Origin of the sequence: Peptoclostridium litorale DSM 5388, from assembly GCF_900141635.1 — a bacterium.
Taxonomy (GTDB): Bacteria; Bacillota; Clostridia; order Peptostreptococcales; family Peptostreptococcaceae; genus Peptoclostridium; species Peptoclostridium litorale.
The window spans coordinates 115343-173013 of record NZ_FSRH01000004.1; the positions used below are offsets into that span (position 1 = coordinate 115343).

The following is a 57671-nucleotide window of genomic DNA, read 5'->3' on the forward strand; positions in this document are numbered from 1 at the left end:
AAGACGTAAACGAACTGGAAAAGTCTATAATGGACTATCTCGTGAAGCTTTCGAACAAGGAACTTGGCGAAGGCAACAGGGAAATAGTGGACGGGCTTTTCAGTACAATAAATGACATAGAGAGAGTCGGTGACCATGCGGACAACCTCGCGGAACTTGCCCTTGATGTTCTTGACAAAAACCTTGTCTTTTCAAATGAAGCCATAAATGACATCAGAGTAATGTACAAGAAGACCATGGAGGCTTACGAGGGAGCACTTGAAGCCATGAAAACAGGTGACAAGGATGTGGCTCTGAACGTAATAAGGATAGAAGAGCAGGTAGATGTAATGGAAAGATCGTACAGGATGAACCACATATACAGGCTTAACAAGGGTCTTTGCAATACTGAGGCGGGCATAATATTCCTAGACATGATAAGTAATTTTGAGAGGATTGCGGACCATGCTTCGAACATTGCCAGGGCGGTAATTGACTCATTGACTGTAAAGTCAGCATAAAATGGATATAAAAGCATATTGATGGTAAAATAAAAGGTAAATCCTTCAAATTGAAGGATTTACCTTTTATTGATTTATAAGGCTATTTATGTCCTTGCAGATTGAATGGCTGTGGCATATAATTTCATCAGATTTTATATAGCAAAATGGTATCGGCATGATTCATTGTAAATATAATGAAAAGGTGGAATGAAGCATGGGAGGTAGGCTGGAAAGGGATTTTTACATGAAGGATCCTGTTGAAGTTGCAAAAAAACTTTTAGGGAAAATAATAGTTAGAAAGCATGGGGGAACAACTTTGTCTGCCATGATAGTAGAATGTGAGGCGTACAGGGGGTCAGGGGACAAGGCCGCACATTTTAACGGAAACAAGATTACCGATCGTACAAAAGTGGTATATGAAAAAGGCGGGCTTGCATATATATACCTTATATACGGAATGTACAGCTGCTTTAATATTGTAACCGGAGGGGAGGGGGAAGCGGGAGCCGTTCTTATAAGGGCTGCCGAGCCGATTGAGGGGATCGAGCAAATGTGTATTAACAGGTTCGGGAATTATGAAAACCGACACGGGAACATAAAAAATATTACAAATGGACCCGGAAAGCTGTGCATGGCAATGGGCATAGACCGAAGCCTGTACGGAGAAGATCTTTGCACAAGTAGAAAGCTCTATATAGTTCAGGGAAAAGATATCGAAAATGATGATATGGTGTCTTCCAAAAGGGTAAATATAGATTATGCCCAGGAGGCGAAGGATTTTCACTTTAGGTTTTACATAAAAGGGAATAGCTTCATATCAAAAAAATAGAAAGAGTTTGAAAGGGGATACAGATTATGGGGAGCATTAAATTAGACTGCTTGGGAGTGGATAATTTCATAGGGGGACATGAACTGGGCTTGATGCAGCCTGTTGTAGACGCTGTTCATGAAATCATACATAAAAAAACCGGTCCGGGATCAGACTTTTTGGGATGGCTGGATATTCCAAACGGATACAATGCGGATGAAATTGAAAGGATACGAAAAGTAGCTTCGAATATAAGGAAAAACAGCGAAATATTCGTGGTAGTGGGCATAGGGGGGTCGTATCTTGGGGCAAAGGCGGCAATAGATATGATGAGCCATTCTTTTGCCAGTGTATTAGACCGGGAAAGAAGAGGCAGGCCACTAGTGCTTTTTGCAGGTCAAAACATAAGCACTTCATATATGAACGATCTTGTAGAGGTTCTTGAAGGCAGGGACTTTTCAGTCAATGTAATATCGAAATCGGGAACTACCACAGAACCGGCAATAGCATTCAGGATACTAAAGGGAATGCTTGAAAAAAAATATGGAATGGAAGGTGCCAGGAAGAGGATAGTTGTTACTACTGACGAGAAAAAAGGCGCTCTGCGAAAACTTTCAAATGAAAATGGCTACGAGACATTTACAATACCGGATGACGTTGGCGGAAGGTATTCGGTACTCACGCCCGTGGGTCTTCTGCCGATGAGCGTAGCCGGCATAGACATAGAAAAGGTGCTCCAAGGAGCATGCGACGCTCTGGAAGACTTGAAAGAAAAAGACGTAATGAAAAACGATGCATACAAATATGCGGCTCTTAGGAATATACTATACAAAAAGGGCATGTCAATAGAAATGCTTGTAAGCTATGAGCCTGCGCTTCACTATTTCGCGGAATGGTGGAAACAGCTTTTTGGCGAAAGCGAAGGAAAGGATTCTAAAGGGCTTTATCCCGCATCAGCAGAATTTTCAACGGATTTGCATTCGCTGGGACAGTATATACAAGACGGCAGGAGAATACTTTTTGAAACTGTCATAAGGGTGGAAAAGCCAAAATGCAAAATGGAAATACCTGCTTCAAGCGACGATACAGACGGACTCGGATACATAGAAGGCAAGGATATGGATTTTGTGAACCAAAAGGCACTAGAGGGTACAATGCTTGCCCATATCGAAGGGGGAGTGCCTAACATACAAATTAAAATACCTTCAGTTGACGAGAATACACTTGGATACATGGTCTATTTTTTTGAAAAGGCATGTGCTGCAAGCGCATACATGCTGGGAGTGAATCCATTTGACCAGCCAGGGGTTGAATCATACAAAAAAAGCATGTTCAAGCTTCTTGGAAAGCCGGGATATTAAGTTCGGCTTGCAAGTTATTTAAAATGCTTAAAACTGTAATATCTGTTACAAATGAAACGTATCTGGGTATTTATTAAATGGATATGACATTATTATTTATGGATATAAATATATATGCAAAATACAGGGGGGATACTCTATGCAAGTGAAAAAAATACTAGTCCCGGTAGACGGATCAGAAGCGAACAAGAAGGCAATAGAGATGGCAGGACAAATAGCAAGGAGCCAAAATTCAGGCATACTGCTTCTACATATAATAGAGCTCAACATGCCAAGTGCGCTCCAAGTCGAGTACTCATATGTTCAGTATTCATACACTGACGACGAACTAAAGAGCCTCAAGGACATATCCCAGAAGATACTTGAAAATGCAAAGAACATGCTGCCGGGAATTGAAGTTTCCACGATGAGTGTTGTGGGTTATCCGGTGGATGAAATACTAAGGGTTTCAGAAGAAGAGGATATAGACATGATAGTCATGGCTACAAGGGGGATGACGGGAATAAAAAAATACCTCATGGGCTCCGTAACAAACAATGTTGTTCATCATTCGAAAAAGCCTGTGCTTGTAATTCCATAGCGTGGCATATTGATATAAGGAAGGCGGCTGAAAGCCGCCTTTTGCGTGCAAAAAACAAGTAACCATATTGGAATACTGGCTACTTGTGAATTGACAAAAAAACATATATAAAATATCATCAGAGTATAGAATGAATTTAGGAGTTGGAAAATTGAAAAAAGTCGATTTTATAGTAGCATTTGTAGTTATGATTATAGCTTTTGCCGGAATGGGGGCAATGCGAACGGGCGGCGAAAGCAGCAGTCAAAAGCATGCAGAGATATGGACAGAAGGTCAGCTGTACAGGAGGGTTGATATAAAGGAAGGGTATAGTGAAAAAATAAAAATCGAAAATGAACATGGTTACAATGTGGTTTATGTGCATGACAGAGGCGTAGAGGTTACAGAGGCCGACTGTAAAGACGGCATATGTGTTGACATGGGGTTTATAGAAAATGACGGACAGATAATAGCATGCCTTCCTCACAAGTTGTATGTGAAAATAGTAAGCGATATAGAAAATAATGAAGTAGATGCCATTTCGCAGTAGGAGATGATATTATGAAAAAATCAATGGATGTGAGAAAGCTTGTATTTTTAGCCCTCATGGTGGCACAATCCCTCGTGCTCTATGTTATTGAAAGCCTTATGCCGCTTCCTTTTGTTGCACCAGGGGCGAAGCTTGGACTTTCAAACATAGTAAGCCTCACAGCTCTTTTGACATTTGGACTCAGGGATGCATTTGTAATAATGTTTCTAAGAGTCATGATCTCTTCGCTTTTTTGGGGAGGCATGTCTATATTTTTATACAGCATTGCAGGGGGGGTGCTGAGCATAATTGCAATGTGGATTGTAATTAAAATATTTGGTAATAAAATAGGCACTACGGGTATAAGTATAACGGGAGCTGTGGCGCATAATATAGGCCAGCTTTCTATAGCGGCAATGGTTATTGAAAACATAAAGATATTTTATTATCTGCCAGTACTTATGGGAATAGCTGTTCCCACTGGGATTTTTGTAGGAGTGTGTACAGGCTTTATGAAAAAGTATGTTAAAAAATTAATATGACATTTAAAATGTTATATATTGACAATAATGCAGATGGTTTGATATCATAGTATGTGAATGATGTATGTATATGTAGTTTTAATTCTTGTGAAATGGTGATGGATATGGAAAATGAAGATTTAAGAGAAGTAAAAGAAGAGATAGAACAGCTTAGGGAAGATATAAACAGGTACATACAATATCCTGATATTTTTAAGGATGAGATACAAAAGGCGAGTAAAAAAATCGACAGCCTTATAAATGACTATATAAGGTTTAGTAGCGCTCCAAAATAATAATGTGAATATAGAGGTGCCGCAAAAATAAACTCTGTTTAATTTTGCGGTATTTTTGTTTTAAAATGCAAAAAAAGTCGAAATAAACCGGTTAATTAAAATAATATATGAATATTTAAGCAATTCATTTGATTCAACTTAAAAATAGTATATAATTATATAAATCAAATGAAGACAGGAGGAAATGACATTGAAATTATTTTCAGGAGTGAAGGCTAAAATTTCCGTGATAATGATTGCAGCTATCATAATACCGGTTATTGCACTTGGATTTTTATCTTATGGCAAAGCGAGCAGCATAATAGAGAAAAAGCTGGAGTACAGCTCAAATGCTGTATTGAACCATATAAACAGTTCAATACAGGGCTTTTTAAATGGATTTGAAAACAGCATTGAAGCGGTTTCACAGGACAGGTCGATTAAAGAGCTTGCCAGCAATAAGCAGCTTGAAGACCTTGCTGTACAGGAGTATGCAAGCGACATTTTGTTGAATATAGCGCAGGTGGATGAGAGCATACTGTCATCTTATCTGGGGACTGCGGACAAGAGGATGTACATATATCCTGAAAGTAATCTGCCGGAAGGATATGACCCTACGTCAAGACCTTGGTACAGCCTTGCGCTTGAAAACAGCGGAAAGGCTGTATTGACGAATCCTTACGAGGATGCAAATGCGGGAGGTATGGTTATTACGGTATGCAAGGCTGTCGAAGACGGGGGCGTACTCGGCGTTGTTGCGTATGACATAAGCCTTGTAGATTTTTCAAAGACTTTCAAGGACATAAAGGTTGGGAACACCGGTTATATGTTTATAACTGACGAAAACGGAATAATAGTATCACATCCGGACGAAAGCTTGGTAGGCAAGAATATTTCGGAATCAGAAAAATCGCTTTGGGATGCTGTAAAAGAAGGAGAAAGCGGTTTTAGCGAATATAAAAGCGGTTCAGAAAACAACGCTGTTGCATATCTTACAAACAAATCCTCTCGATTCAAGATTGGCATAGTGTTTTCAGAAGATGAAATAGCAGTCGACGTGAATCCAATAAGGACATTCACGCTTATGCTCGTGGCCATAGCTGTAGTGCTTGCAATAATAATATCGATTATGATATCGGGGTGGATAACCAGGAATCTCAAGAAGCTGGACGACGCCTTTGAAAAGGCTTCACAGGGAGACCTGGCTGCAAATGTTGACATAAGGACTAATGATGAATTTGGAAAGATAGGTTCGAATTTCAACAAAATGATTCAAAATCTCGTATATCTCATAAAAAACATAAAGGACTCTTCAGAGACGGTTACGGTGACATCGCAGTCGCTAAGCAACATGGCATTTCAGACTAACAAGACTACAGAAGAAGTCGCAAAGGCGATAGCTGAAATCGCCGAAGTTACAAATGAACAGGCTAGGGAGACTGAAGTGGGTGTCAGCAGGGCAGACGACATGGGAAGAAGCGTCCAGTCTGTTTCATCGTCAATAGAAGACATGGTTGAAATGTTTAAAAAGTCTAACGAACTCAATGAAAAAGGAATAGGCACAGTGAAAAAGCTTGCACAGGCAACTCAGGAAACCATAAATGCGGAGACAAGTGTCAACTCCATAATAAACGAGGTGGAAAAAAGCTCCCAGGAGATAGGAATAATAATACAGACAATAAACCAGATTGCAGAACAGACAAACCTGCTTGCCCTGAATGCGTCAATAGAGGCTGCGAGGGCGGGAGAGGCAGGAAGAGGATTTTCGGTAGTTGCGGACGAGATAAGAAAGCTTGCTGAAGAGACTGCCCAGTCCACAGGGCAGATAAAGAGCATAGTTGACGATATACAGGGAAAATCAAAGGATGCAGTCGATGGGATGAAGGAGGCTACGCAGAAAGTCCAGCAGCAGGTGGCATCTGTGGAAGAGACGGAAGATATATTCAATGAGATATCAACTACAATCCACGGGCTGCTGTCAAACGTCGAACAGATAGAAAATCTCAACTCGGACATGGTTGTTAGAAAAAATGAAATTATAGACGCCATGCAAAACATATCTGCCACTGCTGAAGAAAACTCGGCAGGTACGGAAGAGGTTTCTGCGTCCACAGAGCAAATACTCGCGACAATGGAGGAGTTCAGCAGTCTTTCTGGAAACCTAAAGGCGCTGGCGCATAGCCTCCAGGGGGAAGTTGACAAGTTTAAATATTAAATGGCAAAGCGGTTTTGAGGATAATATCTTTAAAACCGCTTTTTTGCGGTATAATATTGACAGCTACACTCTAAACTTCGAATAAAAAACAAGAGTCGGATTTGCAAACACACCTTAGGCGCCAAATGATTAATTCAGACAATAAACTGAAAGGGGAATAGACTTATGGAAAGAGAAAAGATAGAGCAAATATACAAATGGGACATTGAAAGCTTTTACAGCAGTGAAGAAAAATTCGAAGCAGAATTTAAAGGCCTTGACGAAATGATAAAAAAAGTAGAAGGTTTCAAGGGGTGTCTTTCAAATGGGGCAGACGAGCTTTTTGAGTGCCTGTCCACATATGAGCAGATAATGAGGATTTCCGAAAACCTCTATGTATATGCGCACATGAAAAAAGATGAAGACAACAGAAACAGCAAATACCAGGCTCTTTCGGGAAAGGCAGAAATGCTTTCCACAAGGATTTCAACTGCCACGTCTTTTGTGATTCCAGAGATAATTTCAATGAATGAAAAGCTTCTTTCGGGATTCATGGAAGACGAAAGGCTTACATACTACAAAAGGTATATTGATGAAATAATAAGGAAGAAGCCTTATGTGCTTTCTCAAAACGAAGAGAGGATACTTGCGCTTTCGGGCGACATGTCTTCAGCTGCTGAAAATGCATTTGAGATGCTCTCTTTCGCGGATATGAAATTCCCGCATATAAAAGAAGAAGGCAAGGAGATAAGAATCACTCATGCAAATTTCATGACATTCATGAAAAGCAGTAGCAGGGAGACGAGAAAAGATGCGTTTGAAAAGCTCTACTCTACATACGAAGGATATAAAAATACAATAGGAGCCACTCTTGCGGGAGCTGTAAAAAGGGAGATATTCTATTCAAGGGCGAGAGGCCATGAGTCGGCAATAAAGGGGTCGCTGTTTGAGGACAACATAAGCATAGATGTGTATGAAAACCTTATAGAGGCTGTCTCCGAAAAGCTCCAGCCGATGTACAAATATGTGCAGCTCAAAAAGGATTTTTTGGGAGTTGAAAAGCTCCACATGTATGACATATATGCACCCCTTGTAGACGACGTGGACATGAAAATTCCATATGAAAAGGCTAAAGAGATAATACTCGAGGCCCTAAAGCCGCTTGGAGAGGAATACACAGGCATAATAAAAAAGGCATTTGACGAAAGATGGATAGACGTTTATGAAAACGACGGTAAAAAAGGCGGGGCGTACTCATGGGGCAGCTATGACTCAAAGCCATATATACTTATGAATTACAAGGAAGACCTGAATTCCATGTTCACGCTTGTGCATGAGCTGGGACACTCTGTACACAGCTATTATTCAAGAAGCTCGCAGCCCTATATAGATGCTCATTACAAAATATTTGTGGCTGAAGTTGCATCCACGCTAAATGAGCTGTTGCTTATGGAGTACATGCTAAAAAATGCAAAGGGCAAAAAGGAAAAGCTCTATATACTGAACTACCATCTGGAGCAGTTCAGAACTACAGTATACAGACAGACAATGTTTGCCGAATTTGAAAAGACAATACATGAAAAGTCAGAAGCAGGACAGGCTCTTACAGGGGAAGATTTTTCCAAGATATATTATGATCTGAACAAGAAATACTACGGGGAGGACATTGAGATAGACAGCCAGATAGCCATAGAATGGGCGAGGGTTCCCCATTTTTACTCCAATTTCTACGTATACAAATACGCCACTGGATTTTCAGCGGCTGCGGCTTTAAGCTTTTTGATAATGAATGACGGAGAAAGCGCACAGAGAAGGTATATAGAATTTTTAAAGAGCGGCGGGTCGAAATACCCTCTTGACCAGCTGAGAGATGCGGGAGTTGACATGGAAGACAAATATTCGGTTCTCAAAGCGCTCGAGCTGTTTGAAAAGGCTGTTGAGAAACTCTCGCTGGAAGATGATTTTACAAAAAGATAACCTGCATTTAACATTTTCATAACAAAGCCTTACTCCTAAAATGGTATCTTTTAATTGCAGGTCATAAGAAGCATAGGGCCGCAGAGTCATCATAAAAGTAAAGCAGGGAGGACAATGGATGCCTACAAAAATAGAGGTTAAAAATCTGGATTTTTTCTACGGAGATTTCAAGGCGTTGAAAGACATAAATATAAAGGTGCAGGAAAACAAGGTCACGTCGCTTATAGGGCCTTCAGGCTGTGGGAAGTCTACATTTCTAAGGACTCTCAACAGGATGAATGACCTTATAGAGGGAACGAAGGTTACAGGAGAAATACTCCTTGACGGAGAAAATATATATTCAAAAGACATGCTTGTGGAGGAACTTAGGAAAAATGTCGGAATGGTTTTTCAAAAGCCAAACCCGTTTCCAAAGACAATATATGAAAATATAGTTTTCGGGCCTAAAAGACATGGAATAAAGGATAAAAACAGGCTTGACGAAATAGTTGAAAAGAGCTTAAAGGGTGCGGCCCTTTGGAATGAGGTAAGGGACAAACTGAACAAGTCGGCATGGGAACTCTCAGGAGGACAGCAGCAGAGGCTTTGCATAGCAAGGGCAATAGCAATGGAGCCCCAGGTAATACTCATGGACGAGCCGACATCGGCACTTGACCCGATAGCTACATCAAGGGTAGAAGAGCTTATAGAGGGCCTTAAAAAGGACTATACAATAGTCATAGTTACGCACTCGATGCAGCAGGCGGCAAGAATATCTGACAATACGGCATACTTCCTAATGGGGGAGCTCATCGAATTTGGAAACACAAATGAGATATTCACAAATCCAATAGACAAGAGAACTGAAGACTATATAACTGGAAGATTTGGATAAACGGGAGGCACTGAAAATGCTTAGAGCAGGCTTTGAAAAAGAACTTAATAATTTGAAAACAGATGCACTTGATATGTTCGAAAGAGTCGAGGAAGCAGTTAAAACTGCCGTGCAGGCGCTTGGAGAAATGGATGCAGCTCTTGCGAGAAAGGTAATAAAGCAGGATGACATAATAGACCTTAAAATGTATGAGATAGAGGAAAAGGCAATAGAGCTTATTGCGCTTCAGCAGCCGATGGCAAAGGATCTCCGTATGATATTTTCGATAACAAAGATAATATCAAACCTTGAAAGAATTGGAGACTTTGCCGTAAACATAGCAAAAGAAGTCATAAAGATGGGCGGCGACGAGTGCATAAGCAAGTGGTCAGGAATATTCAAGATGACTGACATATTCCTGGGAATGATGGACAAGACAAAGTCGAGTTTGCTGCTTGAGGATCCGACGCTTGCACTTGAGGTCGGAAGAGAAGACGAGTTTGTCGACAATCTGTACAGGGAAATATACAGCGACATGCTGATAACGATACACAAAAACAGCGACTATATAAATCAGGGCACGAAGATTCTATTTGTGGGAAGGTATGTCGAGAGAATGGCTGACCACCTTACAAACATATGCGAGATGATAATATATATCGCAAAGGGCGAGAGAATAGAAATAGACTAAAGGCATATGAGGTATAAAATGTCCGGACGTCTTGCGCTTTGCAAAGCTCCAGAAAGCCGGCCGATTTATGCCTCATATGCCTTTCGCCAAAGTTAAGGCCATATAAAATTGAAAAGAATATATAAAACCGGCAGGCCATGATATGCTCTGCCGGTTTCAATTTGTGCAATTCATGCACAGGTGTTGACAAATGCCCAGAATATTATATAATAAACTAAAAATCATATTGACTGCGATGATGAAGAGGAGTATATCATTTTCTTTTTTTAGAGAGGGAGATTCAAGGGCTGAAAGGTCTCCTACTTAGAAGTGGTGGAAGGTAGCTTTGGAGCTTTTGGCCTGAAAGTGGAGTAGGGTCAAACGGTTGTGCCGTTATAACATTTGAGAGCCGTGGGCAAGTATGTTTTGCCTGTGGAATTAAGGTGGTATCGCGAATTTGTGACCCTCGTCCTTATTTTTTGGACGGGGGTTTTTTGGTGCAATAATAACAATGTGAATAACATACACAGGAGGAGATAGGATGAGCATAGAAAATCTGCCTAAGACATATGATCCGAAGGATTTTGAAGAAAGACTATACAAGAAATGGGAAGGCGAAGGCTACTTCAAGGGAGTCGTAGACCACGACAAGGACCCTTACAGCATAATGCTTCCACCGCCAAACATAACAGGACAGCTTCACATGGGCCATGCGCTTGACCATACGCTTCAGGACATACTTATAAGATGGAGAAGAATGCAGGGCAAGGCTACGCTTTGGCAACCGGGAACAGACCATGCCAGCATAGCTACAGAGGTAAAGGTTGTAGAGAGAATACTTAAAGACGAAGGAAAGACAAAATACGACCTTGGAAGAGATGAGTTCCTAAAGAGAGCATGGGACTGGAGAGACGAGTTCGGAAGAAGAATAGTAAACCAGATGAAAAAACTTGGAGACTCATGCGACTGGGAAAAAGAAAGATTCACAATGGACGAGGGCTGCAACAAGGCTGTAACAGAATTTTTCGTAAAGCTTTATGAAGACGGCCACATATACAGAGGAAACAGAATAATAAACTGGTGTCCAGACTGTAAGACTTCTCTTTCGGATGCGGAGGTTGAGCACGAAGAGTCTGACGGATTCTTCTGGCATTTCAAATACCCTGTAAAGGACAGCGAAGAGTATATAGTAATAGCTACTACAAGACCTGAGACGATACTTGGAGATACAGCCGTAGCTGTAAACCCTGAAGATGAAAGATATGCTCATCTTGTAGGAAAGACTCTTGTGCTTCCAGGCGTGGGAAGGGAAATACCTATAATAGCAGACAGCTATGTTGAAATGGATTTTGGAACAGGTGCTGTTAAAATAACTCCTGCGCACGACCCTAACGACTTCGAGGTTGGAGCGAGACACGACCTTGAAAAGATAGTAGTAATGAACGAAGACGGCACAATGAACAAGAATGCTGGAAAATACGATGGAATGGACAGATACGAGTGCAGAAAGGCAATAGTAAAGGACCTTGAAGATGCTGGATTCCTTGTGAAGACAGAGCCTCACGGCCACAACGTTGGACACTGCTACAGATGTAACACCGTAGTTGAGCCTATGGTATCGGACCAGTGGTTTGTAAAGATGGAAGGCCTTGCAAAGCCTGCCATAGATGCGGTTAAAGACAAGAAGATAAAGCTTGTTCCTGAAAGATTCGACAAGACTTATTTCCACTGGCTTGAAAACATAAGAGACTGGTGCATATCTAGACAGCTTTGGTGGGGTCACAGAATACCTGCATATTACTGCGACGAATGTGGTGAGATAATGGTTTCAAGGACTAAACCTGAGTGTTGCAGCAAGTGTAGCTGCAAGAATTTAAGACAGGACGAGGACGTTCTTGACACATGGTTCAGTTCGGCGCTTTGGCCGTTTTCAACTCTTGGATGGCCTGAGCAGACAGAAGAACTTAAATTCTTCTATCCTACAAGTGTACTTGTTACAGGCTACGACATAATATTCTTCTGGGTTATAAGAATGGCGTTTGCAGCGCTTTACTGTACGGGAGAGGTTCCGTTTGAATACGTGCTTATACACGGTCTTGTAAGGGACTCTCAGGGAAGAAAAATGAGTAAGTCGCTTGGAAATGGAATAGACCCTCTTGAGATAATAGAGCAGTACGGAGCGGACGCACTAAGATTTACGCTTGCAACAGGAAACACTCCTGGAAATGACATGAGATTCTACATGGAGAGAGTTGAATCTTCGAGAAATTTTGCAAACAAGCTTTGGAATGCTTCAAGATTCGTGTTCATGAACCTTGAAGACGACGTGGTAAACGGACTTGACAGGGAAAATGTTAAAGATGACCTTCAGCTTGCGGACAAGTGGATACTTTCAAGACTTAACGGATTCGTAAAAGACATTGCAGACAACATGGAAAAATTCGAGCTTGGAATAGCAGTTCAAAAGATATACGAATTCACTTGGTCTGAATACTGCGACTGGTATATAGAAATGGTTAAGCCAAGACTTTATTCTGACGACATGAAGACAAAGAAGGCTGCGCTTTGGACACTTACGTATGTGCTTGAAAACATACTCAAGCTACTTCATCCTTTCATGCCTTTCATAACTGAGGAGATATACAGCTACCTTCCAACAGCTTCGGGCGATGTAATAGTTTCAAGCTGGCCAGAGTACAGCGAGGAAAACAACTTCAAATCTGAAGAAGAAAACATGAACCTTGTTATGGAAGCTGTAAGAAACATAAGAAACATAAGAGCTGAAATGAACGTTCCGCCATCTAAGAAGGCAAGCATAATACTTGTTTGCTCTGAAGACAAGATGGACAGCATGGACAAGGGTAAGGAGTACTTCATGAGCATGGCTTCTGCTTCAAGTGTGAAGGTTACAGGCGACAAGAGCGAGGTCCCTGAAGATGCAATGTCTTCGGTTGTAGAGGGAGTTGAAATATTTCTGCCTCTTGACGAGCTTGTGGACTTTGAGAAAGAGATAGAAAGACTTCGAAAAGAGAAGGCAAAGCTTGAGGGCGAGCTTAAGAGAGTATCTGGAAAGCTTTCAAACCAAGGATTCATAGCAAAGGCACCAGAAACGCTCATAGAAGAAGAAAAGGCAAAGCAGTCAAAATACCAGGAAATGATGGACATGGTGCTTGAAAGACTAGAAACACTTGAAAAAAAGATGAAAAAATAGGAAAATAATATTAAATACATGATAAGCCGAAAACATACAGTTTTCGGCTTTGTCGACATAGAGGTGAAATTGATGAACTACAGGGAGGCGCTTGAATATATCCACTCTACATCCAAGTTCGGCAGTGTTCTTGGTCTTGAGCGGATAAAAAAACTCATGGAAATACTGGGCGATCCGCAGGAAAAGCTCAATATAATACATGTGGGAGGAACAAACGGCAAGGGATCAACCTCATCTTTCATAAGCCACATACTAACACAGTCTGGTTACAAGACGGGGCTTTTTACATCGCCATATCTTGAAAGCTTTTGTGAAAGGATAAAAATAGACTCTAAAGACATAGGCAAGGACGAGCTGGCAAAATCGGCAAGCGCAGTTAAAAAGGCCATAGACACCCTTTTGGATATGGGGTATGATCACCCGACAGAATTTGAGATAGTAACGGCTATAGCCTTTTACTACTACTACGAAAAAGAGGTTGACTTTTTAGTGCTTGAAGTTGGGCTTGGAGGAAGATATGATGCGACAAATATAATCAAAAAGCCACTTGTAAGCGTAATAACACCTATAGACATGGACCATATGGACATGCTTGGGGACACAATCGAGAAGATAGCATACGAAAAGGCGGGCATAATAAAGCCTAAAATGCCGGTGATAGTGTATCCTCAAAGCAAAGAGGCCATGGAAGTAATAAAGAGGGTGGCTGCTGAAAAAGATTCAAAGCTTATAATAGCCGACATAGAAAGCAATATCAAAATGAGCGACCTTTCAGCCCAGGTGTTTAACTGCACAGTAGATGGGCACAGCTTCGAAGACATGAAAATAAGGCTAATAGGAAGGCATCAGGTAAACAATGCCATAGTGGCGCTTAATGTTGTGTGGGAGCTCAGCAAGACATTTGGTTATTTCATAGGGAAGGACTGCATGTATAAGGGGCTTGAAAGGACAGTTTGGCCTGGAAGGCTGGAACTTTTGAAAACGGAGCCAAATATAATAATAGACGGGGCACATAATTTGCATGGGGCAAAAGCCCTTTCAAGCTTCATTAAGGACAATTTCAAAAGGGAAAAAACAATACTGGTTCTAGGCATGCTAAGGGACAAGGAAGTTGATAAGGTAATAAGACAGCTCGTGCCACTGGCTGAAACCATAATATGCACATCTCCCGAAAATCCAAGGGCAATGGATTCGTCAGAGCTTTCACGCATTATAAGAAAAGAGTTTAAAAATGTTCACATAATCGCAAGCAATAACAGCATAAGAAAATCAATACACGAGGCGGTCGACATTGCAAAAGATGACAGTACCATAATAATTGCGGGTTCTTTGTATATGATAGGCAGCGTGAGAAGCATAATACTAAATGAAAAATAGATTGAATGCAAACCAAAATGAGATTGGCGCAACTGCGCCAATCTCATTTTGGTTTGTAAATTAAACACAATAAAGTTAACGTGGACTTAACACGCTTAACACAATGTTAACTGCTGGAAGGGTTTACTTTTCAACGTTTAATGCTATAATCTTACTTGTAAGACAAATCGGATACAAAGGACACGGCAGAACATAAAAACTGAATTGTCCACGTATTAAAAACAAAACATGAGAGGGGAACCTAAAAATGAAATTCAAAAAGAAACTTGGATTTTTGTCAATGATTTTACTTTCTTCAATGCTTGCATTCGCAGGATGCGGTGGAGGAGACGAGGCACCAGAAGGAGAGACAGCTAAACTTTCAGGAGAAATCAAAATCGACGGTTCATCTACGGTATTTCCTATAACAGAAGCAGTTGCGGAAGAGTTTAGTGCAGAGCACCCTGATGTGAGAATACCTGTTGGAGTTTCTGGAACTGGTGGAGGATTTAAAAAGTTTACAATAAACGAGACAGACATAAACGACGCTTCAAGACCTATAAAGGACTCAGAGGCTGCAAAGGCTAATGAAAATGAAGTAGAATATGTTGAGATTACAGTTGCATACGACGGACTGTCAGTTGTTGTAAACCAAGAAAATGACTGGGTTGACAGCCTTAGCGTTGAAGAGCTTAAAAAGATATGGGCTCCAGACAGCACGGTAAAGACTTGGAAAGACGTAAGAGCTGAGTGGCCAAATGAAGAAATAAAGCTTTATGCGCCAGGAACAGACTCTGGAACATTCGACTACTTCACTGAAGAAATAAACGGCGAAAGCGGAGCTATGAGACCAGACTTTACTCCAAGTGAAGACGACAACGTGCTTGTACAGGGAATAAGCGGAGACAAGAATGCCATAGGATTCTTCGGATACGCTTACTATGCTGAAAACAAGGACAAGGTCAAAATTGTAAAGATAGATGGTGGAAGCGGTCCTGTTGAGCCAACATTTGACACTATAAAGTCAGGAGAATATTCACCTCTTTCAAGACCACTTTTCATATATGTGAACAAGGCTTCGCTTGAGAGAGAAGAAGTTAAGACATTTATACAGTTCTACCTTGAAAGTGCAAAAGACCTTGTTGCAGAGGTTGGATACGTAGCTCTTCCGGATGAAGAATATCAAAAGGGTCTTGACCTTCTAAAATAACGCCAAAATTAAAAACATATACAAAAATTGCAAATATAAAACTAAAAAGCGCCTTCTACATGAAGGCGCTTTTAAAATGTGATTATTTGAATGTGGAGGTAGTCTGATGAGGGGAATAAGGGGAAAATTGAAGCTTGAAAAAATCACATCGCATATAAAATGCAATTCAACAAATATAAAAATGGTTGCACGGACTACAGTGAGCAGATTAAAAATAAAAGACAAAAAAGAAATATCAAATTTATTCAGCGGGTTAAAAAATATCAAAAGTACAGATACAAAGAAAGCAGTGAAGCAAGGTTTGTTGCTTGCGCTAAAGAATTTTAGAAGAATATTCAACTCTCCTGAAATATCACTTAGATTCCAGCTTCTGCTGGTAATGGTGATGCTCTCGGTAATTCCAGTAATGGTAATGGGAGGGTTTACATACTTTAAAGTGCAAGGACAGATAAATTCAGTCCAGGAGGAGATGCTCTATGCAAAGTCACGTGAAGTCAAAACAAGCCTTGACCTCATGATACAAAACTCCCAGACTGTAATGCAGGGAATTGAAGCACAGCCAGATTTGGCGCTACTCATGGAGGATGTAAACAGCGACCTTAAAATAGACGACAGGATAAGGCTCAATAAAATAAGTTTTTCACTCCAAAACGCAGTAAAGTCATCAAGGGGACTTTATGAAACAATACTTATAACGGATATAAAAGGCAATGTTATTTCAGGTGGAGCAAAGCACAATGAGCAGTACATGGGAAAGAATTTTTCCGATGAAAAATACTTTGAATCCATAGAAAACGGGGATGAGTTTGTAATCGGAAAGCCATTTATATCTGAAGCTACGGGCACGACAATAATTCCAGCTGCAAAGCCTATATCGACACTTGCTCAAAAACTCGGGGTAATGATTATAATGTACGATCTTGAAAAATTTACTCAGCCAATAGGAGATATATCGGTGGGAAGCACAGGATTCATATACATATTAGATGAGGACGGAAATACGCTTTATAACAAGGACATAAAAAATGGGAATGAGTATGCAAGCAGCAGACTCATAAAAAATTCCATTGAAAAGCTGGGCGATGAAAATTCAGATGCAGCAGGATTTGGTTTTCATACAATAGGCGGAATAAAAAACGCCGCAGCATTTGAAAAGCTTCAAAATGCACCATGGCTTGTGGTGGCCAACATAAAAAAATCCGAATTTGAAAGCGGAATGTATGCAGTAAGGAATTTCATATTTATACTTACAGCATTTATAGTGGTAATTTGCATGGCTTCGGCATTCAAATTTTCAAAAAATATAGAAACGCCTATAAAATCAATAGTACAGCTTATGAATAAAGTGGCAAAGGGAGATCTTAATGTAAATGCCGACTTTGCAGTCAATAAGGAGATAAAGGGCCTCAATGACGTATTCAACCTCATGGTTAAAGAGCTCAAAATGCTCATTGAAAACATAAGCACAGCTTCTGAAAGTATGAACAGGGCATCGGGATATATAGGTGAAATTTCAGGAAATGCCTGTGAGTTTACAGATGATATGGCATGCGTCGTGGAGCAGGTCTATATTGGAGCTTCGAATCAGACTACAGAGCTTGAAAATGCATCTGGTGAGCTCTTGGATCTGGACGGCCTTATAACACATACAAATGGTCATATTGAAAATATGATGAAGACTTCCGCTCAGACAGATCAGCTTATAGGTTCAGGGGTAAGGCATATGGACATCATGGAGGAAAAATCGAATACGGCCTATAGCTGCTCTATGGAAGTTGAATCTGAAATGAAGAGTCTTGTGGATCAGATAGACCGAATACAGGAAATCGTGGCTACAATAGCCATGATTTCCCAAAAGACAAATCTACTTGCGCTAAATGCCAGCATAGAGGCGGCAAGGGCAGGAGAAGCGGGGAGAGGGTTTTCTGTAGTAGCCGGGGAGATAAGAAAACTTGCTGAAATGGTAAAGTGTGAATCGGATACAATAAAGGAGATAACAGAAGGCATAAGGGTAAAGACTCACTCCATGGCAAGGATTTCAAGTGAAAATGGAATGGCCATAAAGCTACAACGGGAAGCGGTGAAAGATACAAAAATCGCATTTGACGACATATTAAAAAGTATAATGTGTATGATTGAAGACATAAACAGGGTAGAAGGAAACATATCGAGAATAAATGCTATGAAAGACGGAATAATAAATTCGGTTTCGCAAATTTCACAAATCGCCCAAAGCGCTGCGGCCATGAGCGAGAGCGCAAATGAAAAGTCAAAGATTCAGTTTAAGATAATGGAAGACATGAAAAAGGAGAGCGATGATTTGGACGGGCTTTCTCAAAACTTAAAGGAATCAATAAGGATATTTGTATACTAATTTGAAACGCGGACAATATGATCTTAACATGAACTTAACACGGTTAACACAATGTTAACCGCTAGATTCCAACGTTTAATGCTATAATTTAACTTGTAAACGAAGTGAATATAAAACAATTAACAAGACTGTGTCTATAAAATTAAAAAGCGCCTTTCGCTAGAGGGCGCTTTACAAATGGATTTTCAATAAGCTAAATCAGATATACAAACTACAATCAGATTTGAAATGTGGAGGTTTTCAATGATTAACAATGTAAAAATCAAGACTACAGACAAGTATATAAAGAAGATGTACACCCAGGAAAAAATCGTAAAGACAATTCTTCAAACATTTTCGGCTGCATCCATACTTGTAACTTTGGGCATAGTTGTGACGCTTTTTTCGGAGACCGTGAGCTTTTTTACAGAAGTTTCAATATTTGAATTCCTGTTCACTACAAAATGGACACCAACGCTGGCGCCGAAGCACTTCGGGGTTATCCCCCTTGTGATAGGAACGCTTATGATAGCTCTTATGTCGAGTGTGATATCAATACCTATAGGACTTGGAAGCGCAATATACCTTAGTGAATTTGCACCTGCCAATGTAAGAAAGGTAGTAAAGCCTGTGCTTGAAATACTTGCGGGAATACCTTCGATAGTATACGGATTCTTTGCACTTAACTTCATAACACCTTTTTTAAGAGTGGTTTTTAATGACGTAGAGGTGTTTAATGCAATGAGTGCAGCGATAGCGGTTGGAATAATGACAATGCCCATGGTGGCATCCCTAAGCGAGGATGCGATGAAGGCAGTGCCTGATGCAATAAGAGAAGGGGCATACGCCCTTGGATCGACTAAGTTTGAAGTTGCAGTCAAGGTGGTGCTGCCAGCTGCGCTTTCAAACATAGTTTCATCATTCGTTCTTGCTATATCACGTGCAGTAGGGGAGACCATGATAGTTGCGATAGCGGCGGGGGCGAACAGCAACCTGACACTAAATCCGCTAAAAAGTATACAGACCATGACTGGCTACATGGTAAACATAAGCCTTGGGGACATAGCTCATGGATCTGTTGAATACAAGACTGTGTTTGCGGTTGGATTTCTGCTTTTCATAATGACTCTTTTCATGAACATACTTGCAAGACACATAGTAGCAAAATACAGGGAGGAATACTAATATGAAGGGGATTGAAAGTGCGGTGGACAGCAGCATGATAAAGGGAGTCGGAAGCAAATCAAATATAATGAAAAGAAGGATGCAGAGTAAGTTGTTCGAAATGTTCTTCTTTGGTGCAATAATGTTTGGAATAATGATGCTTATGGTGCTCATGGCCAACATAATAAAAGAAGGAATAGGCTGGCTTGACATTGATTTTATTACGAGTTTCCCATCAAGATTTGCCAAAAAGGCCGGGATAAAGTCGGCTCTTGTGGGAAGCATATGGGTTATGTCGCTTACATTCCTATTCTCATTCCCTCTCGGGGTTGGAACGGCAATATACCTTGAGGAGTACTCAGACAAGAAAAAAAGGTTCAACAAGATACTTCAGGTGAACATAGCAAATCTTGCAGGAGTGCCTTCTATAGTTTATGGAATACTTGGACTTGCAGTTTTCGTAAGGTTCATGGGTTTTGAAAGAAGTATAATATCGGGAGCCCTTACACTTGGACTTCTCATACTGCCGGTTATAATAGTTTCTTCTCAAGAAGCCTTAAAATCAGTTCCAAACGAGCTTAGGCACGGGGCATATGCAATTGGAGTTTCGAAGTGGCAGACTATAACAGGTGTTGTGCTTCCGTATGCACTTCCAGGAATACTGACAGGGACAATACTTGCGATGTCGCGTGCAATGGGCGAGGCGGCGCCTCTTATAATAATAGGGGCGGCAGGATATATATCATTCCTTCCTGAAAGTATAACGGACTCGTTCACTGTACTGCCAATACAAATATTCAACTGGACTTCAAGACCTCAAGCTGAATTCCAAAACATTGCAGCGGCAGGAATACTAGTGCTCATGATCCTTCTGCTTTCGGCAAATGCCGTGGCGGTAATAATAAGGAACAAATATGAAAAATAAAATAAGCGCACAATAAAAATCCCGGAAATCCCGGGATTTTTTATTATGCGCTTATTTGGTTTTCTATGATGTATTGACTAAGTGCCTTCGAAAGCTGGTCCGGGCAAGACGTATTTTTTGAGCCGCATGTTATGCCTGAAAGCCTTTCTATTACATCTTCTATTTTCATGCCCTGGCAAAGGGATGATATGCCCTTTAGATTTCCATCGCAGCCCCCGCAGAAGCTTATGTCGGCCAATATTCCATTCTCGATTTTAAACTGAATTTCCCTTGCACAAGTGCCTGATGTCTTGAATGTAAACATTGAATATGTCCTCCTTGAATTTAAGTGTGAATATTATTGTATCAAAAGCTTTATTATGTCTCCATAGAGGCTGTGTGCGTTTTTCTTCCAATTGTCGCATATAAGCTGAGCCTGCTTGTTCGACGGAAGGTTCAGATTTATATCTATTAAGGAAGACTCATTTTCAAGTACGCTGAGTTCGACTATGAACTCATTTGCGCTCTTTTTTTTGAGATTTGACTTTATCTGAGTTTCCTTCAATATATTTTCTTTGTTATCGATTATATAACTGTCAATTTTTTTTCGAATATCAAGAGGTATTCTCGATATGAAATAGTTGAGCGTCTCTACGCCCTTCTTATTGATTTTATAGTATCCGCTTTTGAAGTCATCGCTGTCAATCAAATCACTTTCTATGAGCTCGTTCATAAACTGCTGGAATACAAAATAATTCAAAAGGTCGATTTCCATGACCATCTGAGTCAGCTGTGAATTGGAAACAGGAACATCCATGTGTTTAAATATATACAGGATTAAAAGCTTGTTTAAAGCTGAATCCTTAGACGAATTTTCAAACATTCTAATCATCCCCCAAAAAATCTCTACTTATATAATATTAAACCATTTAGAGAAAAAATGAAAGTACCCAGAGGTACCGATTATAAATTTAATAAATACGGATGATTTTGAATATTGACAAAATGCGGCATATGCTGAAAAAGTGGATGGGCAGAGAAAATTGGCGCATATCAAACTTTACTGGTATAATATAGGTATATAAGAATTTGTTGAACTTATAGAAATGTCTTATAAATAAACTACTCTTCACTTTCGAAAGTGCGGGCTTGAGGGCTGCTAACCTTACAACGAAACGCTTGCACGACATCTAAAGTCCATTTCGGCATATGAAAATTAAAATGCATTCGCATACCAAATGAAAAGTTCACAGCACTAGTGCGGATGAATACTTCAAATATTATGCGGCAGAACATTTCCTGTTATAATCCCACATATTCAGATTCAGTATTAATAAAGTAATTTACAATTGAAACTTGACGAAAACATAAGCGGTTTGTTAGACTACTTTCACATGGGAGAGATTTTAGAAATCAATACGGTGGTATTAGATTAAAGGAGGGCATGGATTTGCTTCTTTTTGGTTCGAAAAACATACTATCAAGAGATGTGATGTCTAAAGACTTCATATTGGTAGAACAAAATCTGAGTATTGAAAAATGCGTGGAGATAATGCTCGAAAAAAACGCAAATGATATCTTTGTGAAAGACTCTAAGGGAAAAGTCATTGGAGTATTTACACTTACAGATATCTCAATGATAAAAACTATAGGTGCATATGACAAGAGTCAGCCCATAAAAAAATATATGAATAAGTATGTCATTACGGCTGGGATTGAAAGCACTCTAGAGGAATGCAGAAACATCATGCTTGAAAACTCTATAGGAGTACTTCCAATTCTCGAAGACAAAAAAATAGCAGGGGTTATAAGGTCTCAGCAGATAAGGGACTTTTTTTATATGAAGATTGAGGAAGTCAGCATGAAGCTTAGGCACATAATTGACAGCATACATGAGGCGATATGTGTTGTAGATGCCGACGGCATAGTCAACATATGGAACAAAAATGCTGAACGGCTCTACAAAATGTCATCAGAAAACATTGTTGGAAAAAGCATACTTGATTTTTTTCCTGATGCAGCAATTGCAAAGGTGCTTAAAAATAGAAAAGAGATAGAAAATGAATACCATTCACCCAGAAAGGACACCCACATAGTTATAAGCGCACTTCCAATATATATTAATGGCGAGTTCATAGGAGTTGTATCCACAGATAGGGACATAACGGAAGTCAGGCAACTTTCACAAAAACTTGAAAGCGCTAATACAAAGCTGAGCTTTTTGGAGGACGAGGTAAAGCGGTTTTCAGGAAGTTTTGGAAATATAATAGGACGTAGCCCGAAACTCATAAAAAAAATAGAGATTGCCAGACATGTCGCGAAAAGTGATGCAAGTATAATAATAACCGGGGAAAGCGGTACAGGAAAGGAAGTTTTTGCAAGAGCAATACATGAGCACAGCGAAAAAAATGGGCTGTTTGTCCCGGTCAATTGTAGTGCGATACCGGGAGAGCTTTTTGAAAGTGAGCTCTTTGGATATGACCCAGGAGCGTTCACAGGTGCGAATAAAAAAGGGAAGATGGGAATATTCGAGCTTGCAAATGGGGGAACTGTATTTTTGGATGAAATAGGAGACATGCCAATGCACATGCAGGCTAAGCTTCTGAGGGTTCTTCAAGAAAAAGAGATAATGAGGGTTGGGGGAGAAAAAAAGATAAATATAGATGCCAGGATAATATCAGCAACCCATAAGAATCTTAAGCGTATGGTCGAGGAGGGGAAATTCAGAGAAGACCTTTTTTACAGGCTCAATGTAGTTGAAATAGATCTGCCATCGCTTAAGGATAGGAAAGAGGACATATTGCTATTAGTGGAACATTTTTTAAAAGAGCTTTGCAAAAAGAACAACAGAAATGTGCCAGAGATAGAAAAGAATGTGCTAATGCTTCTTCAAAACTACGAGTGGAAGGGGAACATAAGGGAACTTAAAAATACCGTAGAGCATCTCATAGTGCTAAACAGGGAAGATGTTGTGGACATGGACATAGTACCGAGGTATATAGTGGAAAACGTCAAAACAAATGAAAAAAAAGATGAATATCCGTTGGATTTGGCTGCGGCAGTGGAGACGGTTGAAAAAAATGCTATAGTGAGAGCGCTTGAAATGGCTATGGGAAACAAGGCAAAGGCGGCAAAAATTTTAAATATTCCAAGAAGCACTTTATACTATAAAATGGAGAATCATGGATTGTAATGTCGAAATACCGACACTGTCGATATTTCGACAGTGTCGGTATGTGAAAAAATATTCAAAAACAAAAAATGACCCAAGCGGTGAAATTAGCGAAAAAGCGATGAAGTTTGTTGAAAATTTAATAATAATCCATAGAAAAACATGTCGAAAATTTGACGGTTTGGTCGAAAAGTAAGCGGAGCTATAAATGAGATTAATGGATTGGCGATTATTCATTGAAAAAAATAAAACCAGCAATACCAATGCTTTGCTGGAAGTATAGATAAAATTTATAGCGTGTATAAAAAAGTTGGCACGCAGCTTGCTTTAATATATAGCGTAAAAAGCTATTAGTTATTAAAGCTTCAAAATATAATTGAATTATCTGCGAGGAGGTGAAATGATGAAAATAGTTCTACCTTTAAGACAACACGTTGGCGGTCCGTGCAAGCCTATAGTCCAAATGGGAAGTGAAGTGAAAAAAGGACAGCTTATAGCAGTTCCTGAAGGACTGGGCGCAAACATACATTCAAGCGTATATGGAAAAGTTGCGCTAGTGGATGAAAACAGTATCACAATAGAAGCTCATGAAGAGCAGCCGGACGAATTTGTGAAGCTAAGCGACAGCGATGATTATATAGAGCTCATAAAAGAAGCAGGGATAGTTGGAGCAGGAGGAGCGGGCTTTCCGGCTCACATAAAATTCAGTGCAGACCTAAGCAGCGGCGGAATGGTCATAGCCAATGCGGCGGAATGCGAGCCAATACTTAACCACAATACTTTGCTCATGGAAGAAAATCCAGAAATAGTAGTAAAGGGTCTAATGTATGCGATGGAAATCACAAAAGCCTCAGAAGGAATAATTGCCATAAAGAAAATTCACATGAAGGCAGCCATGGCTATGGCGAAAGCATGCAAAGACATAAAAAATATAAATGTAAAATTCCTTCCTAATATGTACCCCGCAGGAGACGAAAGAGTTATAGTAAGAGAGATGACGGGGGTTGAACTGAAACCTGGTCAGCTTCCACTTGAAGCAAATGCTGTAGTTGCAAATGTCGAAACCCTTAAGAATATATCAAGGGCAATAGATGACAGGAGGCCTGTTATAACAAAGGATATAACTGTAGGTGGAAGAGTGGAAAGTGCAAAAACAGGAGAGGTGTTCCTGGATGTTCCTATGGGAGCTCCAATTAGCCAATACATCGAAAAATGCGGAGGTTTTGTGAAGCCGTATGGAGAGATAGTGCTTGGAGGACCTTTCACAGGAAAGAAGGGGAGCGAAGATTCGCCTGTTACAAAGACTCTTGGAGGAATACTCGTTGCAATGCCGTTTCCAAGTCATGTAAAGAAAGTAGGCATAATAGCATGCGAGTGCGGAGCACAAGAGGAAAGGCTCAGAGAGATAGCAGAGAGCATGGGAGCCGTAGTAGTGGCCGAAAAGAAATGCAAAAGAATGACTGACGACGGAAGAGGAAGATACAGATGCGACCTTCCAGGAACCTGTCCGGGACAGGCAGAGACAGTACTGTATCTCAAAAAACATGGTGCAGAAACAGTAATAACAGGTACTTGTGAGGATTGAACTAACACAGTGATGCAAGTAGCTCCTAGGTTAGGAGTTCCGGTTTTCCACAGTACAGACCATGTCTTGAGAGCGTCTGGGCATAAATTATACAGAAGAAAAAAATAGCCAAGTAAAAAGACCATGTGGATATAGTATTATTCACATAGTCTTTTGAATAAAATTGTTAAAATTAGATCAAGGAGGAAATGATATGTCAATAACTGCAGAAACAGCTCAGGCTCATGCAAACGACCCTGCTGTAACTTGTTGTAGATTTGAGGCAGGTACTGTAATTGAACCTTCAAATCTTGAAGATCCTAACATACTGCCAGACCTTGAAGATTCAGGTCTTTTAGAAATACCTTCGAACGGCCTTAAAATAGGAGAGGTTCTTGGAGCGAAATTAAAGGTGACTGTAGATGCGCTTACTCCGCTTACAGCTGATGTACTTGACGGAGTTAAGGAAATCAAATCAGAAGAAGCTGCACCGGTAGCTGAAGAAGTGTCAGCAGAGCCAGTAGCTCCAGTGGCAACAGTAGCGCCAGTATCGTCTGTAGCTCCTGTTGCTGGAGGATCAAGCGTTAAGATACACATAGGCGAGGGAAGAAATATAGATCTTGAGATACCTCTTACAGTGGCAGCTAGCATGGGACTAGTTCCTCAAGCGGCTGTTATGCCGGCAGCACAAGCTGTAGTTCCAGCAGAAGCGGCTTCAGAGGTTGCTGAAGCTAAAGCGATTAGAAAGCTTGTTAAAAAGCATTTCAAGATAGATAAGGTAGAGCTTGCTGACGAGACTAAGATAGATGGAAATACTCTTTATGTAAGAAAAGACATTTGTCCTGATGCAATAGCTTCAGAAGAGCTTGTTACAGATATGAAAATTGAAATAATAACACCTGACAAGTACAATACTTACAGCGAAACAATAATGGACGTTCAGCCTATAGCAGCCAAGGAAGAGGGCGAACTTGGAGCGGGCGTTACAAGAGTTATAGACGGAGTCATAGTGATGGTAACAGGAACTGACGAAAACGGAGTTCAAATAGGTGAATTCGGTTCTTCGGAAGGCGACCTTGACAAGAACATAATGTGGGGAAGGCCAGGAGCTCCTGACATGGGAGACATATTCATAAAGACTCAGGTTACAGTTAAGGCTGGAATGAATATGGAAAGACCAGGACCTCTTGCAGCTCACAAGGCTACAGACATAATAACTCAGGAGATAAGAGAAGCTCTTAAGAATGCTGAAGAGTCACTAGTTGTTGACACTGAAGAACTAGTTCAATACAGAAGACCTGGAAAGAAAAAGGTAGTAATAGTTAAAGAAATAATGGGTCAGGGAGCAATGCACGACAACCTTATACTTCCAATAGAGCCTGTTGGAACAATAGGAGCTCAGCCAAACGTAGACCTTGGAAACGTTCCTGTAATGCTTTCGCCTCTTGAAGTGCTTGATGGAGGAATACACGCTCTTACATGCATAGGACCTGCATCGAAGGAAAACTCTAGACACTACTGGAGAGAGCCTCTAGTGATAGAAGCTATGAACGACGAAGAAGTAGACCTTGCAGGAGTAATATTCATAGGATCTCCACAAGTAAACTCTGAGAAGTTCTACGTGTCAAAGAGACTTGGCATGATTGTAGAGGGAATGGATGTAGACGGAGCCATAATAACTACAGAAGGCTTTGGAAACAACCACATAGACTTTGCATCTCACCACGAGCAGATAGGTATGAGAGGCGTTGCAGTAGTAGGATGTACTTTCTCTGCTGTTCAGGGAGCACTGGTTGTTGGAAACGAGTACATGAAGTACATGATAGACAACAACAAGTCCAAGCAGGGGATAGAAAACGAAATACTATCTAATAACACGCTTTGCAAGGAAGATGCACTAAGAGCACTTGCTATGCTTAAGGCTGTTATGGCTGGAGAAGAAGTCAAGGTTGCAGAGAGAAAATGGAACAACAATGTTAAGCTTAACAATGTTGAGATGATAGAAAAAGAAACAGGAAAGAAAATAGAGCTTCTTGAAAATGAGCAATCTCTAGAGATGAGCAAGAAGAGAAGAGATATATACGAAAAGCAAGAGGCTTAAGAATAGGCGGAGGATAATATGGACAGATTGAAATATACTTCCACAGAGAGAATGTATGAGGGAGTAATAGTAGAACTAACAGATGGCAGTGTCACAATTGACCTTAAGGGAAGACTGGGGCAATTCAAGATACCAAAGAGAATGTTAATAAGCGATTATGAACTCAAGCTTGGATTGGAAGTGGGATTTCTGCTCAGTTATCCTGAGGTTTTAGGGCCCGAGCCAAATGAAAAATACGAAAAGATAATAAACGAAAACCAAAGGCGCGAAGCCGAAAAACAAAAACAAACAGAAAGCGAGGAATAATAAATGGGTCTTACTGTAATAAAAGGACTCCAATCGGAGATATTTGTACCAATAACACCTCCACCGGTATGGACTCCTGTAACTAAAGAGCTTAAAGATATGAAAATTGCTTTAGCTACAGCTGCTGGTGTACATTTGAAATCGGATAAAAGGTTTAACCTGGCAGGAGATTTCACTTTCAGAATTATACCTGGAGATGCTCCAACTAGCGACATGATGGTATCACACGGTGGATACGACAATGCCGACGTAAACAAAGACATAAACTGCATGTTCCCGATAGACAGACTTAGGGAGCTTGCACAGGAAGGCTTTATAAAAGAAGTTGCTCCAGCACATTTTGGATTCATGGGTGGCGGAGGAGACCAGCAGAAATTCACTGACGAGACTGGTCCTGAAATAGCAAGACAGTTAAAAGAAGAAGAAGTGGACGCAGTTGTTCTGACAGCTGGCTGAGGTACTTGCCACCGCTCTGCCGTGATTGTGCAGAGAGCGATCGAGGAAGCTGGAATACCTACTATAATAATAGCGGCACTTCCTCCAGTAGTTAGACAAAACGGTTCACCTAGAGCAGTTGCGCCTCTTGTTCCAATGGGTGCAAACGCTGGAGAGCCAAACAACAAAGAAATGCAGACTAACCTACTAAGAGATACTCTTGTAAAACTTGTAGAGATTCAAACTCCTGGTAGAATACTTTCGCTACCATATGAATACGTAGCAGAAATATAATTATAGACTTAAAACTTCCTCCTGCCTTGCAGGGGGAAGTTTTAAAACAATAAAAACCTTAGGGTGATGTTCATGAGCAATGAAAAAATTTTAAGAAGGCTTGTCATAAAAGCATTCCACATGAAAAATGTGGAGCTTGGGGAAAGAAACAGCATATGCAATGGCATGCTTGAGATTGACAGAGAAATATCAAACAAGCTGGCTATGGAAGATGATTTGATAGAAAACGTTTCCATAGAGATAATAAAGCCTGGAGACCATGACAGATATGTAAACACAATAATGGATATAATCCCCATATCCACAAAGGTACTTGGCTGCCTGGGGGAGGGAATAACGCATACTCTTACAGGTGTGTATATAATGCTTACAGGAGCTGACAGCAGTGGAAAGCAAATGAATGAATTCGGATCTTCAGAAGGGATACTTAAAGACCAAATAGTGCTTGGGAGAGCTGGAACCCCATCAGAAGAAGATTATATAATTCATTTTGATGTGACGCTAAAGCGGGATATGCCGTTTGACAGACGTCTTGTACTTGCAGCCTTCAAGGCTTGTGATAAGTTCAATCAGCATTTCAGGGAACTTTTAAAGGAAATGGACGGAAGAGAAGCTGATGAATTACATGAATATTTTGACAAGATAAGACCTGGGGCTAAGAAAATTGTAGTGATAAAACAAATAGCCGGTCAAGGAGCAATGTATGACAATCAACTCTTCCCAAGCGAACCAAGCGGACTTTCGGGAGGAGTGTCTATAATTGACATAGGGAATGTGCCCATGATATTTTCGCCAAACGAATATAGAGACGGCGCACTGAGAGCACTTACTTAAGGCGGTGATAATATATGGGAATAGGACCATCTACAAAAGAGACTTCGCTGCATCACTTCAGAGATCCTCTGATTGATGTAGTAAGCGATGACAGGGACATAGACCTTTTGGGGGTAATGGTTGTAGGAACTCCTCAAGACAACAATGAAAAATACTTTGTAGGCAAAAGGGCTGCAACCTGGGTGGAGAGCATGAGGGCTGATGGAGTCATAATATCGGTTGACGGATGGGGAAATTCACATGTCGATTTTGCGAATACGATAGAGGAAATCGGAAAGAGGGATATTCCTGTTGTAGGACTGAGCTTCATTGGGACACAGGCAAAATTTGTGGTTACAAACAAGTACATGGACACCATTGTGGACATAAACAAGTCAGAAGAAGGCATAGAAACTCAGGTGGTAGGCGAAAACAACGCTGTTCATCTGGACGCGAAAAAAGCTTTGGCGTTTTTAAAACTCAAAATGAAAAAGAGGGGAGAGTAATTAAATGAAATTCCAAAAAAGTATTCAAGCTGTAGATTCACATACCATGGGAGAGCCTACTCGTATAATTACCGGTGGAATTCCAAACATACAGGGAAAGACTATGGCGGAAAAGAAGGCTTACCTGGAAAACAATATGGATCACATAAGGACGGGTATAATGCTTGAGCCAAGAGGGCATAACGACATGTTCGGCTCTATAATAACGGCGCCTGCAAACGAAGAAGCGGATATTGGAATAATATTCATGGATGGCGGCGGATACCTCAACATGTGCGGACATGGAACAATAGGAGCAGTAACGGTTGCTCTTGAAACTGGAATGGTTGAAATGAAAGAGCCTTATACAGAGGTGGTTCTTGACTCGCCAGCAGGACTAATAAGGGCAGCGGCAAAAGTGGAAAACCAGAAGGTAAAAGAAGTATCATTCAAGAACGTGCCTGCTTTCCACTATAAAAAAGACGTTGAAATAGAAGTTCCTGAAATAGGAAAAATAAAGTTTGACATATCATTCGGAGGAAGCTTTTTTGCAATAATAAGCGCCAAAGAGATTGGTATAAAGGTTGAACCTAAAAACACTCAAAAACTTACAAAAGTGGCTCTGCAGATAAGGGATATAATAAATGAAACTGTCGAAATAAAGCACCCCCTATTAGATCATATAAAAACTGTAGATCTTGTTGAAATATATGATGACCCAACCCACCCAGATGCAAACTATAAGAATGTGGTTATATTTGGACAGGGACAGGTGGATAGATCTCCGTGTGGAACAGGTACCTGTGCAAAGCTTGCAACGCTTCATTCAAAAGGAGAGATAAAGGAAGGCGAGCTCTTTGTGTATGAAAGTATACTAGGAACGCTTTTCAAAGGGAAAATATTGGATACAACAAAGGTGGATGAATTTGATGCGATAGTGCCAGAAATAACAGCATCAGCATATATCACAGGATTCAACCATTTTGTATTTGATGATGAAGACCCAGTGAAATATGGATTCATTTTAAAATAGTCTGCTGCATAAGCAGGCATGACTTTATTTGTTAATTTTGTGATAATAAAACTGTCTGTCGATTATATATTCCTTATAAAATAAAAATGTGTATAGGAGGAAAATCTCATGATAAAAATAGTTCTAGGTGTTTTGGGTCTTCTTACGATTTGGTTTGCAGCTGTATTTATAAAGGATTTCATGAATAATAAAAATAATCTGGAGAAGGATAATACCTGGGGAAAGGTTACATCTATAGGTTTTGTTACGAATTTTTTCGACACTCTTGGAATAGGCTCATTTGCCCCGACCACTGCCCTTCTTAAAGGATTCAAGCAGACACATGACAGGGTTATCCCGGGAACGCTCAATGTTTCTTGTACCATACCTGTTGTGCTTGAGGCATTCATATTCATGACAGTAATAGAGGTTGAAACTGTAACTCTTATTTCTATGCTTGCCGCAGCCACTATAGGCGCGTATGTGGGAGCAGGAATAGTATCGAGGCTTCCTGAAAAAGTGGTTCAGCTTACAATGGGCGTGGCACTTTTTGTGACTGCATTCCTTATGCTTTCGGGACAGATGGGCTGGATGCCAGGAGGAGGAGAAGCAATAGGCCTTTCAGGAGCAAAGCTTATATTTGCAGTAGCAGGTAACTTCATACTTGGAGCTCTTATGACAGCGGGTATAGGCCTTTACGCTCCATGTATGGCTCTTATTTACTTCCTTGGAATGTCTCCTAAGGTTGCGTTTCCTATAATGATGGGTTCTTGTGCATTCCTTATGCCTGTGGCTTCAATAAAATTTGTCAAGGAAGAAGCGTATGACAGAAGAGCATCTATGGGTATAACAATAGGCGGTGTTATAGGTGTTTTGATAGCTGCCTATATAGTAAAGACACTTCCTCTTGAAATACTGAGATGGCTAGTAATAGGCGTTATCCTGTACACATCGGTTACAATGCTTAAAGCTGCTAAAAAAACAGCAGCGCTTGCTCAAAAAATTGCAGAACAGTAAATCCACATACAAAATTTCCCGGATTTTATCAGTAACCCCTTTGCTTTTGACGAAGGGGTTTTTGATTTTTTGACATATAAATCAGATTGCTTAAACAAAAAGATAAACAAGCTCCTGAAGAAAAGTAGATAAACTCAATATATATTTGCCACCGATTAATTTAAGGTATATTTAAATAATGGTTCAGATTCATAATAGGTTTCTATGGGTATAATGAATGGCATTGGAAAAATTTATATTTGAATTATTATGCAGAACACAAAAAATAAAGAGGGGTGTATTGATTTGTTTATTTTGGGTTCGAAAAATGTTCTTTCAAGAGAAGTCATGTCTACAGATTTTATTGTCATAGACCAGAACCGGAGCATTAATGAATGCATTGAGAGAATGCTTCGAAAAAATTCAAAGGATATTTTCGTAAAAAATGAAAAGGGGCAAATCGTTGGAATATTAACTCTCACTGACGTATCAAACATAAAGGATGAAGGTAAGTATCATAAAGAGCAGCCGGTTAAGACATATATGAACAAGTGCGTTATTTCTTCTGACCCTGAAAACACTTTGAAGGAATGCAGGAACATAATGCTTGAAAACTCGATAGGGGTCTTGCCAATTGTAGAAAATGAGGACATAGTCGGAGTTGTAAGGTCGCAGCACATAAGGGATTTCTTCTATATGAAAATAGAAGAGGCGGGATTAAAGCTAAAAAACATAATAGACAGCATACATGAGGCAATATGTGTTGTGGATGCGGATGGAATAGTTAACATTTGGAACAAAAATGCGGAAAAGCTCTACAAGGTGCCGGTTGAAAATATTCTGGGAAAAAATGTACAGGATTTCTTCCCGGATGCGGCAATAGGACAGGTGCTGAAAAACAAAAAAGAGATCCACAATAAATACCATTCACCTAGAAAGGATACGCATATAGTCATAAGCGCCCTTCCGATATATTTGGGAGGGGAGTTTGTGGGGGTGGTTTCTACAGACCGAAATGTTACCGAGGTCATGCAGCTTTCTCAAAAACTTGAAAACGCCAAGACTAAATTGAGTTTTTTGGAAGACGAGGTAAAGCGGTTTTCAGGAAGCTTTGGAAATATAATAGGCAACAGCCCCAAACTCATGAAAAGAATAGAGATTGCAAGGAGAGTCTCTAAAAGCGATGCGAGCATAATAATAACAGGAGAAAGCGGCACTGGAAAAGAAGTGTTTGCAAGGGCAATACATGAGCACAGTGAAAAAAAAGGACTTTTTGTACCGGTAAACTGCAGTGCAATACCGGGAGAGTTATTTGAAAGTGAGCTTTTTGGATATGACCCTGGGGCATTCACAGGCGCCAATAGAAAGGGCAAAATGGGGATATTTGAGCTTGCAAACGGGGGAACAATATTTTTGGATGAAATAGGAGACATGCCCATGTATATGCAGGCTAAGCTTCTGAGGGTCCTTCAGGAAAAAGAGATAATGAGGGTTGGGGGAGAGAAAAGGATAAAAATAGACGCCAGAATAGTATCGGCAACCCATAAGGACCTCAAAAAAATGGTTGAGAATGGGGAGTTCAGGGAAGACCTCTTCTATAGGCTGAATGTGGTAGAGATTGATTTGCCGCCGCTGAGAGATCGAAGAGGTGACATATTGATGCTGGTTGAACATTTCCTGAATGAGATTTGCAAAAAGAGCGGAAGAAATTTGCCTACGATAGAAAAAGATGTGATAAGGCTCATTCAAAATTATGAGTGGAAGGGAAATATAAGGGAACTCAAAAATACAGTGGAGCATCTTATAGTGTTAAACAGCGAGGATAACATAGACATGGCCATAGTGCCGGAATATATAATTGAAAATGCAACAGTCAAGGAAATAAAGGATCAGTATCCCCTGGATTTGGGAGTTGCCATGGAAAAACTCGAGAAAAATTCAATAAAAAGGGCCCTTGAAATGACCGATGGCAACAAAGCCAAGGCTGCAAAGCTCTTAAATATTCCAAGAAGCACCCTATATTACAAAATGGAAGTCTATAAAATGTAATGTCAGCGTACCGGCGATGCCGGTACGCTGACATTTTTTATTTTATGGAAAAATATGCAATGAAAAAAGGGAGTTTATGCAAGTGAACAGGCGGGAGTGAGGGAAGAGTTGAGAAAAAAATATCAATAATAAACAAAAACAAGAATGTACAAAAACTGACATAAGGATAAAAATATGGATTGAAACCATAGAACATATTAATTGTCTAAAACGGACTTATTGAAAAAATAAATCCAGGTATATCAATAGTTTATGGGGGAAATAGAAAAAAATTATACTGGATTCAGAAAAGTTGGCACAGGGATTGCTCTAATAGTATTGCGTAAAGAGATATTAGATACTTGAGATTTATCATAAATATAAAAAGTTTAGGAGGAGGTGAGATGATGAAGATATTTCTACCCTTAAGACAGCATGTTGGGAGTCCGTGCAGACCTTTGGTAGAAGAAGGAAGCAAAGTTAAAAAAGGACAGCTTATCGCAGCCGTCGAAGGATTGGGAGCCAACATACACTCAAGCGTGCATGGAAAGGTTGCAAGCGTTGGCGAAAATGTCATTGAAATAGATGCATTCGAGGACCAGCCTGATGAATTTGTAAAATTAAGCGATAGCGATGACCACATGGAGCTTATAAAAGAAGCTGGAGTAGTAGGAGCTGGCGGAGCAGGATTTCCAACTCACATAAAGCTGCAAGCGGATCTTCAAGACGGAGGGATGCTAATAGCAAATGGGGCAGAATGCGAGCCCATACTAAGCCACAATACACTGCTAATGGAAGAAAATCCAGAAATAGTAGTACGGGGTCTAAAATATGCCATGGAGATAACAAAAGCTTCGCAAGGAATAATTGCCATCAAAAAAATCAATATGGATGCTGCAATGTCTATGGCAAAAGCATGCAAGGACATAAAAAACATAAATGTAAAATTCCTGCCTAACATGTATCCGGCAGGGGATGAAAGAGTAATAGTAAGGGAGATGACAGGAGTAGAGCTAAAGCCTGGACAGCTTCCTATAGAAGCGAAAGCAGTGGTTATAAATGTGGAAACCCTCAAAAACATAGCAAGGGCAATAGACGACAGGATGCCTGTTATGACAAAGGATATAACAGTTGCAGGAAGAGTTGGGTATGCAAAGACGGGCCATGTTTTTCTTGATGTTCCGATGGGAATGCCGGCAGGCTTATATATCGAAAAATGCGGAGGATATGTAAAACCGCATGGGGAGATAGTGCTTGGAGGTCCTTTCACAGGAAAGAAGGGAAGCGAAGACTCGCCTGTGACAAAGACTCTTGGAGGAATACTAGTTGCTATGCCGTTCCCTCAGCACAACAAAAAAGTGGGAATAATAGCATGTGAATGCGGAGCCCAGGAAGAAAGGCTAAAAGAAATAGCAATGAGCATGGGAGCCGAGGTAGTGGCTGAAAAAAAATGCAAGAGAATGACTGATGACGGAAGGGGAAGGTATAGATGCGATCTTCCTGGAACCTGTCCGGGACAGGCTGAAACTGTTTTATACCTCAAAAAGCATGGTGCACAGGCCATAATAACAGGAACTTGCGAAGACTGAACTAACACAGTGATGAAGGTAGCTCCTAGGTTAGGAGTTCAAGTTTTCCACAGTACTGACCATGTCCTTAGAGCGTCAGGCCACAATCTGTACAGAAGAAAAAAATAGATAGTCATACGATTGTGTGAATAAAGTATATTCACACGGCCTTTTGAAAAAATTGCCAAAAATAGAACGAGGAGGAAATGATATGTCAATAACTGCAGAAACAGCTAAGGCTCATGAAAACGATCCAGCTGTAACTTGTTGTAGATTTGAAGCGGGTACTGTGATTGAGCCTTCAAATCTTGAAGATCCAAATATACTGCCAGACCTTGAAGATTCAGGGCTTTTGGAAATGCCTTCAAATGGCCTCAAGATAGGCGAAGTCCTAGGAGCTAAATTGAAGGAGACAGTAGATGCACTCACCCCTCTTACGGCTGACATGCTTGAAGGGGTAAGGGAAATAAGGGAAGAGGTTGCCGAAGTAGCAGCGGCGGACAGCCATAAAGTGGTGGATATGGCTTTTGAAGCACAACCGTTTCCAATGTCCACAGGAGCAAGTGTCAAGATACGCATAGGAGAGGGAAAAAACATAGATCTTGAAATACCAATTGGCGTGGCGTCTAATATGGGATTTATAAGTAGAGAAAATGCACAGTTGGACAGTGTTCAGGCAGACTCATTCGCAGAGGCCGCTGCAGCTGCAGAAATTCCAGAAGCAAGGGAAATGAGAAGACTTGTTAAGAAGCATTTCAAGATAGACAAGGTGGAGCTTTCAGACGAGACCAGAATATACGGAACAACCTTGTACATTAGAAAAGACATATGCGCTGAGGCTGTAGCATCTGAAGAGCTTGTTACAGATTTGAAAATCGATATAATAACTCCTGAAAAGTACGACACTTACAGTGAGACTATAATGGACATCCAGCCTATAGCAGTCAAGGAAGAAGGCGAGCTTGGATCAGGAGTTACAAGAGTTTTGGACGGCGTAATAATGATGGTTACGGGAACCGATGAAAACGGAGTACAAATAGGAGAGTTTGGCTCTTCGGAAGGCGACCTCGACAAGAATATAATGTGGGGAAGACCTGGGGCGCCAGACTACGGGGACATATTTATAAAGACACAGGTTACAGTAAAGGCCGGAACAAATATGGAAAGACCGGGACCTCTTGCAGCGCATAAGGCTACAGACATAATAACTCAGGAGATAAGAGACGTGCTCAAAGAAGCTAAGGATGTTGCTGTTGCAGATACAGAGGAGCTTGTCCAGTATAGAAGGCCTGGAAAGAAAAAGGTAGTGGTTGTTAAGGAAATAATGGGACAGGGAGCAATGCACGACAACCTCATACTCCCTGTGGAGCCTGTTGGAACAATAGGAGCAAAGCCGAATGTAGACCTTGGAAACGTCCCTGTGATGCTTTCACCTCTTGAAGTTCTCGATGGCGGAATACACGCGCTTACATGCATAGGGCCTGCATCAAAGGAAAATTCAAGGCACTACTGGAGAGAGCCGCTTGTAATGAAAGCCATGAAAGATGAAGAAATAGACCTTGCGGGAGTAATATTCATAGGATCTCCGCAGGTTAACTCAGAAAAGTTCTACGTTTCAAAGAGACTCGGAATGATGGTGGAAGGAATGGATGTGGATGGAGCCATAATAACTACTGAAGGATTTGGAAACAACCACATAGACTTTGCATCACACCATGAGCAGATAGGAATGAGAGATGTCGCTGTAGTCGGATGCAGCTTCTCCGCAGTCCAGGGTGCGCTGGTTGTAGGAAACGAGTACATGAAATACATGGTAGACAACAACAAGTCGAAGCAGGGAATAGAAAACGAGATACTCTCAAACAACACTCTATGCGAGGAAGATGCAGTAAGAGCACTTGCCATGCTCAAGGCTGTTATGGCGGGAGAAGAAGTGAAGCCTGCAGAGAGAAAATGGAACGCAAATGTCAAGCTCAATAATATTGAAATGATAGAAAAAGAGACAGGAAAGAAAGTGGATATTCTTGAAAATGAGCAGGTTCTTGAAAAAAGCAAAAAGAGAAGAGAGATTTACGAAAAAGAAGAAGTTCGTTAAAAAATGAATGGAGGATAATATGGACAGATTAAAATATACTTCCACAGAGAGATTATACGAAGGAGTAGTAGTTGGAATAACGGATGGAAGCGTTACAATTGACCTGAAAGGAAGACTAGGGCAGTTTAAGATACCAATGAGAATGCTTATAAGTGATTATGAACTCAAACTCGGGTTGGAGGTAGGTTTTCTGCTCAGCTATCCTGAGGTCTTAGGACCGGAGCCGAATGAAAAATATGAAAAAATAATAAATGAAAACCACAGGCGTGAACTTGAAAAAGACGCATAAAACAAAAACATATAGAAAGCGAGGAAAAATAAATGAGCCTTACTGTAGTAAAGGGACTTCAATCTGAGATATTCGTACCTATAACACCTCCACCAGTATGGACTCCTGTAACTAAAGAACTCAAGGAAATGAGGGTTGCTTTGGCTACAGCTGCCGGTGTGCATTTGAAAGAAGACAAGAGGTTTAACCTGGCTGGAGATTTCAGCTTCAGGATGATACCTGGAGATGTTCCAACTAGCGAAATGATGGTGTCTCACGGTGGATATGACAATGCGGACGTGAACAGGGACATCAACTGCATGTTTCCTATAGACCGGGTTAGAGAGCTTGCAGATGAAGGATTTATAAAAGAGATTGCACCTGTACACTTTGGATTCATGGGCGGCGGGGGAGACCAGCAGAAATTCACGGATGAAACTGGTCCGGAAATAGCAAGGCAGCTAAAGGAAGAGGGAGTTGACGCAGTTCTTCTGACAGCTGGCTGAGGCACCTGCCACCGCTCTGCCGTGATTGTGCAGAGAGCGATAGAGGAAGCTGGAATACCTACCATAATAATAGCGGCACTTCCTCCAGTAGTTAGACAAAACGGTTCACCAAGAGCAGTTGCACCACTCGTGCCTATGGGAGCAAATGCAGGAGAACCAAACAATAGGGAAATGCAGTACAGCATAGTGAAAGATACTCTTTCGAAACTTATGGAAATACAGACGCCAGGAAGAATAATGCCTCTTCCATACGAGTATTCGGCAAATATATAGGAATGCTTTAGGTTTGCAGCTTCCTCCACAGTAATCGAGGAGGCTGCAAACAATAAAAATCCCAGGGGGATTGCTATGAATGATGAAAAAATTTTAAGGAGACTTGTAATAAAGGCATTTCACATAAATGGAGTTGAATTTGCAGACAGGAACTTGCTTTGTAAAGGCATAATGCATATTGATAAACAAATATCAAATAATATGGCTGCGGAATCCGATCTTATAGAAAACGTGTCCATAGAAATAATAAAGCCGGGAGACCACGACAGATATGTAAATACAATAATGGACATAATCCCCATATCCTCAAAAGTTCTCGGAAGGCTCGGAGAAGGAATAACCCATACACTTACAGGAGTGTATGTGATGCTGACGGGAGCTGACAGCAAAGGGAATCAAATGCATGAATTCGGTTCATCCGAAGGGAATCTAAGCAGGCAGATAGTGCTTGGAAAAGCAGGGACACCTTCTAAGGAGGACTATATAGTTCATATTGATGTCACATTGAAATCAGACATACCATTTGACAGAAAGCTTACACTTGCAGCTTTTGGAGCATGTGATAAATTCATACAACAGTTTAGAGATATTTTAAAGGATGAGGACGGCAGGAGAGCGGATGAATCGCATGAGTATTTCGACAGGATAAGATATGGAGCAAAAAAGGTAGTGGTAATAAAGCAAATAGCGGGTCAGGGCGCAATGTACGACAATCATATTTTTCCAAATGAACCGAGCGGGCTTTCTGGAGGGATTTCCATAATAGATATTGGAAATGTGCCTATGATAATTTCTCCGAATGAATACAGGGATGGAGCCTTAAGGGCGCTTACTTAGGACGGTGATCAAATGGGGATAGGACCATCTACAAAAGAGACTTCGCTGCATCATTTCAGAGATCCGCTGATTGAAGTGGTGTCATGTGACAAGGATATAGATGTTATGGGGATTTTGATAGTAGGAACCCCTCAAGACAACAATGAAAAATATTTTGTAGGACAAAGGGCTGCGGCCTGGGTAGAGAGTATGAGGGCTGATGGAGTAATAATATCCGTTGACGGATGGGGAAACTCTCATGTGGATTTTGCAAATACAATAGAGGAGATAGGAAAGAGGGACATTCCTGTCGTAGGAATGAGCTTTATTGGAACGCAGGCCCAATTTGTAGTGGAAAACAAGTATATGGACACAGTTGTAGACATAAATAAGTCTGATGCAGGGATTGAGACGCAGGTTGTAGGAGAAAACAATATGGCCTATTTGGATGCCAAAAAGGCTTTGGCGCTATTGAAGCTAAAGATGAAAAAGGAGGAACGGGGCATATGAAATTTCAAAGAAGCATTCAAGCGGTAGATTCACATACTATGGGAGAGCCTACACGTATAGTTACAGGCGGAGTTCCAAACATACCTGGAAAGACAATGGCAGAAAAAAAGGCTTATCTTGAAGATGAAATGGATCACATAAGGACTGGAATAATGCTGGAGCCAAGGGGACATAATGACATGTTCGGATCCATAGTCACTGCACCGACAAGCGAAGAGGCCGACATTGGAATAATATTCATGGACGGCGGCGGATACCTCAATATGTGTGGACATGGAACCATAGGAGCTGTAACAGTTGCTCTTGAGACCGGAATGGTAGAGATGGAAGAACCGTATTCAAACGTGGTTTTGGAAGCTCCGGCAGGGCTTATAAGAGCAACGGCAAAGGTTGAAAACAGGAAGGTTACAGAGGTCTCATTCAAGAACGTACCGGCTTTTCACTATAAAAAGGATGTCGAAATAGAAGTCCCCGGCATAGGAAATGTAAAGCTGGACATATCGTTTGGAGGAAGCTTTTTTGCAATAGTGAGTGCAAATGAAATAGGCATAGATGTAAAGCCTGAAAATGTACAAGAGCTTACAAGGATTGCACTTTTAATAAGGGACATAGTTAACGAAACTGTTGAGATAAAGCACCCTACACTTGAACACATAAAAACTGTGGACCTTGTTGAAATATATGACAAGCCTACAAACCCTCAGGCAAACTATAAAAATGTAGTAATATTCGGCCAGGGGCAGGTGGACAGATCTCCATGCGGAACCGGAACAAGCGCTAAACTTGCAACTCTTTACTCTAAAGGCAAGATAAAAGAAGGAGAACCTTTTGTATACGAGAGCATACTGGGAACTCTATTCAGGGGTGAAATAATTGATACCACCAAGGTAGGAGAATTTGACGCAGTAGTTCCAAAGATAACTGGATCCGCATATATTACTGGATTCAACCACTTTGTGTTTGATGAAAAAGACCCGGTGAAATACGGATTTATTTTAAAATAGCCTGCTTTTACAGCAGGCGCGGTTTTATTTGTTAATTTTATGATAATTAAAAAACTGAACAGATGTAAGCTTGTATGAAATATAAACCTGTATGGGAGGGAAACCTTATGATAAAGATAGTTCTAGGTGTTTTGGGCTTTTTGACGATTTGGTTTGCAGCTGTATTCGTAAAGGATTTCATGAACAATAAAGAAAATCTTGAGGAAAATTCTTGGGGAAAGGTCACTACAATAGGTTTTGTGGCAAACTTTTTCGATACTCTCGGAATAGGATCATTTGCACCGCTGACAGCGATGCTCAAGGGATTCAAGCAGGTTCACGACAGAGTTCTTCCAGGAACACTCAACGTTTCTTGTACAGTGCCTGTTGTGCTTGAGGCGTTCATATTCATGACCGTAATAGAGGTTGAAACTGTAACACTTCTTTCAATGCTGGCTGCGGCTACAATAGGAGCGTATGTGGGAGCAGGTATAGTGGCAAAGCTTCCTGAAAAAAAGGTGCAGCTCACAATGGGAGTGGCACTGTTTGCAACGGCATTTCTAATGCTTGCAGGACAAATGCAGTGGATGCCGGGCGGAGGCGACGCCATAGGTCTTACCGGTTCAAGACTTATGATCGCGGTTATAGGAAACTTTGTACTTGGAGCTCTGATGACTGCGGGAATAGGTCTTTACGCTCCATGTATGGCTCTTGTATACTTCCTTGGAATGTCTCCTAAGGTTGCATTCCCTATAATGATGGGTTCTTGCGCATTCCTTATGCCTGTGGCTTCAATGAAATTCGTCAAAGAGGAGGCGTATGACAAAAGGGCTTCCATGGGTATAACAATAGGCGGAGTAATAGGGGTTTTGATAGCTGCCTATATAGTTAAGACGCTCCCTCTTGAAATATTGAGATGGCTGGTAATATGTGTCATACTGTACACTTCGATTACAATGCTTAGAGCCGCTAAAAAATCAAAAGACCTTATTGAAAAGATTGCTGGATAGTAAATTTTCATATAAAATTTCATATACTTTCTCAAGTGCCCCTTTGACAGAAGCAAAGGGGTGTTTGATTTTTTGAAATTCGAACCTCAAAACAGCAATAATATGTATTTTAAATAGTGCGTAAAAACTACTCATATAAAAATAATGTAAAATTTTTTTTGTCTGTATTGATAGATTGGAGAAAATGCCATATAATATGCATATTGGCAGGGGATTAAAAAAGGTAGAAGGTGATTTCCTTGGAAAGGGTTATTTCAAGTAATTGTAGTCAATCTATAAAAAGCATATGCCCGTGCAGAGGCAGGGAGAACATAGGTAATTTCATGGGCTTTATACAGCCTTATCCGGGGGAGAAAATACTGCTTGTAGGAGATGTTTCTCACTACGGAAAATATCTCAAAAAAGCTGGGGCGGATGTAATAATATTTGAAAACGCCCAAGAAGACCACATGTCTGCTATTGTAAAGAACTGCAACTGCAGCATAGTCGACGGGAACATAGAGCATATGCCGTTCAGAGAGGATTTGTTTGACAAGATAATATTTTTAAATCATTTCAACAGTTTTGAAAATGAAAAAAAAGTGTTAAGGGAAATATATAGGGTATTAAAAATAGATGGAAAGCTTATAATTGAAGAAAAAGACCCAAAGAGCATACTCATGAAGCTGTTTATGGTTACAAAAAAGATTTTGGGGTTCAAGTGCATTTTCTATTACCCTCATGAAATTCAAAAGCGATTTGAACAAATAGGCCTTGCAGGCGCTTTCAAGTATGTCGAAAAAAACAAATATATATATATTGGAAAAAAACTCAATTGAAGACTAGAATTTTTCTAGTCTTTTTTACGTACATGGAGGTGGAAGATGAAAATAAACTATCAGATTGTTGCAGCTATAATACTATTTATAATACTCGGGACAATTCAGCATACATTAAATAATATACTGCTTCATTTGAAGGATATAAAAAACATTTTGACTGGAATAAATACAAAGGACAGATGATATGGTGGATTTAAACTGCATAAAAAAAGATATTCAAAATATTGCCCATGCAATATCATCAGCGCTTAAAATCGACGTCACCATAGTTGATGAGAACCTTGTCAGGATTGCAGGCACAGGAAGCTATGTAAAGAATATAGGCGAGCAGATAAGCGATTTGTCTGCATTTGGGATAGCAAGACATACAGGCGAAAGCTTTATAATAGAAAACCCCAGAATTGACGACATATGCAAGCAGTGCAGCATGAAGGGAGAATGCAGCGAATGGGGGGAAGTGTGCTGTCCTATAATGCTGGGAGAGCACGCAGTTGGGGTGATAGGCCTTATAGCATTTGACGAAGAGCAAAAGGGCAGAATGGTTGAGAATAAAAAGCAGCTTCTCGACTTTGTAAACAGGATGTCGGAGCTTATATCAAGCAAGCTCAAGGCCGAAAAAAAGACAGTGGAGCTTAAGGTAGAGGCCAAAAGGCTTCAAACCCTTCTCAACAATATGGACAAGGCGGTTGTCTCAGTCGATTCAAAGGGAAAGATAGACAGGTGGAATCAAAAATTCATCCATGCATTCAAACTCGATGATGGCATAGAGGGAAAGAGCATATTTGACATTCTTGACTTCATAAAAATTGACGAGATACTGGACATAAGGGAGAGGCAAAGGAGCACCAATTTCATATATAAAAAAGGTATGTACTCATTCAGAGGTATATACAATATAAACCCTATAATACTCGAGGACAATGTAGAAGGCTTTGTATTTGACTTCTTGGACACAAGGTCCATAATAAAGGACTTTAACGAGATAGCTACATTCGAAGACAATATAACATTCGACGATATAGTTGGAAACAGCAGGGAGATTCAAAGGGTAAAGGAAAAGGCTAAAATAGCGTCGGTATCTTCATCTACAATACTGATAACTGGGGATAGCGGAACGGGAAAGGAATTGTTTGCACGCTCCATACACAACAGCAGCCTTAGAAGGGGTTATCCGTTTATCGCCATAAACTGTGCGGCTATTCCGGAGGCTCTTTTGGAAAGCGAGCTCTTCGGATATGAGGAGGGGGCATTTACAGGCGCGAAAAAAGGCGGTAAAATGGGCAAATTCGAACTTGCCGACAAGGGGACTATTTTTCTAGACGAAATTGGGGATATGAGCCTTCACCTTCAGGCAAAGCTTCTAAGGGTCCTTCAGGAGAGAAAAATAGAGAAAATAGGATCTGACTATAATATACCTGTGGATGTCAGGATAATAGCGGCCACAAACAAGGATCTTGGGAGAATGGTAAAGCTTGGAGAGTTCAGGGACGACCTGTACTACAGGCTCAATGTAATTCCTATAAATGTACCCTCTCTTGAGGACAGGAAAGAGGACGTGCCGTTGCTGGTTGAAAACATAATAAATGAGTGCTCGGAGAAGCTTCTCAAAAATGTAAGAGGAATTGAACCCGACGCACTCGAAGTGATATGTGAATACAGCTGGCCTGGAAATGTAAGGGAGCTTCAAAATGTCATAGAGTACAGCGTAAATATGAATACATCTGGAAAGATAGCTCTTGAAGACATTCCGGAAAGGATACTCTCAGGCGGAACGGACGAGTACGGTGAAGGTGAAAAGCGCGCGAATCGTGAAGAAATAAGGCCGCTTGCGAAGATGGAAAAAGATGAGATAATCAAGGCGCTTGACAGGTTCGAGCAGTACAAGTCAGGCAAGGAAAAGGCGGCAAAGGCACTTGGAATTTCAAGGGCAACACTTTACAGGAAAATAAAGGAGTACGGCATATAAAGTATGCTGTGAAAATTTTCTATAATTAAGTCTCAAAATGATACAAAGTATCGTTTTGAGACTTTTTTGTGTTGTTTTGAGAAAAAAATGAATGTATATTTGAAAATGATTTGAAAAGTCGAAAAAAACACAAGTCTAAAAATAAAACATAATATCATGTAAGTATTGGAATACAATATGTGTTGGGATGGATTCTAAATACATATAAATTTTATGGCTTGCAATGGTTAAACTGGCCCGATAATTGCTCTTATATACAATATCATAATATTGCTGGGATGCGATTATTGGAGGGATTAATATGAAGGATGTTTTGATACAGCTTTTAAAATCTGAGGTAAAACCGGCGCTCGGGTGCACAGAGCCTGGAGCGGTTGCGCTTGCAGTTGCCAGGGCGAGAGAGGTCCTAGGGCATGAGTGCAAGGAGTGCAGCATAGAGGTGAGTGCGAACATATATAAAAATGGAATGGGAGTTGGAATTCCGGGAAGCAACGGCAAGGTCGGACTTGAAATAGCTGCTGCAATGGGGCTTTTGGGCGGAGATTCGGGTCTTGGGCTTGATGTTTTGGAAAGTGTGAAAGAAACCCAATTAGATGAGGCGCAAAGACTTGTAGACGAAGGATTCATAAACATTTCTCCGCTTAAAGAAGGGGACAGGATATTTACAAGGGTTGTTCTAAAAAGTGAATACGGTACATCGGAGGCTGTAATAAGCACAAAGCACGACAATTTCATACTTATCAAAAAGGATGACGAGACTATTTTGAACACTTGCATGAGTAATGCAGCAGGCTCTGCATCAGAAGGAGAAGAGAGCCCTGTAGTGTCACTGAGCATAAGGCAGCTAATAGAGACAGTGGAGAAGTTTGAGCTTAAGGAGATAGAATTCCTTATTGAGGGAATAAGCATGAACAAGAAGATGGCGGAAAAGGGTCTTTATCAAAAGCTTGGAGCGGGTGTTGGATATAGCCTTAAAAAGGCAATTGAAGATGGATTCATATCAGCTGACCTTATAAACATGTCTATGATGGTAACTGCGGCTGCATCCGATGCCAGAATGTCGGGAGTGAAAATGTCTGTTATGAGCTCGAATGGAAGCGGTAATCACGGCCTTACGGCAATACTTCCGATAGCTGTTTATAATGACAAGTATCCTCAGAGTGATGACAGGCTTGCAAAGGCCCTTGCAATAAGCCATCTTGTAATATCTTATGTGAAAAATTACACGGGAAGGCTTTCTGCTGTATGCGGATGCGGAGTTGCGGCATCGGTGGGATCGGCAGCTGCTATAACATGGCTTATGGGTCTTGGATATGACGGGGTTGAAGGTGCTATAAACAACATGATTGCAAACCTCAGCGGAATGGTATGCGACGGAGCTAAGGCGGGTTGTGCATACAAGCTTTCAAGCGCGGCAGCTGCAGCAATGCAAAGTGCAATAAATGTGAAATACGGCTCGATTGTTCCAAAGCTTAATGGAATAGTTGGAGAGACTGTAGAGCAGAGCATAAGGAACCTGGGAGAAGTCAGCGGCAGGGGCATGAGAATAACTGACGATGTCATAGTTGATGTTATGGACGGCATGAACAAAAATAAAGGGGTACTTGTATAGGACTTATTGACAAAATGGAAGTTTTAAATTAAAATTAACCTCATATAGGCTCTGTTGAATATATGCTTTTCAGCCGTATACTCAACAGAGTTTTTATTTGAGTGGAGCAATATAAAAGAATCCGTAGTGGAGGTAAGAAATGGATATAGAAAAAAGAAAATGGGAAATACTCTGTTCGAAGGAAGACATACAAAGCAGGGTAGAAGAACTTGGAAAGCAACTTACTAAAGATTATGAAGGTAAAAAGCTATATGTGATATCGCTTTTGAAAGGAAGCTTCATATTTGCATCTGACCTTGTGAGAAGCATAGACACTAAGGTTAAACTGGGCTTTATGACTACATCGAGCTACGGAGATGATTTTGAAAGCAGCGGCAAGGTTAAAATGTCTGGAATATCTGATGATATAGAAGGTTATGACATACTTGTGGTTGACGATATAACTGACTCGGGCCTTACTATGAAATGCGTTATGGAGAATCTTCAGGGAAAAAATCCTGCAAGCGTAAAGTCTTGTGTGCTTTTGGACAAGCCTAGCAGAAGGCAGGTAGACCTAAAGCCTGACTATGTAGGTTTTACAATAGAGGACAAATTTGTGGTTGGATACGGTCTTAACTATGGAGACTACTACAGAAATGTTCCTTACGTTTTTGCAGTTACAGACGAAGAGATGTAATAGTGTGCAAATACATAACCTGCAATAAATAGATAAAGAGCTGGAATTTCAATTCGGCATGAATTGAAATTCCAGCTCTTTATTATTGATTAAAGGTCTGATTCGAAGTTATTATCCTCTGAGGTCGTCCATAAGCTGTGTCTTTTCAGAAGTCTTTTCATCCTTCATCTTTATTACCTTTGCAGGTGATCCGGCAACAACGCTTCCCTCAGGAACGTCTTTTGTAACTATTGCTCCGGCAGCAACTACTGCGCCTTTTCCAACTTTAACGCCTTCAAGTATTACGGCGTTTGCACCTATCATTACGTCATCTTCAACTATTACAGGAGTGGCTGAAGGCGGCTCAAGAACACCGGCAACGACTGTTCCAGCCCCAACGTGAACGTTCTTTCCTATCATGGCTCTAGCTCCAAGTACGGCGTTCATGTCTATCATAGAACCTTCGCCTATTTCAGAACCTATGTTTATAACCGCACCCATCATTACTACAACTTTGTCGGCTATTGAAACCATGTCTCTTATTATAGCGCCAGGCTCTATTCTAGCAGAAGAGCTAAGCTTGTTGAACATAGGTATTGCAGAATTTCTTCTGTCATGCTCCATGTGATAGTCGCTTATGCTGGCTTCGTTTTCTGAAAGGATTACCTTTACATCTTCATAGTCGCCAACAAGTATGAATGAACCGTCATTTCCAAACACCTTAAGCTCGCTGTATTTTTCCTTTAGAGCATAAGCGTCAAAGTCTGCGTTCATGTATACCTTTACAGGCGTCTTCTTTTTAACTTCTTTGATGTACTTTGCAATTTCATATGCATCTGTCATTTTCTTCATAAAAATTAAAACCTCCATTTATACTTTGAATAAATCTATGATTTGAATAAATCTTGCATGTTGTAATAGCCGCTAGATTTTCCACTCATGAACTGAGCGGCCTTTAGGGCGCCTTCGGCAAATATTTTCTTTGAAAGTGCCATGTGGTTTACTTCCACAATTTCGTCCTTGCCGGCAAAAATCGCAGTATGTTCCCCAACTATTGTGCCACCTCTCACTGCGTGTATGCCTATCTCTTTTTCATTACGCTTACAGTCGTTACCGTATCTTCCATAGTTCATCTGCATCGAATTTTCAAGAGCCTCATTGATTGCATTAGCAATCATTATAGCAGTTCCGCTAGGCGCGTCAACTTTTTCATTATGGTGCTTTTCAACTATTTCAATGTCAAACTCTGAAAGGGCCTTTGCAGCCTGGCTCACAAGGCTGAGCATAAGATTCACTCCAAGGGACATGTTGTATGAATGGAAAACAGCTATGTCCTTTGAAGCGTCGTTTATCATCTGGAGTTCGTCATCTGAATATCCGGTAGTCGCTAGAACAAGAGCGCAGCCTTTTTCCTTGCAGTAGCCTACAAGTTCTGGAAGGGCTTCGGGTCTTGAAAAGTCAACAACCGCATCTACAGGACCTTCTATGTCAGACACAGAGCTGTAAAGCCACTCAGGCTTTTCTGAAAGGTTTTCGGCACCCTTGTCGACAGCTCCGGCAAGTGAAATTCCGGGGTTATCTTCCACGGATTGGATAAGGACCTTGCCCATTTTTCCGAGGGCTCCATTTATTATTACATTAAGCATTAGAGTCCTCCTTATTATTTAACTTCAAAACCGTAGTTTTTAAGCTCTTTTTTAAGTACTTCAAGGTTTGAAGGCTCCATCTCGCAAAGAGGAAGCCTAAGCTCGCCAACGTCAAAGCCTAAAACGTTAAGAGCCGTCTTCACAGGTATAGGATTCACCTCTATGAAAAGCGCGTCTATAAGGGATTTCATGTCAAGCTGAAGCTTTGTAGAAGCCTTAACATCGCCTTCAAGGTATTTCATTACCATGTCGTGAGTGTCTTTTGGACATATGTTTGCAACCACTGATATTACTCCTATGCCTCCAAGTGAAAGTATAGGCACTATCTGGTCGTCGTTGCCTGAGTATATAGCAAAGTCTTCAGGAACTATGCTTGCAAGTTTTGCTATTTGAGATATGTCTCCAGAAGCCTCTTTCATGGCAACTATGTTTTTAACTTTTGAAAGTTCAAGTGCTGTCTTAGGAAGTATGTTTACGCCTGTTCTTCCTGGAACGTTGTAAAGTATTATAGGTATGTCAACACTTTCAGCTATTGCTTTGTAGTGTATTATAAGGCCCTTTTGAGTAGCCTTGTTGTAATAAGGAGTGACTAGCAAAAGTCCGTCCGCGCCCAGTCTTTCAGCTTCCTGGCTCAGCTCTATTGCATGGTGAGTGTCGTTAGAGCCAGTTCCCGCTATTACAGGAACCCTTTTGTTTACCTTGTCTATGACGCATTTTATCGCTGCAAGATGGTCATTGTCATTCATTGTTGAAGCTTCGCCTGTAGTACCTGCAACAACTATGGCGTCAGTTCCTTCTTTTATCTGCCAGTCTACAAGTTCCTCAAGCTTTGCAAAATCAACTTTTCCGTCTTTAAAAGGTGTAACTATGGCAACTCCAGAACCTTTGAATATCATATGCTATCATCCTTTCGAAATTAAATTAGATTGTACTGAATCAGCAGTTCGGCAATTTGAACTGTGTTTGTAGCAGCGCCTTTTCTTATATTGTCGGCTACTACCCAAAGATTAAGACCGTTTTCAAGGCTGAAATCCCTTCTTATTCTTCCTACGTAGACTTCATCTTTGCCTGCAGCATCTATTGCAAGAGGGTACTTGTTGTTTGCAAGGTCATCTACTACGACAACTCCCTGCGCATTTTCAAGTATTTCACGAACCTTGTCAAGCTCAAATGGATTTTTGAATTCTACGTTTACAGATTCGCTGTGTCCGTTTAAAACGGGAACCCTTACAGCTGTTGCAGTTATTCTTAGTGAATCGTCTCCGAGAATTTTTTGTGTTTCAAGAACCATTTTCATCTCTTCCTTAGTGTATCCGTTTTCAAGGAATACATCTATGTGAGGGAGGCAGTTGTATGCTATAGGGTGAGGATAAAGTTCGTTTTTGTTGCCCTTTATACCCTCTTCTAAGTCTTTTATTCCCTTAACGCCAGAGCCTGAAACAGCCTGATAAGTAGAATAAACTATTCTCTTTATTCCAAAGGCGTCATGAAGAGGCTTAAGAGCAACTACGGCCTGTATTGTAGAGCAGTTAGGATTGGCTATTATTCCGTTGTGCTTCTTGACGTCTTCAGGGTTCACCTCAGGAACAACAAGAGGGACATTCTCGTCCATTCTCCACGCGCTGCTGTTATCTATTACTATTACGCCATTTTCCTTTGCTATAGGCGCGTATTTTTCGCTTATAGAGCCGCCTGCAGAGAAAAGTGCTATATCTATGTCTTTATCGAAAGAATTTTCATTCAACTCTTCGACTTCCCATTCCTGCCCTTGGAAATTAATCTTATTTCCTGCAGATTTTTTTGAAGCCATAGGGTATAATTTATCTACAGGAAAATTTCTTTCCTCTAATACCTTCAAGAACGTTCTTCCAACGTTGCCGGTAACTCCGACAATTGCTACATTTAGTTTTTTCATTGTGATACCCCCCATTAAGTCTAAAGTTTATACAATATTAACACTAAACATGAATATATTCAACAATTTAACGCGTGAAAGAAAATATTTTTACATAGAGGTGATTTTATATGAAGTTTGGCGATTTAAGGGAAGATGTAAAGGAGCTTTTTGAGACGGTTTCAGAACACAGAAAAAAGCTGAGCTCAATTGCGGAGATTGGGCTTCGCGAATATGAGACTTCAAAATACATAAAGTCTGTTTTAGAAGGACTGAATGTCGAGTACGACGAGCTCATGGAGACTTCTGTGACTGGCGTTATAAATGGAAGCAAAGGGGAAAAGACTATTGCATTTAGGGCAGACATTGACGGGCTCAATACGGGTGATGGAACCGTAAAACACCTTTGCGGACATGACGGGCATATGAGCGTCCTACTAGGGCTTATAGAATATGTGGTAAAAAAGAGAGAAAGCCTTGCCGATAATATTGTATTTGTATTCCAGCCAGCAGAAGAAGCTCCGGGCGGGGCAAAGCCACTTCTGGAAAAAGGTCTTGTTGAAAAATACGGCATAGACGAGATATTCGGGCTTCACATGTATCCTGAAATAGAGGAAGGGTATGCAGGGGTAAGACCCATGCACTTTCTTTCGGGCGCTGGAGAGGTCGACATCGACATAATAGGAAAGAGCGGACACGGAGCCATGCCTCAGGATGCAAACGACTCAGTTGTAATAGCGGCAAACTATATAGTGGCGCTCCAAAGCATAATATCAAGGAACATAAGGCCTCTTGACGAGGGTGTGCTTACAATAGGAAAGATCGAAGGCGGAAGCAGGAGGAACATAATAAGCGGGAATGTAAGGCTTGAGGGAACCATAAGGGCTTTCAAGGAAAATGTGTATGAAAAGATAAAGAGCAGGATAAGGGAGATTTCGAAGGGATTCGAGCAGACATACGGATGCAGTGTGGAGGTTGAGATAAGAGACGACTACCCGCCTGTATATAATGACCAGAGACTGTTTGAGGAGTTTAAAAACGCCGTTGGCGAAGAGAATATAAAAATTCTAGAGCCGCTTATGATAGCAGAAGACTTTTCGTACTATCAAAGAAGTATTCCGGGTCTGTTTTTCATGCTGGGATCAAGGAACGAGGAGAAGGGATTTACAAAGAGCCTTCACAATACAGGATTCGACATGGACGAAAGAGCCCTTTTATATGGAATAGAATTTTATGCTAGGCTTTTGGACTATAAAGGGGTGATTATTTAACATAATGAAAAAAGTTATGGCTTCAAACATGGTATTTTTGCTGCTTTCGCTGGTGTTCGTGACCATGGGGGGCGAGTTTCAAAGGGACGACTTAAACAGAGGCATAGTTCTCACTGAGATTTTGATAGTACTTCTGCCAGCAGTGGTATTTGCGAACATTTACAAGGATTCTACAGCCAAGCTGTTTTTGAAAATCAGAAAATTCAAGCCATCTACGCTGTTTAAGGCCGTAGGAATCACCCTTTTGACATATCCAATAGCTGTGTTTGGAAATGTAGTTGTGATAACCATACTCAGCATGTTCAAGCAGCCTGATATTCCACAGGTTCCAATAGCATCTGATCTTTCGCAGTATATCCTCTATATAGCTATCATCGGAATACTTCCAGGAATATGCGAGGAAATCCTATTTCGCGGCTTTTTCCTCAGCATGAACAGAGAACTTGGGATAAGAAACTCCATCCTTTTCACAGGATTTTTATTTGCACTTTTTCACTACAACATATATAATTTTGCAGGGCCCCTAATTCTCGGGGTTGTATTTGGATATGTAACTGTCATTACAAAATCCATATGGCCCGCTGTGATATGCCACGCACTCAACAATTCCATAGCGTCGACCCTAGGGTTTTGGGCGCTTAAAAACTCGGGAGACTCTGCTCAAAACACCCAGGAAATGCTGGATAAAATACCATATGCGTACGTACTCTTAATTCAAGTCGCATTTTTAGCGGGTATTGCCATGATTTGCCTTGCGCTCCTTAAAAAGCTTATGGAAAGCCTGGCGAGGGACTATGGCATGGACGCCATAATACAAGGCGAGGAAAAAAGCCTTGTGCCATTTGGGGACGTAATGGCTTTTATGCCTGTGATTGTGTGCATTATGCTATATCTGTATATCACATCAGTAATAATTTAGGCATTAAAATTTTGGATTTTGGAGGACTGTATGGACTGCTACGGAGAATTTGCAAATATTTACGATGAGCTTATGGGGGATGTCGACTACGAAATGTGGTCGGACTACATTGAAGCACTCATAAATGAGTTTTCTGGAATAGATGTGGAAAACATACTCGAGCTTGCATGCGGCACCGGGAATATAACCATTCCAATGGCGCAAAAGGGATACTCTGTCACAGGGATGGACATTTCCGAAGACATGCTTTGCATTGCAAAGGGCAAACTGGAAGGGAAAAGGCTCGAAATAAGCCTTGTTCAATCGGATATGAAAGACTTTGAGTACGATGCTGTGAGAGCCCAGTGCGTAATATGCGCATGTGATGGATTCAACTATATAACAGATGAAAACTCTCTAGGCTCTATTTTTGAAAAGGTATACAATATGCTTCCAAAAGGCGGAACGTTCATATTCGACATAAGCTCCAGCCATAAGCTTAAAAATATAATATCACAGTCCACATTCACCCATGTTGACGAGGATACGGCGTATATATGGGAAAACTATTATGACGAGGACTTAAAAACGGTTGATATGGAGCTTACATTTTTTGTGAGGGAGAATAGTGGCCTTTACAGGAGATTTGACGAACTGCACGTTCAAAGGGTATATGAAAATGAGGAAATTTTAAAAATGCTTCAAAGCGCAGGATTCAAATGCTCAAAAGCACTGTCTGAATTCAGCTTTGAAGAGGACAATGGAATGTCCGAGAGAGTGTTTTTTGCAGCTGTCAAGTAGGGCATGCGAGGTATAAACCTGTCGGACGCCTTACGCTTTGGGACTGATTGAATCTCATTCCGATCTATAGAATGATCTGTAAACAAAGGAAAAAGCATAAGAATAACACTATAATATAAAGTGGCAAAATAACAACTATAAGTAAAGAGGAATTTGAAGGGAGAAATAATCAATGAGTAATTATGTAATAAGAACATCGGCGGCAGACAACAATATAAGGGGATTTTTCGCGGTTACAACTGAAATGGTTGAAAAGGCGAGAACTATACATGAAGCGTCTCCGGTTGCAACTGCAGCCCTTGGAAGGGTTATAACTGCGGCAAGCATAATGGGCCTTATGATGAAGGGCGACAAGGACAAGCTGACTCTTCAGGTCATGGGAGGAGGCCCGGCTGGTTCTGTAGTTGCGGTTTCGAATTCAAAAGGTATGGTAAAGGGCTATATATCAAACCCTTCTGTGGATGTTCCGCTTAAAGAAGACGGAAAGCTCGATGTCGGCGGAGCTGTTGGAATAGACGGAAAGATAAGCGTTATGAGGGACCTCGGCATGAAAGAGCCCTATATAGGACAGAACGATCTTTTCAACGGTGAGATTGCGCAGGATCTTACTCATTACTATGCGTATTCGGAGCAGCAGCCTTCTGCTGTATCTCTTGGAGTGCTTATAGAAAAAGACTCTTCCGTAAAGGCTGCGGGAGGATTCATAGTCCAGCTTATGCCTGATGCAGACGAAGAGATCGTGTCGAGACTTGAGCAAAACCTTGTATCCATGAAAAACATAACGGCTTTAATAGAAGATGGAAATATGCCTGAAGATATAATGAACATGGTATTTGACGGACTAAGCCCTAAAGTGCTTCAAAAGGATGAGGTCGACTTTGAATGCGATTGCAGCAGGGAGAAGTTTGAAAAGGCTCTTGTGACAATAGGAGAGGAAGATTTCGACAAGCTTATAAACGAAGACAACGGAGCGGAGCTTGTATGCCATTTTTGCAATTCCAAGTACAACTTCACAAGGGAAGATCTTGAAGAGCTTAAGAAAAATATGTAGAGGGTGATTTTATGGCTGGGCCTTTGAGATATGAAATTACTACAAAAGACAAGATAGGAATGACTCTTTCAATACTCACTGCGCTTTATAATAAAAAGGTCAATATAAACTCACTTGAGGTATTTCCTAAAAAGGTATGCATAAGAATAGACGACATATCAGGTATCCAAAAGCATGAAGTTGAAAAGGATATAATGGAAATAGACGGGGTAATAGGAATAAAGACTATACAGCTGCTTTCATACGAGGAAAATGAAAGAAGGCTTATTGCAATGATAGATGCTGTTGCAGAGGGAATAATAGCCGTGAATAAGAATCTTGAAGTCGAGATATTCAACAGATACTGCGAGAATCTCTTTGGAATAAAAAAGGAAGAGGTTCTTGGAACTGACGTGAGGGATCTTATAACTGAAAATGCGCCCATAGTGAACCTTCTGGATACGGGAGAAAAATACGACAACCTGGAATTTAAAATGGATTTTAAAAACGGGCATCTCCACTACCTTACGACGGGAAGGCCAATACTTGGCGATAACGGGGAGATACTTGGAGCCGTAGCGTCAATTGAAGATATTGAAAAGGCCATAGAGCTTGCCAACATAGTGTCTGTTACAGACCAAGGAGCATTCAAGGAAGTTGTCGGAAACAGCAGGGCCATAGAGCGAGTTAAAAAAATTGCAGCAACAGTTGCAAGGAGCAATTCCACAATACTCCTTAGAGGAGAAAGCGGTACAGGCAAGGAAGTTTTTGCAAGGGCAATACACAATTTGAGTGACAGAAATTCGTTTGACTTCATAGCGATCAACTGTGCGGCTCTTCCCGAGAGCCTTCTTGAAAGCGAGCTTTTCGGATATGAAAAGGGAAGCTTTACAGGAGCTCTTGCTACGGGAAAGGACGGCCTCTTTATAAAGGCAAGCGGAAGCACTCTTTTTCTGGATGAGATAGGAGAGCTTTCAATGCCCCTTCAGGCAAAGCTCCTAAGGGTGCTGCAGGAGGGCAAGATAAGAAGGATAGGCTCAGGTAGTGAAGAAAGCGTGGATGTGAGGATAATAGCGGCTACGAACAAGAATCTCGAGGATATGATAAAAAATGGGAGTTTCAGGGAAGACCTCTATTATAGGCTCAATGTGATACCAATATATATACCCCCTCTCAGCGAGAGAAAAGAGGACATAGGACTCTTGGCGAAATTCTTTATGGACAAGCTGGGGAGAAAAATAGGAAAGCGGGTAGACGGCTTTGAAATAGGCTTTTTAAACGGGCTTATGGACTATGACTGGCCGGGCAATGTCAGAGAACTTGAAAATGTAATAGAAAGGGCTATCAACCTTTGCGAGGGAAAACTCCTGACTCGTGATCACCTTATAATAGATTTTGAAAAGGATTTAAAGAGGATTGAGAGAATATCCAGGTTTGAAGAGGACATGAGCCTTGCACAAGTGGTGGAAATTTGCGAAAAGCAGGCTATAATTGAAGCCTTAAAGAAAAGCGGCAGCATAAGAAAAGCTGCAAGGGGCCTTGGGGTTTCCCACACGACAATAATGAACAAGATTAAGAAATACAATATACAATGGCAATAAAAATTTCCAGGCGGCAAATAATATTGCCGGAAAACAAAAGGAATGGCACGTAATCGTGCCATTCCTTTTTGCGTATTTATTCATAGTATATAAAGTGAATTACAATACAGTATGAGGCAAGAGTGAAAACGTTGTCATGCCAGTAGTTTGAATAGTCAAAAAAATGTAATCATAAAAAAACAGATTGACTTAAAAAGTGGCATGAAAATTGCTCTATATTATAAATAATAGTGAGATTAATATATTTTAATATGGTTAAAGACATGCATTTATGTGTAATAAAACAATAGCTAAAAAATAATTTGGGAGGTAATAAGATGAACAGCGAAAAAATTATGAAAATGGGTTTTGGAACAAAGACTATACATGCGGGACACCAAAAGGATCCGGTATCAGGAGCATTATGTACTCCTATATTCCAAACCTCAACATTCGTATTTGACTCTGCTGAGCAGGGCGGAAGAAGATTTGCCCTTGAAGAGCCGGGATATATATACTCAAGACTTGGAAATCCAACAAACACACAGCTTGAAGATAAAATAGCACTTCTTGAAGGCGGGGAAGCTGCAATGTCAACTGCATCGGGAATGGGAGCAATATCTGCATCTCTTTGGAGCGCTCTTAAGGCTGGAGACCACATGATAGCTTCGGACACTCTTTACGGATGCACTTTCGCTCTTTTAAACCACGGGCTTACAAGATTTGGAGTGGATGTTGAATTTGTTGACGCTGGTAATCCAGAAAACATAAGAAAGGCCATGAGACCTAACACTAAGGTTGTCTATCTTGAAACACCTGCAAACCCAACGCTAAAGGTTATAGACATAAAGGCAATATCGGACATAGCTCATGAAAATGAAGAGTGCATGGTAATGGTTGACAACACTTTCTGTACTCCGTATCTTCAAAGACCGATAGAGTTTGGTGCAGACGTGGTTCTTCATTCTGCTACAAAATACCTTAATGGACACGGAGATGTTATAGCAGGTTTTGCAGTAGGAAAGCAAGAATTTATAAACCAGGTAAGGCTATTTGGAGTGAAGGATATGACAGGAGCGGTTCTTAGCCCGTTTGATGCTTATCTTCTTCAAAGAGGAATGAAGACTCTTGAAGTGAGAATGGACAGGCATTGCGCTAACGCAATGGAAGTTGCGAAATTCCTAGAGTCTCACCCTGCAATAGAAGAGGTTTACTATCCAGGACTTGAAAGCCATCCGCAGTACGAGCTTGCTAAAAAGCAGATGAGTCTTCCAGGAGCTATGATAGCATTCGAGCTAAAAGGCGGAGTGGAAGAGGGAAGAAAGCTCATGAACAGCGTTGAGCTTTGCACTCTTGCAGTTAGCCTTGGAGATACTGAAACCCTAATACAGCACCCGGCTTCAATGACTCACTCTCCATATGAGCCAGAAGAAAGACTTGCTGCAGGAATATCAGACGGCCTTGTAAGGCTTTCTGTAGGGCTTGAAAATCCAGAAGACATAATAGGCGATCTTAAGCAGTCTCTTGACATGCTTGTAAAGAAGCCAGTAGACATGCTTGTAGAATAATACTTTTGAAATATAAAACTCAATGTCCAAAAATAAAAAATGCAAAGCCACAAATTTGTGGCTTTGCATTTTTTATTTTTGGAAGAAGAATTGTTCAAGCTGAAAATAAGATATGTCAAGGAATTATATAAATGTGGAATGATGTTGAGCCTTGGGAAAAGGCATGTAGCGGGCTGATTCATGCCTGAGATATTGTTGTATCTTAACGAGACTGGATATTACCGGGATTCATATAGGTTTGTGGCAGTAAATTTGGGTATAAGCTAT

Annotated in this window: 52 protein-coding genes and 1 other annotated feature (1 of these 53 cut by a window edge); of the genes, 46 read left to right on the top strand and 6 right to left on the bottom strand. The window is 40.8% G+C overall.

Translation table 11 applies throughout. The annotated features are described in order from the left end of the window. The 17 genes from BUQ87_RS05045 to pstA all read left to right on the top strand — a co-directional run. A protein-coding gene (locus BUQ87_RS05045; protein WP_038267696.1) for a Na/Pi cotransporter family protein crosses the window boundary here: on the top strand, positions 1-500 show its 3' portion. 1129 nt of this gene lie to the left of the window's left edge; the window shows 500 of its 1629 coding nt (coding positions 1130-1629); the start codon falls outside the window, past its left edge; it ends in the stop codon at positions 498-500. Positions 501-696: 196 nt separating this feature from the next. Further along, positions 697-1311, top strand: a complete 615-nt coding sequence (locus BUQ87_RS05050; RefSeq protein WP_038267698.1) for a DNA-3-methyladenine glycosylase — start codon at positions 697-699, stop codon at positions 1309-1311. A 26-nt stretch (positions 1312-1337) separates the two neighbouring features. After that, the gene (locus BUQ87_RS05055; RefSeq protein WP_052636376.1) at positions 1338-2651 is read left to right on the top strand and encodes a glucose-6-phosphate isomerase; all 1314 of its coding nucleotides are present in this window, start codon (positions 1338-1340) and stop codon (positions 2649-2651) included. A 139-nt stretch (positions 2652-2790) separates the two neighbouring features. Next, the gene (locus tag BUQ87_RS05060; RefSeq protein WP_038267700.1) at positions 2791-3231 is read left to right on the top strand and encodes a universal stress protein; all 441 of its coding nucleotides are present in this window, start codon (positions 2791-2793) and stop codon (positions 3229-3231) included. Between the two features lie 151 nt (positions 3232-3382). Beyond that, on the top strand, positions 3383-3760 hold the full coding sequence (locus tag BUQ87_RS05065; protein ID WP_038267702.1) for a NusG domain II-containing protein: 378 nt from the start codon (positions 3383-3385) through the stop codon (positions 3758-3760). Between the two features lie 11 nt (positions 3761-3771). After that, positions 3772-4281 (top strand): Gx transporter family protein, encoded by a 510-nt coding sequence (locus tag BUQ87_RS05070; protein ID WP_038267704.1) that lies wholly within the window; start codon positions 3772-3774, stop codon positions 4279-4281. 104 nt (positions 4282-4385) lie between these two features. Continuing rightward, entirely contained in the window at positions 4386-4556 is a 171-nt protein-coding gene (locus BUQ87_RS05075; RefSeq protein ID WP_074210045.1) for an aspartyl-phosphate phosphatase Spo0E family protein, read from the top strand. 190 nt (positions 4557-4746) lie between these two features. Next, positions 4747-6750, top strand: a complete 2004-nt coding sequence (locus BUQ87_RS05080) for a methyl-accepting chemotaxis protein (RefSeq protein ID WP_038267706.1) — start codon at positions 4747-4749, stop codon at positions 6748-6750. A 165-nt stretch (positions 6751-6915) separates the two neighbouring features. After that, the gene (pepF, locus tag BUQ87_RS05085) at positions 6916-8706 is read left to right on the top strand and encodes an oligoendopeptidase F (RefSeq protein WP_038267709.1); all 1791 of its coding nucleotides are present in this window, start codon (positions 6916-6918) and stop codon (positions 8704-8706) included. 118 nt (positions 8707-8824) lie between these two features. After that, the gene (gene pstB, locus BUQ87_RS05090) at positions 8825-9580 is read left to right on the top strand and encodes a phosphate ABC transporter ATP-binding protein PstB (protein ID WP_038263324.1); all 756 of its coding nucleotides are present in this window, start codon (positions 8825-8827) and stop codon (positions 9578-9580) included. Positions 9581-9596: 16 nt separating this feature from the next. Further along, positions 9597-10250, top strand: coding sequence for a phosphate signaling complex protein PhoU (gene phoU, locus BUQ87_RS05095; protein ID WP_038263327.1), 654 nt, complete (start codon positions 9597-9599; stop codon positions 10248-10250). Between the two features lie 226 nt (positions 10251-10476). Next, positions 10477-10706, top strand: a binding site (T-box leader). A 64-nt stretch (positions 10707-10770) separates the two neighbouring features. Further along, positions 10771-13440, top strand: coding sequence for a valine--tRNA ligase (locus BUQ87_RS05100; RefSeq protein WP_143182401.1), 2670 nt, complete (start codon positions 10771-10773; stop codon positions 13438-13440). A gap of 18 nt (positions 13441-13458) precedes the next feature. Beyond that, the gene (locus BUQ87_RS05105) at positions 13459-14817 is read left to right on the top strand and encodes a bifunctional folylpolyglutamate synthase/dihydrofolate synthase (protein ID WP_242943778.1); all 1359 of its coding nucleotides are present in this window, start codon (positions 13459-13461) and stop codon (positions 14815-14817) included. Between the two features lie 247 nt (positions 14818-15064). Further along, positions 15065-16006, top strand: a complete 942-nt coding sequence (locus tag BUQ87_RS05110; RefSeq protein ID WP_038263334.1) for a PstS family phosphate ABC transporter substrate-binding protein — start codon at positions 15065-15067, stop codon at positions 16004-16006. A 106-nt stretch (positions 16007-16112) separates the two neighbouring features. Continuing rightward, positions 16113-18380 carry a methyl-accepting chemotaxis protein gene (locus BUQ87_RS05115; protein WP_038263337.1) on the top strand — a complete coding sequence of 756 codons (2268 nt, stop codon included), beginning with the start codon at positions 16113-16115 and terminating at the stop codon, positions 18378-18380. A 243-nt stretch (positions 18381-18623) separates the two neighbouring features. Continuing rightward, positions 18624-19544: a phosphate ABC transporter permease subunit PstC gene (pstC, locus tag BUQ87_RS05120; protein ID WP_038263340.1), complete on the top strand. Its 921-nt coding sequence runs from the start codon at positions 18624-18626 to the stop codon at positions 19542-19544. A gap of 1 nt (position 19545) precedes the next feature. Then, positions 19546-20448: a phosphate ABC transporter permease PstA gene (pstA, locus tag BUQ87_RS05125; RefSeq protein ID WP_077216488.1), complete on the top strand. Its 903-nt coding sequence runs from the start codon at positions 19546-19548 to the stop codon at positions 20446-20448. Between the two features lie 43 nt (positions 20449-20491). Here the strand turns inward: pstA and BUQ87_RS05130 are convergent, their stop codons facing one another. Further along, a complete protein-coding gene (locus BUQ87_RS05130; RefSeq protein WP_038263342.1) occupies positions 20492-20752 on the bottom strand; it encodes a TIGR03905 family TSCPD domain-containing protein in 261 nt (86 codons plus the stop codon). A gap of 33 nt (positions 20753-20785) precedes the next feature. Continuing rightward, positions 20786-21310, bottom strand: coding sequence for a DUF4364 family protein (locus BUQ87_RS05135; RefSeq protein WP_038263345.1), 525 nt, complete (start codon positions 21308-21310; stop codon positions 20786-20788). 567 nt (positions 21311-21877) lie between these two features. Between BUQ87_RS05135 and prdR (BUQ87_RS05140) the strand changes: the two genes are divergently transcribed. From prdR (BUQ87_RS05140) to hpt, 23 genes are all read left to right on the top strand, one after another. Then, on the top strand, positions 21878-23620 hold the full coding sequence (prdR, locus tag BUQ87_RS05140) for a sigma-54 dependent transcriptional regulator PrdR (RefSeq protein WP_242943779.1): 1743 nt from the start codon (positions 21878-21880) through the stop codon (positions 23618-23620). A gap of 382 nt (positions 23621-24002) precedes the next feature. Beyond that, positions 24003-25292: a proline reductase-associated electron transfer protein PrdC gene (gene prdC, locus BUQ87_RS05150; RefSeq protein WP_278309036.1), complete on the top strand. Its 1290-nt coding sequence runs from the start codon at positions 24003-24005 to the stop codon at positions 25290-25292. An 85-nt stretch (positions 25293-25377) separates the two neighbouring features. After that, complete coding sequence (gene prdA / locus BUQ87_RS05155; protein WP_038263354.1) at positions 25378-27264, top strand: D-proline reductase (dithiol) proprotein PrdA; 1887 nt, start codon at positions 25378-25380, stop codon at positions 27262-27264. Positions 27265-27282: 18 nt separating this feature from the next. After that, complete coding sequence (locus BUQ87_RS05160; RefSeq protein WP_038263357.1) at positions 27283-27570, top strand: CBO2463/CBO2479 domain-containing protein; 288 nt, start codon at positions 27283-27285, stop codon at positions 27568-27570. 3 nt (positions 27571-27573) lie between these two features. After that, positions 27574-28299 (top strand): D-proline reductase (dithiol) protein PrdB, encoded by a 726-nt coding sequence (prdB, locus tag BUQ87_RS14945; RefSeq protein ID WP_077216489.1) that lies wholly within the window; start codon positions 27574-27576, stop codon positions 28297-28299. 72 nt (positions 28300-28371) lie between these two features. Then, positions 28372-29133 (top strand): proline reductase cluster protein PrdD, encoded by a 762-nt coding sequence (gene prdD, locus BUQ87_RS05175; RefSeq protein ID WP_038264436.1) that lies wholly within the window; start codon positions 28372-28374, stop codon positions 29131-29133. Positions 29134-29147: 14 nt separating this feature from the next. After that, on the top strand, positions 29148-29618 hold the full coding sequence (locus BUQ87_RS05180; RefSeq protein WP_038263364.1) for a glycine/sarcosine/betaine reductase component B subunit: 471 nt from the start codon (positions 29148-29150) through the stop codon (positions 29616-29618). Between the two features lie 4 nt (positions 29619-29622). Beyond that, on the top strand, positions 29623-30630 hold the full coding sequence (locus tag BUQ87_RS05185) for a proline racemase (protein ID WP_038263366.1): 1008 nt from the start codon (positions 29623-29625) through the stop codon (positions 30628-30630). Between the two features lie 108 nt (positions 30631-30738). After that, positions 30739-31626, top strand: a complete 888-nt coding sequence (locus BUQ87_RS05190; RefSeq protein ID WP_038263369.1) for a sulfite exporter TauE/SafE family protein — start codon at positions 30739-30741, stop codon at positions 31624-31626. A 285-nt stretch (positions 31627-31911) separates the two neighbouring features. Further along, entirely contained in the window at positions 31912-33654 is a 1743-nt protein-coding gene (gene prdR, locus BUQ87_RS05195) for a sigma-54 dependent transcriptional regulator PrdR (RefSeq protein ID WP_038263371.1), read from the top strand. Between the two features lie 386 nt (positions 33655-34040). Continuing rightward, positions 34041-35330, top strand: coding sequence for a proline reductase-associated electron transfer protein PrdC (prdC, locus tag BUQ87_RS05200; RefSeq protein ID WP_278309037.1), 1290 nt, complete (start codon positions 34041-34043; stop codon positions 35328-35330). 82 nt (positions 35331-35412) lie between these two features. Continuing rightward, positions 35413-37296, top strand: a complete 1884-nt coding sequence (gene prdA, locus BUQ87_RS05205) for a D-proline reductase (dithiol) proprotein PrdA (protein ID WP_038263378.1) — start codon at positions 35413-35415, stop codon at positions 37294-37296. 19 nt (positions 37297-37315) lie between these two features. Further along, positions 37316-37585 carry a CBO2463/CBO2479 domain-containing protein gene (locus BUQ87_RS05210; protein WP_038263381.1) on the top strand — a complete coding sequence of 90 codons (270 nt, stop codon included), beginning with the start codon at positions 37316-37318 and terminating at the stop codon, positions 37583-37585. Between the two features lie 32 nt (positions 37586-37617). Beyond that, the gene (gene prdB / locus BUQ87_RS14950) at positions 37618-38343 is read left to right on the top strand and encodes a D-proline reductase (dithiol) protein PrdB (protein WP_077216492.1); all 726 of its coding nucleotides are present in this window, start codon (positions 37618-37620) and stop codon (positions 38341-38343) included. A 75-nt stretch (positions 38344-38418) separates the two neighbouring features. Next, complete coding sequence (gene prdD / locus BUQ87_RS05225; protein WP_038263389.1) at positions 38419-39180, top strand: proline reductase cluster protein PrdD; 762 nt, start codon at positions 38419-38421, stop codon at positions 39178-39180. Positions 39181-39192: 12 nt separating this feature from the next. Continuing rightward, complete coding sequence (locus BUQ87_RS05230) at positions 39193-39669, top strand: glycine/sarcosine/betaine reductase component B subunit (protein ID WP_038263390.1); 477 nt, start codon at positions 39193-39195, stop codon at positions 39667-39669. Then, entirely contained in the window at positions 39666-40673 is a 1008-nt protein-coding gene (locus BUQ87_RS05235) for a proline racemase (protein ID WP_038263393.1), read from the top strand. The genes BUQ87_RS05230 and BUQ87_RS05235 overlap by 4 nt, the downstream gene beginning before the upstream one ends. A gap of 107 nt (positions 40674-40780) precedes the next feature. Further along, positions 40781-41662: a sulfite exporter TauE/SafE family protein gene (locus BUQ87_RS05240; protein ID WP_038263395.1), complete on the top strand. Its 882-nt coding sequence runs from the start codon at positions 40781-40783 to the stop codon at positions 41660-41662. 239 nt (positions 41663-41901) lie between these two features. Continuing rightward, positions 41902-42480, top strand: a complete 579-nt coding sequence (locus BUQ87_RS05245; protein ID WP_052636010.1) for a class I SAM-dependent methyltransferase — start codon at positions 41902-41904, stop codon at positions 42478-42480. Between the two features lie 45 nt (positions 42481-42525). Continuing rightward, positions 42526-42666 (top strand): hypothetical protein, encoded by a 141-nt coding sequence (locus BUQ87_RS15400; protein WP_169738182.1) that lies wholly within the window; start codon positions 42526-42528, stop codon positions 42664-42666. A gap of 1 nt (position 42667) precedes the next feature. Next, entirely contained in the window at positions 42668-44449 is a 1782-nt protein-coding gene (locus BUQ87_RS05250; RefSeq protein ID WP_038263398.1) for a sigma-54 interaction domain-containing protein, read from the top strand. A gap of 301 nt (positions 44450-44750) precedes the next feature. Beyond that, the gene (locus tag BUQ87_RS05255; RefSeq protein WP_038263401.1) at positions 44751-46061 is read left to right on the top strand and encodes an L-cysteine desulfidase family protein; all 1311 of its coding nucleotides are present in this window, start codon (positions 44751-44753) and stop codon (positions 46059-46061) included. A 139-nt stretch (positions 46062-46200) separates the two neighbouring features. Next, positions 46201-46737, top strand: a complete 537-nt coding sequence (hpt, locus tag BUQ87_RS05260) for a hypoxanthine phosphoribosyltransferase (RefSeq protein WP_038263405.1) — start codon at positions 46201-46203, stop codon at positions 46735-46737. 111 nt (positions 46738-46848) lie between these two features. Here hpt and dapD read toward each other — a convergent pair whose 3' ends face one another. From dapD to BUQ87_RS05280, 4 genes are read right to left on the bottom strand one after another with little or no spacing between them, the layout of a single operon-like run. Continuing rightward, complete coding sequence (gene dapD / locus BUQ87_RS05265; protein ID WP_143182402.1) at positions 46849-47568, bottom strand: 2,3,4,5-tetrahydropyridine-2,6-dicarboxylate N-acetyltransferase; 720 nt, start codon at positions 47566-47568, stop codon at positions 46849-46851. A 35-nt stretch (positions 47569-47603) separates the two neighbouring features. Continuing rightward, entirely contained in the window at positions 47604-48362 is a 759-nt protein-coding gene (gene dapB / locus BUQ87_RS05270) for a 4-hydroxy-tetrahydrodipicolinate reductase (RefSeq protein WP_038263408.1), read from the bottom strand. Between the two features lie 14 nt (positions 48363-48376). Further along, positions 48377-49258, bottom strand: a complete 882-nt coding sequence (gene dapA, locus BUQ87_RS05275) for a 4-hydroxy-tetrahydrodipicolinate synthase (protein WP_038263410.1) — start codon at positions 49256-49258, stop codon at positions 48377-48379. 20 nt (positions 49259-49278) lie between these two features. Next, a complete protein-coding gene (locus BUQ87_RS05280; protein ID WP_038263411.1) occupies positions 49279-50277 on the bottom strand; it encodes an aspartate-semialdehyde dehydrogenase in 999 nt (332 codons plus the stop codon). A 110-nt stretch (positions 50278-50387) separates the two neighbouring features. Here BUQ87_RS05280 and BUQ87_RS05285 point away from each other — a divergent pair, with 110 nt between their 5' ends. The 6 genes from BUQ87_RS05285 (at position 50388) to megL (ending at position 57404) form a co-directional block, all read left to right on the top strand. Next, positions 50388-51527 (top strand): amidohydrolase, encoded by a 1140-nt coding sequence (locus BUQ87_RS05285; RefSeq protein WP_038263413.1) that lies wholly within the window; start codon positions 50388-50390, stop codon positions 51525-51527. Between the two features lie 4 nt (positions 51528-51531). Further along, positions 51532-52446 carry a type II CAAX endopeptidase family protein gene (locus tag BUQ87_RS05290; protein ID WP_038263416.1) on the top strand — a complete coding sequence of 305 codons (915 nt, stop codon included), beginning with the start codon at positions 51532-51534 and terminating at the stop codon, positions 52444-52446. A gap of 30 nt (positions 52447-52476) precedes the next feature. Then, a complete protein-coding gene (locus tag BUQ87_RS05295) occupies positions 52477-53226 on the top strand; it encodes a class I SAM-dependent DNA methyltransferase (protein WP_038263419.1) in 750 nt (249 codons plus the stop codon). Between the two features lie 172 nt (positions 53227-53398). Further along, positions 53399-54277, top strand: a complete 879-nt coding sequence (hslO, locus tag BUQ87_RS05300; protein WP_038263422.1) for an Hsp33 family molecular chaperone HslO — start codon at positions 53399-53401, stop codon at positions 54275-54277. Between the two features lie 11 nt (positions 54278-54288). After that, positions 54289-55857 carry a sigma-54-dependent Fis family transcriptional regulator gene (locus tag BUQ87_RS05305; RefSeq protein ID WP_038263425.1) on the top strand — a complete coding sequence of 523 codons (1569 nt, stop codon included), beginning with the start codon at positions 54289-54291 and terminating at the stop codon, positions 55855-55857. Positions 55858-56174: 317 nt separating this feature from the next. Next, a complete protein-coding gene (gene megL / locus BUQ87_RS05310) occupies positions 56175-57404 on the top strand; it encodes a methionine gamma-lyase (protein ID WP_038263428.1) in 1230 nt (409 codons plus the stop codon). Positions 57405-57671: the final 267 nt, after the last annotated feature.

Coding starts and splice junctions, on each gene's coding strand:
- BUQ87_RS05050 (WP_038267698.1), top strand. CDS start 697: ATGGGAGGTAGGCTGGAAAGGGATTTTTACATGAAGGATCCTGTTGAA.
- BUQ87_RS05055 (WP_052636376.1), top strand. CDS start 1,338: ATGGGGAGCATTAAATTAGACTGCTTGGGAGTGGATAATTTCATAGGG.
- BUQ87_RS05060 (WP_038267700.1), top strand. CDS start 2,791: ATGCAAGTGAAAAAAATACTAGTCCCGGTAGACGGATCAGAAGCGAAC.
- BUQ87_RS05070 (WP_038267704.1), top strand. CDS start 3,772: ATGAAAAAATCAATGGATGTGAGAAAGCTTGTATTTTTAGCCCTCATG.
- BUQ87_RS05075 (WP_074210045.1), top strand. CDS start 4,386: ATGGAAAATGAAGATTTAAGAGAAGTAAAAGAAGAGATAGAACAGCTT.
- pepF (WP_038267709.1), top strand. CDS start 6,916: ATGGAAAGAGAAAAGATAGAGCAAATATACAAATGGGACATTGAAAGC.
- pstB (WP_038263324.1), top strand. CDS start 8,825: ATGCCTACAAAAATAGAGGTTAAAAATCTGGATTTTTTCTACGGAGAT.
- phoU (WP_038263327.1), top strand. CDS start 9,597: ATGCTTAGAGCAGGCTTTGAAAAAGAACTTAATAATTTGAAAACAGAT.
- BUQ87_RS05100 (WP_143182401.1), top strand. CDS start 10,771: ATGAGCATAGAAAATCTGCCTAAGACATATGATCCGAAGGATTTTGAA.
- BUQ87_RS05105 (WP_242943778.1), top strand. CDS start 13,459: ATGATAAGCCGAAAACATACAGTTTTCGGCTTTGTCGACATAGAGGTG.
- BUQ87_RS05110 (WP_038263334.1), top strand. CDS start 15,065: ATGAAATTCAAAAAGAAACTTGGATTTTTGTCAATGATTTTACTTTCT.
- BUQ87_RS05115 (WP_038263337.1), top strand. CDS start 16,113: ATGAGGGGAATAAGGGGAAAATTGAAGCTTGAAAAAATCACATCGCAT.
- pstC (WP_038263340.1), top strand. CDS start 18,624: ATGATTAACAATGTAAAAATCAAGACTACAGACAAGTATATAAAGAAG.
- pstA (WP_077216488.1), top strand. CDS start 19,546: ATGAAGGGGATTGAAAGTGCGGTGGACAGCAGCATGATAAAGGGAGTC.
- BUQ87_RS05130 (WP_038263342.1), bottom strand. CDS start 20,752: ATGTTTACATTCAAGACATCAGGCACTTGTGCAAGGGAAATTCAGTTT.
- BUQ87_RS05135 (WP_038263345.1), bottom strand. CDS start 21,310: ATGTTTGAAAATTCGTCTAAGGATTCAGCTTTAAACAAGCTTTTAATC.
- prdA (WP_038263354.1), top strand. CDS start 25,378: ATGTCAATAACTGCAGAAACAGCTCAGGCTCATGCAAACGACCCTGCT.
- BUQ87_RS05160 (WP_038263357.1), top strand. CDS start 27,283: ATGGACAGATTGAAATATACTTCCACAGAGAGAATGTATGAGGGAGTA.
- prdD (WP_038264436.1), top strand. CDS start 28,372: ATGAGCAATGAAAAAATTTTAAGAAGGCTTGTCATAAAAGCATTCCAC.
- BUQ87_RS05180 (WP_038263364.1), top strand. CDS start 29,148: ATGGGAATAGGACCATCTACAAAAGAGACTTCGCTGCATCACTTCAGA.
- BUQ87_RS05185 (WP_038263366.1), top strand. CDS start 29,623: ATGAAATTCCAAAAAAGTATTCAAGCTGTAGATTCACATACCATGGGA.
- BUQ87_RS05190 (WP_038263369.1), top strand. CDS start 30,739: ATGATAAAAATAGTTCTAGGTGTTTTGGGTCTTCTTACGATTTGGTTT.
- prdA (WP_038263378.1), top strand. CDS start 35,413: ATGTCAATAACTGCAGAAACAGCTAAGGCTCATGAAAACGATCCAGCT.
- BUQ87_RS05210 (WP_038263381.1), top strand. CDS start 37,316: ATGGACAGATTAAAATATACTTCCACAGAGAGATTATACGAAGGAGTA.
- prdD (WP_038263389.1), top strand. CDS start 38,419: ATGAATGATGAAAAAATTTTAAGGAGACTTGTAATAAAGGCATTTCAC.
- BUQ87_RS05230 (WP_038263390.1), top strand. CDS start 39,193: ATGGGGATAGGACCATCTACAAAAGAGACTTCGCTGCATCATTTCAGA.
- BUQ87_RS05235 (WP_038263393.1), top strand. CDS start 39,666: ATGAAATTTCAAAGAAGCATTCAAGCGGTAGATTCACATACTATGGGA.
- BUQ87_RS05240 (WP_038263395.1), top strand. CDS start 40,781: ATGATAAAGATAGTTCTAGGTGTTTTGGGCTTTTTGACGATTTGGTTT.
- BUQ87_RS15400 (WP_169738182.1), top strand. CDS start 42,526: ATGAAAATAAACTATCAGATTGTTGCAGCTATAATACTATTTATAATA.
- BUQ87_RS05250 (WP_038263398.1), top strand. CDS start 42,668: ATGGTGGATTTAAACTGCATAAAAAAAGATATTCAAAATATTGCCCAT.
- BUQ87_RS05255 (WP_038263401.1), top strand. CDS start 44,751: ATGAAGGATGTTTTGATACAGCTTTTAAAATCTGAGGTAAAACCGGCG.
- hpt (WP_038263405.1), top strand. CDS start 46,201: ATGGATATAGAAAAAAGAAAATGGGAAATACTCTGTTCGAAGGAAGAC.
- dapD (WP_143182402.1), bottom strand. CDS start 47,568: ATGAAGAAAATGACAGATGCATATGAAATTGCAAAGTACATCAAAGAA.
- dapB (WP_038263408.1), bottom strand. CDS start 48,362: ATGCTTAATGTAATAATAAATGGAGCCCTCGGAAAAATGGGCAAGGTC.
- dapA (WP_038263410.1), bottom strand. CDS start 49,258: ATGATATTCAAAGGTTCTGGAGTTGCCATAGTTACACCTTTTAAAGAC.
- BUQ87_RS05280 (WP_038263411.1), bottom strand. CDS start 50,277: ATGAAAAAACTAAATGTAGCAATTGTCGGAGTTACCGGCAACGTTGGA.
- BUQ87_RS05285 (WP_038263413.1), top strand. CDS start 50,388: ATGAAGTTTGGCGATTTAAGGGAAGATGTAAAGGAGCTTTTTGAGACG.
- BUQ87_RS05290 (WP_038263416.1), top strand. CDS start 51,532: ATGAAAAAAGTTATGGCTTCAAACATGGTATTTTTGCTGCTTTCGCTG.
- BUQ87_RS05295 (WP_038263419.1), top strand. CDS start 52,477: ATGGACTGCTACGGAGAATTTGCAAATATTTACGATGAGCTTATGGGG.
- hslO (WP_038263422.1), top strand. CDS start 53,399: ATGAGTAATTATGTAATAAGAACATCGGCGGCAGACAACAATATAAGG.
- BUQ87_RS05305 (WP_038263425.1), top strand. CDS start 54,289: ATGGCTGGGCCTTTGAGATATGAAATTACTACAAAAGACAAGATAGGA.
- megL (WP_038263428.1), top strand. CDS start 56,175: ATGAACAGCGAAAAAATTATGAAAATGGGTTTTGGAACAAAGACTATA.